A 57,671-nucleotide genomic window follows, 5' to 3' on the forward strand; every position below is an offset into this window, starting at 1 on the left:
AATCTTAATTTTTTTTTTTTTTTTTTCTTTCTCAAAATAATTGTTTTTTTATGTGTTGTGTGCGGCCCCTCAACTATTCCTTTCTAGGGTTTTTTTGGGGCCCCCCCCGCCAACAATCTGCACCCAATCTCTATAAACACACGTCTCCTTGTGTTTGCATCCAACTAATAAAAATCTAAATTTACTTTGCTGCCATCAGAGATCCATCGTCAGATAAATATTGTATTCCCGTTAGCTTGCACTCATGCAGACTTCAAAATTTGAGTTGTAGGTTTCACCTGGGTTGATCTACATCAAAGCTGATAACTCGTCGCAGTATTAAACTTCTTGCCATACAAACGATGATTGATGGAGAAGTAAGAATGAAAAACACTATAGCGTTATCGGTAGTAACAGCCGCGCTGTTAAGCATGTTTTCTGCAACTACGTGTGCACAAGAAAGTCCTTGGTTGGTACGAGTAAGGGCAGAGCATTTGTCAACCGCAAATAAGTCAGATCCTATTGGTGGAGTCGGTGCAGCAGACCGTTTACAGGTCTCCGACAAAACGATTCCTGAGTTGGATATTTCTTACTTTTTTAGTCCAAATATTGCGGCAGAATTGGTACTGACTTATCCGCAAAAACATGATGTTTATCTCGATGGCACAAATATCGGTAGCTTTAAACATTTACCTCCGACTTTGCTGATTCAATATCATTTTTTACCCGATGCGCAGTTCAGTCCTTATCTTGGTGCTGGTATAAATTACACCCGTATTTCTGACGTGAATCTACTTAACGGCGCAGGTTCTTTGGAAAACAGCAGCGTCGGTCTAGCGTTACAAGCAGGTGTGGATTACAAGATAGACAAACGATGGTCAATTAATGCTGATATCAAAAAGGTGCAGATACGTAGCGATGTATTTATTTCTGGTACCAAAATCAGTGCAGTAAAAGTCGACCCTTTGATGATAGCTGCTGGTGTAGGTTATCGCTTCTAAATAATCGCCAAAGGCACATAGAGCGCTGTTCTAAAAGAAATTCTGGGTTAACAGGCAATCGAGGCATAGTCTCGATTGCCTGTTTCCGATTAAGTACAATCGATTAATACCATGCTGTTGGAAAAATAGGGATATATATCCACCTTCTTAGGGTGATTTGAGTTCAGAGACCGCTTTCATGTTGCAATAATTTAAATAAAATTTAGCGATGCATTTGCGCTAAACTCAATTCATTGATTACAGTCTCAGGGTTGCAACTTATGAACGCACATCTTCCTCATCTGGCTACGCCAGCAACCACCTCAACGATCCCACCAATCAAATTACAAGATATTCGGGTTCACTGTGCCGCCTGTAGTCTGCATCAATTATGCCTTCCCATGGGATTAGCCGAAGCGGATATGGATAAGTTGGACAGCATCATTGGCCGTAGAAGGCGGATTAAGCGGGACGATGCCTTGTATCGCATGGGTGAACCGTTCACCAATTTATACGCGATCCGGGTTGGGCATTTTAAAACCTCTCAAACAAACTCTATCGGTCAGCAACATATAACCGGTTTTCAAATGGCTGGCGAGTTGCTAGGGATGGACGCGATTGGTAGTAACGCCCATCACTGTGAGGCAATTGCACTGGAAGACAGCGAGGTGTGTGAGATCCCTTTTAATAGCCTGGAGCATCTATTTGGTGAAGTACCAACCTTACTGAGTCATTTTCATCGCATTATGAGTCGTGAAATTAATCGAGAGCAAAACGTGATGCTGCTGTTGGGTAGCATGCGTGCCGACCAGAAATTTGCCGCTTTTTTGGTGAATCTATCCTCGCGCTATGCTGCGCGAGGATATTCGGCAACACGTTTTCAACTTCGCATGTCACGCGAAGAAATCGGTGGTTATCTGGGCTTGACGATAGAAAGTGTCAGTCGCCTGTTAAGCAAATTTAAAAAGTTAGAGTTACTGTCAGTCGATCAGCGCGATATAGAACTCCTGCAATTACTCACTTTAAAATCAATTGCGGCAGGTACTGATCATTGTGCTTAGACCTTACCTAAGTATTGTTTAAGTATTGTTTGAGTCGAGCTTGATGCCAGCATTTTTTTATCTGCTTCATTTTATTTTCCTTCAGAAAATAACAGTCTTCCTATTCAGCTCACCGCAGGCTTGTACTAAAAAGAGGGTTGGCTCTTAATGCTGCTATCGGAATTAGCCAACAGCAAATAGCAGGTAAGCGCGCTGGATAGTGCACAACATATCCAGAAGCTAAAAAATCCCAAGGTATAGATCGCGGGTCTGGACAACTCAATCGGCACGCCAGAAAACACCAGATTATGCGGATCAAAAATAGAAAAGAACAAACCTTCGGCAGCAACTGCAACCAAAAAAGATGACCATAATATTGCTATAGCGCGTCGCATGTTTGTCTCCTTTGTTATTGTAAAAACTGCTGATCAGTTTGTTGGCTTACTTGCGTATTCAATCAAAGCGGATCTAGGACGATTGCTTGCTGTAAGGGCCAGTTCCAGACTCCACTAAGGCGCCATTGCTTAGGCTGATCTTCTAGCGTGACTTGCCAGGCTGCTTTATCTAATAACGGTAGTGCTAAAGAAAAATTACCTGAATCATCTACTTGCGTTTTGATCGCCAGATCTTTAGATGGTTGGGTAGGGTGAACTAATTTCATCGTTAAGATACCGTTTGATATTTTTTGATTGCTACTGAGTTTTCCTTTAATGATCCCGCTCGCAGCATCGTATTGTATGGATGCGTTTAACTTTAATGCCGCAGCGACCTTGTCACGCCGCAGGTCCTGATTGATTGCCTGGCCTTCTTTATAATAATCATCCACCACCATCGCATCTTGTTCGCGGAAGGCGATCGAAACCATATACGAGCCGGCAACCACGGCAACAATCGGTGGGGCTAACAAGAACCAAAGCCAGATTTGTTTAAACCAAGGTGCTTGCTTAGTGTTGATTGAGATGGGTACTGAAATAGGTGAGGTCGACATCACACGCTCCTAATTGTGGGGAATAATAAATACAGCTTTTTCTTTGACCTGCAAGGCCGGATTATCGATCGCTTCAAGTTGAAACCAAATTTTGTTACTACCTTGCTTACCGTGATCGTGGTCTACATGCACCCGTACTGGTATCGCTTTTGTAGTAGCTCCCGGCAGCTCGATTTGGTCGGGGCTGTCTAAACGGATTGAGTCCAGCCCCGATACTTTGATGCGATAAATATGATTTGCTTCCGCCGTGTTCATAATTTGTAGCTTATAAACATTCTCAATCACGCCTTCATTTAATTCTCTACCCATAGAGCCACGGTCACGGATAACGTCTAGTTTTAAGGGGACACGTGTTAGCAAATTGATCGCTAATACCGATACGATGACGACCAAGATAGCGCTATAGATCAAGACTCTTGAGCGGAAGATTGACTTCAAAACCTGTTGTTCTGACAGATTATTTTTGATCGCATTTGCGGTAGAAAAACGAATCAAGCCCCTTGGTGCTCCGATCTTATCCATCACCGTATCGCAGGCATCCACGCAGGCGGCACAGCCTATACATTCGTATTGCAGGCCGTCCCGGATATCGATGCCGGTCGGGCAAACTTGAACACAAATTGAGCAATCGATACACGACCCAAGTACAGGATTTTTAGCTGTCTTTGTGCTACGAGGCTCCCCGCGCTGTTGATCGTAGGTCACGATCAACGTGTCCTGGTCAAACATCACACTCTGGAAGCGTGCATAGGGGCACATGTATTTACACACTTGCTCACGCATCCAGCCCGCATTGCCATAAGTCGCCAGCGCATAAAATAAAACCCAGAATAATTCCCATGGTCCCAGTGTGACCAATAATATTTCTTGCATTAATGTTTTGATCGGCGTGAAGTAGCCTACAAAGCTGATACCTGTCCACAAAGCGATTCCTAGCCAGATCGCATGCTTGGCACATTTTTTACTGACTTTTGCCAACGTCCAATTTTGCTTACTTAATTTGATACGGGCGCTGCGGCTACCTTCAATCTTCCGTTCTACCCACATAAAAATTTCGGTATAAACCGTTTGTGGGCAAGCGAAGCCACACCAAAGACGGCCAGCAACCGTCGTAAATAAAAATAATGAGTAAGCGCAAATAATTAACAGCGCGGTCAGATAAATAAAATCCTGTGGCCACAACACGATGCCAAACAAATAGAACTTCCTTGCGGTCAAATCAAACAACACTGCCTGACGATCATTCCATGCCAGCCAAGGCAAACCATAAAACACTAGTTGGGTAAGCCAGACGCAAGCCCAGCGCCAGTTGGCAAAAAAACCTGTTACTTCGCGCGGATAAATATCCTCTCTTGACGCGTACATTTTAATGGTCGCGTATTGAGGTTCTACAGGATCTGCGTGATCTCGTATTTCGGGCGGCTGTATATCAGACATAGCGCACAAGATCCCATTGAATGATGATTAGCAAGTTCATTTTTGTGCAGCTTTTGTCTCTGTTTCATTCGATAAACTCCAGACATATGCCGCAAGCACTTGTACTTTTGCCTCACCCAAAAAATCTTTAAATGGCGGCATCGTATTTTTACGACCTTTATTAATCGTCTCCATAATCGTGTCTAGGCTACCGCCATATAACCAGATTTTGTCGTTCAGTGCCGGGGCACCTAAGGCTTGATTACCGATGCCGCCAGCGCTATGGCAGCCAATACAGGCGGTAAATTTAGATTTGCCAAACGCGGCTTTAATCGGGTCATGAGTAGATCCAGACAAACTCAAGACATAGTGAGCCACGTTTCTAACCTCATCATCCGTACCGACAGCCGCGCCCATCGGCGGCATTTGGCCGTTGCGTCCATACATGATGGTCGTTTTGATGACATCTGGAGCGCCGCCATACAGCCAGTCTTTATCCGTCAGATTTGGAAAGCCTTTATTGCCATGCGCGTCCGACCCATGGCACTGCGCACAATAGGTCAGAAATAGCCGCTCACCAATCAGATGTGCTTGTGGATCTGCTGCTACTGCTTTCAGATCTTGATGTAAATATTTTTCAAACAGCGGGCCATATTCAGCATCGGCAATTTTCAATTCTTTTTGGTATTGCCCGCTTGATTGCCAGCCCAATTTACCGGCATAAGTTCCTAAGCCGGGATACAGATAGAGATAAATTCCGCCGAAGATAATCGTCAACACAAACAGCCACATCCACCAGCGGGGAAGAGGATTATTTAACTCGCCCAAATCCTCATCCCACAGATGACCTGTCGTTTCAACAGGGCCTGGTTCCCCATTTGCATCGGTCGATATTTTGACTTTTGCTGTTGCCTGCGTCCACAGCAATACTCCGCAACCAATAATACTTAGCACCGTCAACAGAGCAATATAAGCACCCCAAAAATCACTTGTAAAATCAGCCATGATGAGACTCCGCTGTGTGAGTACTATTGTTGCTATTAGCGGACTGTGCTTGAGGTGTGTCTGGAAGCCCATCTACAAACTCATCTGCAAAGGGCAGATTTGCTGCCTCATCAAATGCAGTTTGTTGTTTGCCGTTATATGACCAGTACACAATGCCGAGAAATACAAGCAAACAAGCAACCGTCGTAATGCTGCGCATGTCAGTTAAGAAAGTGACGAATTCCATTTTTATCTCCTGCTCTTAATTAAGATGCCCAATTCTTGAAGATAGGCAATCAGTGCGTCTTGCTCTGTTTTTCCTTCTAAGGCCTCCGGTGCGTGCAGAATCTCATCGTCGGTGTAGGGATCGCCCAAGCGTTTTAAAGCACGCATTTTGGGGGCAATATCAGCTGGGTCGAGTTTGGTCTTAGCAAGCCATGGATAGCCAGGCATATTCGATTCTGGTACCAGGTCACGCGGGTTGTTTAAATGCGTTTGATGCCATTCATCGCTATATCTTCCACCGACCCGCGCCAGATCAGGACCGGTACGTTTTGATCCCCATTGAAAAGGCCTATCATAGACAGACTCGCCAGCGACCGAATAATGTCCGTAACGCTCGGTCTCGGCACGGAAAGGGCGGATCATTTGTGAGTGACAGTTGTAGCAACCTTCACGTATATAAATATCCCTGCCGGTCAGTCGCAGTGCTGAATAAGGTTTCAGCCCCGTGACTGGTTCGGTCGTCGATTTTTGGAAAAATAGCGGTACGATTTCTACCAGTCCGCCAAAGCTGACAACCAACACAATCAGTACGATTAATAACCATGGATTTTTTTCTATCCACTCGTGTGAGAACTTCGGTGAAAACTTCGATGACAACTTAGAAGGGGACTTCATTGATTACTCCTCAATAGTGTTATTTTCTGTTGCGACTGAGCTAATTCTGCAAAGTGAGTCAAGCTATGCATGCGCACCAGCAAAGACAGGGATGCGGGTATTTACCGGCTGACTATCGCGCATCGTCATAAACACGTTAAATGCCATCATCAACATGCCGCTCAGGTACAACAAACCGCCACTAAATCTCACTACGTAATATGGATAAGTCGCTTTCACGCTCTCTACAAAGGTGTAGGTCAAGGTGCCGTCAGGATTGACTGCACGCCACATCAAGCCCTGCATCACACCGGCAATCCACATAGCAGCGATATATAAAACGATACCGACGGTGGCGACCCAGAAGTGGAGTTCTATCAAGGACTTACTCCACATTTCTACTTTTCCAGACAGGCGAGGGATCATGTAATACATCGAACCCATCGTGATAAAGCCAACCCAACCCAAAGCACCTGAATGCACATGCCCTATCGTCCAGTCGGTGTAATGCGATAAAGCATTGACCGTTTTGATCGACATCATCGGACCTTCAAAGGTAGACATACCGTAGAAGGACAGCGATACCACCAGAAATTTAAGAATAGGATCCGTGCGCAATTTGTGCCATGCGCCAGAGAGGGTCATGATGCCGTTGATCATGCCGCCCCACGAAGGCGCCAGCAGTATCAGAGAGAACACCATGCCTATCGATTGTGTCCAATCAGGCAAAGCGGTGTAATGCAAATGATGCGGGCCCGCCCACATATACGTGAAGATCAGCGCCCAGAAATGGACGATCGACAGACGATATGAATACACAGGACGCTCCGCCTGTTTAGGAATGAAGTAATACATCATTCCCAGGAAGCCCGCCGTTAAAAAGAAGCCGACCGCATTGTGGCCGTACCACCATTCAATCATCGCATCCTGTACGCCGGAATAAGCAGAATAGGATTTGGTCAGCGAGACAGGCATCGCAGCGCTATTCACAATATGTAATAACGCGACTGTCAGAATAAACGCACCGAAGAACCAGTTGGCAACGTAGATATGCGGCACTTTACGTTTAAGCAGGGTGCCAAAAAATACCACTGCATACGACACCCAGACCACCGCCAGCAACAGATCGATAGGCCACTCCAGCTCGGCGTATTCTTTACCTTGAGTCATCCCCAAAGGTAACGTAATCGCTGCCAGCACAATCACCAGCTGCCAGCCCCAGAAAGTAAAAGCGGCTAAGCCATCGGAGAATAATCTGACCTGACAAGTGCGCTGCACGACATAAAACGAGGTCGCCATTAATGCGCTGCCGCCAAAGGCAAAAATCACCGCATTAGTATGTAGTGGCCGCAAGCGGCCGTAGGTAAGCCAGGGGATATCAAAATTCAGTTCCGGCAATGCCAACTGAGCGGCAATCAGCGCACCAACCAGCATACCGACCACACCCCAAACAATAGTCGCGACAGAAAACTGCTGCACGACTTTGTAGTTATAGTTTAGTGCTTTGTCCACTCAGATTCCCCCAGGATATTTCGATCATGGAGGTAGCATAAGTGGCGGTTGATAAAGATTCCTTGATGTGTATCAAGTGAGGCTCAACTTGTCGCTATTGATGTAGAGATTAATGCGTATTTAGTCTGATGGCGCAAACAAGATCGCATTAAACCCAGATTTTCCATTAGACCGCTACCACTTCGCAAAAACGCAGACGGCGTGCGGTCTTCAGAGGGATAGCACGACCGCGATTTGAGTGGGAACGCTACAGCGACAATTGCACTTTTGGCGAACTGCCTGGCGTTGTTGCTCCTCCTAGCAAGATGCAGCTTGCGTCGTCGTCGCGTCTAGCCAGCCAGTTCGCCAAAGGCACACTTGTCGCTGTTCCAATGGAAAATCTGGGTTAAAAGCAATTTGTCTGAATTGATGTGATGGGTATTTTTGTTAGAAGCTCAATTCTTTTGCATGTCATTCCAGCATGGGTTTAGCTGGAATCCCGTGTCGTTATTTTCAGAATGGGGTCGCTAATTTCTAGCCATGTTTTTCTATCCATATAGGTCGCGCAACAAACGTCGCTGGATTCCGGCTAAACATTGCCGGAATGACGCGCTACTTCTTTTTAATCTCAATGTGATTGGCACCAACATTTAATCTGAAAGTAGCCTGTAAATCCATATACTCCCATTAAAAAATATAAAAATAGCTCAATAGTCCATTAAAGATATGGACACCTATAATATACATGGTAGTAGTATAAATTTATGTGATGGATGTTTTGAATCTTAACCCACATCAGCAAAGTCAATGTGACGAATAGTTTTGTGAGCGTATCTGTTAAAAAAATAGTTTGAAGAGGCCTTTGAATTTGGCCCCGAAGATGGCTTTGAAAAAGGCTTTGAAGGTGACCTGACAACTTTTTAAGGTGGATTTTCTATTGGCTTGATTACTGTGTCTGTCGGTACTTCTGTCAATGTCTCTGCTGGTACTTCTGGATTATCATCATCTTGCAAAATTCTCAAAGCTGGACCAACCATGTCGTCAAACTGACCACTATCCGACATCTTAAGAAATACCCAAATTGAAAAAAATACGATGAGTACGCTGACGGGAATGAGCAAATAAAGTGATTCCATTTTGGTTTTCAGATTTCAGGCGATGGTGTTGATGTCGTCAGCGTAATCAGACGATTTTTTTCTACACTCATTTTTTCTAAGTTAAGCTTTTCTGAGTTCGATGCTGGCGTTGCCTTATGCGATTTGGGTAAGCGATGCAAACGTAGTGCATTGAGTACAACCACCATTGAACTAATCGTCATGCCCACGCCAGAGATCAGCGGAGGCAAATAACCGAACGCAGCCGCAGGTATGACGATCAAATTATAGATACTCGCCCAGACCAAATTTTGCCGGATAATCGCCGTAGTTTTTTTTGCGTGATTGATGGTATCAATTAAGGCACTCAGCTTATCCGATAGTAATACAGCATCTGCGCTGACTTGCGCCAACGAGCTTCCGCCCCCCATCGCAAACGAGATATCTGCCGCACTCAGCACGGCAGCATCGTTGATGCCATCACCCACCATCGCCACCACCGCACCTGCGTGTTGTAGCGTCTGGATAAATTGCAATTTTTGTTCTGGCAGGCGATTGCCATACGCCTCAGTAATCCCCGACTGGCGGGCGATCGACTCCACTATGTTTTGATCATCGCCGCTCAGCAAGATGATTTTTTTCCCCATTGTTTGCAATTGTGTGACCGTCTCCAAAGCACCATCACGCAAGCTGTCTTGCAAATCAAAGCGAGCTAGTAATTCAAACTGATTTGCCAGATAAACTGACGTCACCTCCGGTAGCGCGGGATGCATCATTTTTTTGCCGAGCAGGTCTTCAATAAAATCTTGATTCCCAATTCTGTAGGTAATACCATCTTTGCTTGCCTGCAAGCCTTGACCTGGCTTGGAGTCGATATCGGCGACATGGATTGCGTAGTCCAGCGCCGCAGTAGTATCAGGCTTGATCAGATTTTTTATTGTAGCGGCCTTCAGCGCGCGGGTGATTGCATGGGCGATCGCGTGCGAGCTGGCTTGCTCTAAGCTGGCAGCCAGTTGCAGGCATTGATCTCCGGTCATTGCGCCAAATGTGCATAAGGATTGCACTGTAGGCTTGCCCTGAGTCAGCGTACCTGTTTTATCAAATACAACATGGCTGACATGGGTCATGGTTTCTAATGTAGCTGATCGCATAATCAGGACGCCTTGTTTTAACAGGCGATCAGTAGCCGACGCCAGGGCGGTGGGCGTCGCCAGCGACAGGGCGCAAGGGCAGGAGGCAATTAATACTGCAATCGTAACCGGCCAGGCTTGCGCCGGATCAACCAGGTACCAGATGCAAAAAACGAGCAGGGCGAAAACCAGCAGACAGGTCACAAACCTGGAGGCGACTTGATCTGCCCACAGCAGCATGTGCGGCTTAGTTGCGCTAGCATTTTCCGTCAGCCGGATGATGACGGCAAGATGGCTGTCGGCAGCACAGCGGCTGACTTTAGCGATGATGGTTTGCTCAATATTGATGGCGCCGCCGGGCAGTTCTTCATTGGTATTTTTGCTGAGCGGCTTACTTTCTCCACTTAATAGCGAGGCGTCTATTGTCGTGCTGCCTTCAATAATCATGCTATCGGTCGCGATCACATCGCCTTGCCGTATCAGAACAATATCGCCTGCATGTAGCTCGCTTGCCGCTACCAGTTCGCTACTGTGATGATGCGGATAATCTTGCAGCCGCGTCGCTGTCACAGGTAATGCATGCTGTAGTTTTTCTAATCCGTCAAAGGCTTTACGTCTGGCACGCAACTCCAGATAGCGACTGCACAACAGCAGAAAGATGAACATAGTGACCGAATCAAAATATACATCTCCCTGCTGACGATAAGTCGCCACGGCGCTGGCAAAGAACGCTGCCAGTAATCCTATACTGACCGGCACATCCATACCCATTTGACGGGTTTTAATATTGAACCAGGCACCCTTAAAAAAAGGCTGTGCCGAATAGCCGATAGCAGGCAAGGTCAATAGCAGGCTTGCCCAACGTAGCAGAGCGATGTGATCTGCCTCCATCTCACCTGGATGAGAAAAATATAAAGGGAAGGTGTACATCATCACCTGCATCATTGACAAGCCAGCGATAAACAATTGACGGAATAATTGCTTGCTGTGGCGACGAATCAACTCTCCATGTTTGAGTGCCTCAAACGGATGCGCGGTATAGCCAATTTCGCGTAAGGTCGAAATGATCTGGCTCGGTTGGCAGAGTAACGTATCCCAGCGCAGAGATAATTTTTCGCTGGAGACATTTAGGTCGGCGCTCAGGATACCCGGCAGCTTACTCAAGCGCCGTTCAACTAGCCACACGCAAGCGGCGCAACGTATGCCTTCAATCGAAAAAATAGCGCTCGTGATACTGGTATATTCTGCCGTGTTTTTTCTATTAGTTAGGGAATTATCACTGGCGATTTGAGCAGACTGAGTTTGACCAACATCGTAAGCCCGTAGTTGTGCCGGAACGATAGTATCTATCTTGTCAGCCGTCAGCGAATACGCACTCCGCGTCAGATAATAATCCTCGCAACCGCTGGCAACGATTGCTTCTGCCACCGCCTGGCAACCCGGACAGCACATTGCTTGGGTAAGACCGTTAATTGTGGCGGTCCAATAGGTTGCCGCGGGTACTGGTTCACCACAATGAAAACAATCGTGACTGACATGGTTAGTGTTCATCACAGACCTACTTTGCGTGGAGCTATTGGGATGACGGAGGTGGCGGGGATGACGGCGGCAGGAGGATTAATACAGAAGGCATCAAGCCACAAGGCCTGCTGACCAGAGTGACCATAAAATGCGCGGAACAATCCTAGTAGTCCAAATACACAGAGCAGCGATCCGGCAAACAAGCGCCATTTTTTATTTTGTAAATGTGATTTGAGTTTTGCCCCCAAGTTTGATCCAACTGCTGCCATCAATAGCAGCGTCGGTAAGGTACCCAGACCAAAAGCCAGCATCACCATTGCACCGGAGTACGCCGACCCGGACAACATAGCAGTGAATAGGATGGAATACACCATGCCACACGGCAGCCAGCCCCACAACGCACCCATTACAAAAGCTTTAGGGTTGCTATCCAAAGGTAATAAGCGTCGTGTCAAAGGGCTGATGCGCCGCCATACCGACTGGCCTAGTAACTCCAGTTTGCTAATCCCGCGCCAGATATCCATCATGTATAAACCGATTGCCAGCAGGACGAAGTTAGCCATCCAGTAAAAACCATTTTGCAGCGATGTCAGGGTGGATAATGCAAACAGACTCAGCAGTCCGCTGCCAACGCTACCCGCAATCACACCAGCCAGCGTATAGCTAGAAATTCTGCCACTGTTGTAGCTGATTGCACGGGTGGCGTAGTCAAATGCCGAGGCGTGTGCCGCTGTTGCCGTGGCAGCTTCGCTAGTCTCTAAGCTCATACGATTCAGATCGCCAGATTGGTTGGCAGAAACAAGCTGGAGAGGGAAGACCCGTTGCTTTTTTATGCCCGTCTTGGATAACTTGCTCGATGCCATAGAAAAAGCACCTACAATCCCGCCGCACATGCCAACACAGTGGACACTACCAATCAGTCCGGTCAGGAAAACAGGGAGCAGGTTGATGCTTGTCATAGTGGTGCTCTGCCTTTAATTTCACGCTTTTGTCTTACTTATGTCTTGCTGTTATCTTGCTTTTGTCTTGCTCCTGCCTTACTTATATCGTCGTAGAAAAACGTATCGTTTCTGCCGGAGGATGATTTTTTTTATCGCGTAGATAATGATCAAAGACCATACAAATATTTCTGATCAACAGTCGCCCTTTGTCGGTGACACACAAACAATCATCCTCAAATTGAATCAGGCCATCTAGCTGAAATTGGTGTAGCTCCGTCAACTCGTCCGCAAAATAGTCGCTAAAGACGATAGGGTAAGACAGTTCAATCAAGCTAAATGAGACTTCAAAATGACACATCAGACTTTGAATCACAGCCCGTCGTATTAAGTCATCCATATTCAGACGCAAGCCTTTTGCCATTGGCAATTCACCCTGATCTAATCTGGCGTAATACGCATCCAAGGTCTTTTCATTTTGGCTGTAAGTCGTGCCGATGGTACTGATGGCCGACACGCCGCAAGCGATCATATCTGCATCTGCATGGGTTGAGTAACCCTGAAAATTTCTATGCAAGCGTCCCTGTTGCTGCGCGATGGCCAGATCGTCAGTCGGCTTGGCAAAATGATCCATTCCGATATATACATAGCCCGCCGCAGTCAGACGAGTAATGCACAAATGCAGCATGTCCAGCTTGCTGTCCGCGCTAGGTAAATCCGATTCGTTGATCCGTCGTTGCGGTTTAAACAGGTGCGGCAAATGAGCGTAGTTATAAATCGCAATCCGGTCTGGTGAGGCAGCAATCACTTTTATCAAAGTGCGCTCCATGCTGGCTACATTTTGTTTAGGCAAGCCGTAAATCAGATCGATGCTGACCGAGCGGAAACCCGCACCCCGCGCCGCATCAATGATGGCGACTGTCTCTTCCTCTGGCTGAATACGGTTGACGGCTTCTTGCACCTCAGGCTCAAAATCTTGTACCCCAAGACTGATGCGATTAAACCCTTGATTACGTAAAGTTCTGACACGTTGCGGCGTCACCGTACGGGGATCAACTTCGATCGAGTATTCACCCACTTCATCTGATGCCAGCTTAAACCAGCGGCGGATGTGCGCCAGCAAATCATCCATCTGCTCATCGTTGAGGTAGGTGGGAGTACCTCCACCGAAATGTAATTGTTCCACCTGATTGATGCCGCTAAACAGCTTGCCTTGCATTTCAATTTCTTGTTTTAAGTAACCCAGATATTTGGCGGCCTTGCTTCTGTCCTTCGTCACAATTTTATTGCAGGCACAGTAGTAGCAAATCGTGTCACAGAAAGGAATATGGATATACAACGACAAAGGACGCGCACCCTGAACCCGCACACTGGCAACCGCATGCAGGTAGTCCCAAGATGTGAACTGGGTTGATAACTGATCCGCAGTTGGGTAGGACGTATAACGCGGTCCGGATTGCTTCATCTTACGGATAAGGTCAGCATCAAAGTCGATGCCATTTGCTGTGCTGGTGGTTAAGTTGGCGGCTGCCATAGTGATTTCCTGCCATGTTCCAAACGGGTGAGTACGTAGGTGCACGCGTGCGAGCATGCATAAGATGGATGGAGTTTAGTCAGCTTGCTTCCGAATCACTTTGATGTAAATCAAAACGGAGTAAGTTAATCTGACTGGCAGGGAATGCTTGGACGTGTGGTTAGATAAAATCAGGCCGGCATTTTGCTGGCGCGGAGATACTTAGTTCTACCCGTAATTAACAGGCGTATAATTTTAATACTGGTAGTGAGTATATTTTATTGTCCATATAATCATTGGACACTAAGTGATATTTATTGAAATTGATGGGGAGTATATTATTTTTGGAGGTGGCACAGACACATAAAACGTGTTCAATATTAATCGGTTAACTGTCGATTGGTCGGCATAATAAAGCCGTGATATTGTTTGGCTAACTAAGTTGATTACATTTCGCGGCTCATCTCACTTTTGCCTTAGGGGTATCCAATGAAACATGGCATTTTAATGTTGAGTTTTTGTTTTGCGACAAACCTGTTCGCACAAGGTATAGATCGGATATCGTATTTAGGAAGAATTCTTCTCAAAGGAGGAAATGAAGCAATCGCAGAATGCAAGATAATTGACTACAAACTCCTGATTTCACAAGCGCCTCCCTACTACATTGTGGAGTGCCACGACCCATCTAATATAAAAAATCGAACATTAAGAATCTGGCACACCAAACCTATTACGGAGGAGTGGCAAGGAAAGGAGGAAGACCGTCCGGCTAACATCATCGTTGGAGAAATAGTCCTTCCATGGAGAAAGACAAAAAAGGACGGTTATACGCTGATGAAATGTGAGGACAAGCAAAATGGAACCGCGATCGTTGGAGCTTTTATACGTAACGGTGCTAATGAGGTAACCCAGAAGAACGCCCTTACTATATTTCGCGTACTTGATAGTGGAGAAATTGAAAAGATCAACTTTGATCAAATCCTGCCTTGTATTGAGCCCGGTTGCTGAATTTTTAAGCCATCCACCAGACGGTCACTGCGCTACTACGCCGCGCAGCAACGGTTAAGTCAGACGTTAAGCTTGAATTAAGCCTACCTGATGCATCAAGATTGTAAATCTATCCTATAAAACTCCAACGTTCCAAGAACTTACACCTGATGCCTGATTGTGTTCAGTAGATTGAGTGATAGGTCAATGTTTTGAAGGCAAGTCTAAAGCTTCGCTGCTATGCCATTTTCCAGATGGTTTAATAACTGACTAGTGACCATCACAATCGCTTGCTCATTGCTGATATCGACTTGCTGGTCAATCGCCAGCGACGCTAAGCCATGGACCATTGCCCAGCACGATAACGCTAACATCTCTGTGGACGAGGCGACCAGATCGCCGTTGCCAACCGCTAGCACAACCAAATCCACCATGACGGCTTTGCATTGATCCCCAGCTTGCCGAAGCTGTTCATAGCGTGTTGAATCGACTCGGTCTGCGGTAAACATCAGCCGGAAAAGATGCGGCTGATGTATCGCAAACCGGACGTAGGCAATCCCCACGTTTTTTAACGCGTCGCCCATGTTTTTACTATCGGGCTTTTTTTTAGCCACTTCCATCGCCTCAGTCAGCTGCTCAAATCCAAATACCGCAAGCTCGGCAAGCAGTGCTTCTCTAGTCGGAAAATGGCGCAATGGTGCTGAATGAGACACGCCAATTTCTCGCGCCAGATTCCGCAGGCTTATTGCCTGGGATCCTCCTGCTGTCAGTGTAGTAAGCGCCTGATCAATTAAGGAGCGGCGCAGATCTTTGTGGTGATAGCTTTTAGCGTTTTCGGTAGGCATAGGATTTTTAATTTTAAGGCTGCATGTTGACACCACCTACATTTCATGTCAATAATGTTGTCGTTGCCTACATTGAGGGGGTTGTGATGAAAAATAAAATTTGGATTAGCCTGTGTTTATTGGCAGTGAGCACAATGACCTTGTGTAGCTGCGAATATCTTGCCATTCGTGCCGCTGCGGATAAACAGGCCTCTACAAAGCGCCTGCCATCTGCTGAGAACGCCGACGCGCTATTTTGGAAAATTCTGCATAACGGAGATTACGCAGAAATTGAAGGCGCCTTAAACACGCTGACCGCCGCTTACCTCGATAACCCCTCCGATGCAACCACGGCCGCCCATATTGGCTGGCTCCACATCTGGCGGCTATCGGAACGCTCACGTTTAGACAAGGTTCCCCCAACCATTATCAACGACGCCACGCTTGCCCGCCGATTTTTCCAGGAAGCGGTAGCACTCAAACCAGAAGACGCACGCTTCCTCGGATTTTTAGGTAGCGCGACGCTGGCAGAAGGATCTATCCATAAAAATGAAAAAGAGATACGCGAGGGTTATTACACCTTACGTCACAGCATTGACGCCTGGCCTGAATTCAATTTATTTACAGCCGGTTATGTCCTCAGCCGGACGCCTGCTGACTCGCCTCAATTTAAAGAGGGATTAGATTGGCAATGGAAAAATGCCGACCTCTGTGCCGGTGAAACAGTGGACAGAAATAATCCTTTATTCAAAAAATATATGGCGCTGGAAACTACGACCGGCAATAAACGCGTCTGCTGGAACTCATGGATTGCGCCCCATAACTTTGAGGGATTTTTTATGAATATGGGGGACATGCTAGTCAAAGCAGGAAACTGGCAAACCGCGAAGCAAGTCTATGCCAACGCCCGCTTATCAACGACCTATTCAAGCTGGACATATAAAGATGAATTAGAAAGCCGGATTAAGAACGCAGAAGAAAATGGCGAGAAATTTAGACGCCTTGATACGGTGGTTCAAAGCGGTCAAAAAATGATGATTAGTAGCAGCCATGCTTGTATGGCTTGCCATAAGAATTAGTGGATGTCGTAAGCATAGACTTACTGGGTTTGCTAAAGCTTAGAAAAATTGACCAAACAAAACGAATAACAACGGAAGATTAGTTTGTTTATAACGCCCATTTTCTTAGGATAGTGCAAGTATTTTTGTAAGGCAATTTTTTAAAAGACACACTGTCATCACCTATACTAAATAAACAGAAATATAGCGGAACATTCAAGTTGGTTTGAATCCCGTCCGCTTGATTCCCTGATGTGAGATACTTGGTTTTATATTAATTTTTTAGATATTTAATATGTTTAATCGTAATAAATACCCGCCTCTTAAAATGCCTGCGACACATGCGGAGATTGTTTCGCATTACATTAAGCATCGTCGGCCTGATTTTGCATGTGAGCTACGGTATTTCGCGGAACCGATAAAATTTTCGGAAGCTTTGCTGAGAGCTATAAATGCTGAACATGAAGGTACGCGTTTTTCGCATCAATGTCGGCTTGGAAAAAATGTTATTCCTGATACACGATCAAGTCTTATTTCAAAACAAGCCCAATTGAAAAAAGTTACTTCGTTCGCCGAGCTGTACGAGGTTATCAATTCTTCAATGGAGAATATTTCTGGCGCAGGATCACTCTATGCATATGACACAGCCTTGCGTCTTGGTACATTCATGAAGCTACCTCCTGAACAAGTATTTTTACAAGCTGGTACTCTTGAGGGCGCGAAGAAACTGCTCCCATCAATTCGTGCACGTTCCGTTGACCTTCTTCTTTTTCCACGAGTATTTCATTGCCTCGCACCCGCCGAGATGGAACACCTTCTTTGCTCTTATCGGGATCATTTGTAGTTTAAGTAGTTACAATGCCATTTTATTAAGTTGATCTGTGAAAAAATGAACTTTGTTTCGTTAACATAAATTACCCATCCAACTCCGTCGCTCGCACCCCACTCAATGCGACATCAACACAGGCAAAGTCATCGTTGCCAAAACTGTCTTAGTCGCTCCACCCAGTAAAATTTCGCGGAAGCGTGAATGTCCGTAGCCTCCCATTACTAGTAAATCTGATCCTGTATCTGCGGCTTGTGACAGCAGTGCATTGCCTATGTCAGTCGGGACCTCGTACTTGGATACGTTGACCTTAACGCCGTGTCTGGCGACATAGAGTGCAATGTCGGCACCTGGTTGTTCACCGTGTCTGGCGCCGTCGCGCTCAGGATTAAAGACGACGATTTCTGCGATCTTTGCCCGGCTTAATAATGGTATTGCGGCGGTGACTGCGCGTGCTGCTTGTGTGCTTGCATCCCAGGCGATGATTGCCCGCTGGCCGACTGTTTTAAAGTGACCGGTATAGGGCACGATTAACACGGGGCGGCCGCAATTTAATAAGACCGATTCAGGGAAGTCTGGCATCACGGTGGGTGAGGGCGCGGATAAATCGGTTTGTCCGATAATTACCAGGTCGCAGTAGCGGGCTTGCATATTGATGCCAGTCGCGGCTTCGTCGTCTATGACCAGTGTTTCGTAAGATGTATATCCTAAACTCTTTACGATACTTTCAAATTCATGCAGCGCTACGCGGGCGTTATCGCGTAATAAATCCAGATTAATCACCATACCCGGATCGATGAATAGTGGCGAGCTGTTGGCGTAGATCCAGCGTGAGATACCTGTCATCGCGACACCGACCAAGTGAGCATTCTCTTGTATGGCAATGTTGGTGGCGATGCGAATACGCTCTGCTGCGTTTCTGGATTGATCTACATGGACCAGAATAGTTTTATAGCTCATATTTTCCTCGCGTAATGACGATCATTTACATCAATGCCAGCATGATTGCTAGCTTCTATTCAGCGTAGAAGTGAATCACTGCATAGTCCAGTAATACTCGGTCGATAGGCGTCATAAATACAGAAATATTGATGCAGATCAAATGCTGAAATTTTGATGCGATATTCTTGATACAGATCAAATCTGATCGCAATCGCTTTTGCTACAGTGCGGGAATCTTGATTTTAGATTGGTGGGTATTCTCATGTTGCAAAGCGCATTTCCTCGCTTGCAGATTAAAGCGAAAAGCTTGCTGCCAATCGTGCAGGGTGGCATGGGGATTGGCGTCTCGGCGCACCGGCTGGCAGGGACTGTTGCCAGCCTCGGTGGCGTTGGTACGATCTCTAGTGTGGACTTGCGCAGGCATCATCCTGATCTGATGCAGCACACTGGTAAATGTCGTGATAAAGCAGCGATTGATGCTGTGAATCTGATTGCGCTGGACCGGGAAATTACACTGGCAAAACAACTCTCCAATAGCAATGGCATGGTGGCCGTGAATATTATGCGCGCAGTGTCGCAATACGCCGCTTATGTCAGGCAGGCATGCATCAGTGGTGCTGACGCGATCGTCGTTGGTGCTGGCTTACCGCTCGACTTGCCTGACCTGACTAGCGACTTTAGTAAGCTTGCGCTGATACCGATTTTGTCCGATGCGCGTGGCATTGCTGTCGTGCTTAAAAGATGGATGCGCAAAAATCGTCTGCCCGATGCCATCATTATAGAAAGCCCCCAATTTGCAGCCGGTCATTTAGGCGCAGCGCAATTACAAGATGTGAACAATTCCCATTATGGCTATGCGGTCGTATTGGAGCAGACTTTGGCCTTATTCAAAGACTTGCAATTGGAAAGTGAACATATTCCATTAATCGTTGCTGGCGGGATTAATAGTCACCAAAAAATGGTGAGCATGATGGGCTTGGGAGCCAATGCGGTACAGCTCGGCACGCCATTTGCGGTGACGAAGGAGGGCGATGCGCATCCGTTTTTTAAAAAAGTATTAGCGGACGCAAGGCCAGAAGATATCGTGACGTTTATGAGCGTAGCGGGCTTGCCAGCGAGAGCAGTCCGTACACCTTGGCTGGCAAATTATCTGGAAAAAGAAAGCAAGTTGCAAGACAAGGCGGGGCAGAAGGAATGCACGGTCGGTTTCGATTGTTTGCAACAATGTGGATTGCGCGATGGAATTGCGAAGTCAGGTCAGTTTTGCATCGATACGCAACTAGCGTTTGCATTACAGGGTGATGTCGGGCGGGGATTATTTTTCAGGGGATCCGAGGCATTACCGTTTGGTAGTGCGATTCGCTCTGTTAAAGACTTGATGAATCTGATTTTGAACGGTAATCCGTCGGCGGAATTAATGGTTTAAGAAATTCTAAAACTATGCAGGTCATTTCTGCGAGTCTTTAGCGGGAATCCAGAGGCGTTCATAAATCAATCAACGCACCTGGATTCTTGCCGATGAAAGATTACAGACTTAGTTCCAGCACCTTGCGGCTAATATCCAAAGTCACATCCCGTTTTTCACCTAGCGCTACCATCTTATGTGTTTCTAACGCAGCCAGAATCGGTGCAATGTTCTCATCTTTCAGTGCGTAATCGCCAAGACGTGTCTTGACACCCATTTGCTCAAAGAAGTCTTGCGTGCGGCTGATGGCAGCATCGATACGGCTGTCTTCGCTGCCTTCACGCAGATCCCAGACGCGCTCAGCGTATTGCAGCAGTTTTGCCCGTTTGGCTTCTTTACGAATACGCAGCATGCTAGGCAATACGATTGCTAATGTCTGTGCATGGTCGAGGCCGTGCAGCGCTGTGAGTTCGTGGCCGATCATGTGCGTTGCCCAGTCTTGCGGCACACCGGTAGCGATTACGCCATTCAAGGCCATAGTGGCACACCACATCAGATTGGCGCGGACATCGTAGTCTTCTGGGTTGACCAGTGCTTTTGGTCCTTCTTCGATCAGCGTTTTTAAAATCCCTTCGGCGAAGCGATCCTGGACTGGTGAATTGACTGGGTAAGTCATGTACTGTTCCATCACATGCACATAGGCATCGACTGCGCCATTACCAACCTGGCGGATCGGCAAGGTAAAGGTTTTAGTCGGATCGAGGACAGAAAATTTTGGGAAGCAATGACGGCTGGAGAAGGCCATTTTGGCTTTGATTGATTTGCGGGTGACGACTGAGCCGCTGTTCATTTCTGACCCGGTAGCGGGTAATGTCAGTACACTACCGAAAGGCAGGGCTTGCGTTATATTGCTGCCGCGCTTTTCTAAAATTGCCCAAGGATCATCGCCTTCAAATAAAGCGGCCGCTGCGACAAATTTAGTGCCGTCAATCACAGAGCCACCGCCAACAGCGAGTAGAAAATCAATACCGTTTTTCTTGACCGACTCGACTGCTTGCATCAAGGTTTCATAGCTAGGATTTGGCTCGATGCCGCTGAATTCTGTCACGCTGCGGTTGCCTAGCGCTGTCATGACTTCATCAAAAACGCCATTTTGTTTGATGCTGCCACCACCGTATAAGACTAAGACTTTGGCATTGGAGGGAATGACTTTATCTAAGTCGGCAATACGGCCTTTGCCGAACAGAATTTGAGTAGGGTTATAAAAATCAAAATTTAACATGTGCTGCTCCTGGTGAGGGTTGCTCAAACGCTCGATCCCGATCTGGCGAGCGCGGTTTGAAAAGCGAGTGGGCACTATCCTAGCGCATATTCTGATTTTGTGATCGACCGTACTTTTTTATTGCCCGAGGAACAGGAATACGCTGGGCTTTTTATGGAAGTCGGGCGCTTTGTTTGCTTGTATTTTTGCTTTCCATTCTGCTGCGCTGGTGGTGATGATGCTTTCGCTAGTCAGGCTGAGATCGGTTGCGACGCAAATTAAGCTGTTTGGGTTGCAGGTCGTCGCCAGCGCTTCTAGCATCGCGGCGTTGCGATAAGGCGTTTCAATCAGTAATTGTGTTTGTTTTTCTTTGCGTGAGCGATCTTCCAGCTCTTTAATCCGCTTGGCACGTTGCGCCGCGTCGGTCGGTAAATAACCGTGGAAAGCAAAGCTTTGTCCATTTAAGCCGCTAGCCATCAAAGCCATCAGCAAAGACGATGGACCAACGAGTGGACGCACAGTGATGCCGCGCTGGTGCGCCAGTCGTACCAGATTAGCACCGGGATCAGCCACCGCCGGGACGCCTGCTTCTGAAATTAAGCCGACGTCGTGGCCTTGCAATAGCGGCGTTAATAAGCCTTCTAATGCTTGCGCTGGCGTATTGACGTTGAGTTCGCTCATCTGGATTTCTTGCACTGGTTTGCTCAGCGCATGATGCTGGCTGAGTAATTTGAGATAGGTGCGCGTAGTTTTGGCGTTCTCCACCACAAAATGCGATAAGCCAGCGGTCATTTGCTGAACGGTGTCGGGGATGATGCTTTGCAGCAGGCTTGCTTGCTGATCTTCTGCACAGCCTAACGTATTGGGAATCAAGTAAAGTGTGCCGGTCATATTGTAATTTTAATGATGATACTGGGTTGGGTATGAGTGTTTTATGGTTGGTTGTCCAGGGAAAGTCTGGACATTAGGCATATTGATGGGGATACTCCCCTTTTTTTGATTTTTCTTGCGTACGTTAATCTTGCGTTTGCTCGTGTCTGCTAACTTCTCTGCTAACTTCTCTGCTAACTTGTTAGCTAACTTAGTTGAAAAATCTCACGCCTGCGTTACGTAGCATACTGGTGAGTGCAATGAGTGGTAATCCGGTTAACGCCGTCGGGTCGCTATTGTCAATGCGTTCAATAATCGCAATCCCTAGCCCTTCATTTTTGGCGCTGCCTGCGCAATCATAGGGTTGCTCTATGCGCAGATAAGCGTCTAGTTCGGCGTCATCCAACTGGCGGAACTGCACTTTGGTTTGCACATTCTCAATTTGCAGCGCGAATTTCTCGCCAGTCATTTTACGATTATCCAGCAAGCACAAGGCTGTATGGAATATCACATTACGTCCGCGCATTTTTTGTAATTGTTTTAACGCGTTTTCATGATTGCCGGGTTTGCCAATTTGCTCGCCATCTAGCGTCGCGACCTGATCTGAGCCTATAATCAGCGCCCCTGTTGCTCCAGCATTCCCAGTATTATTGGCATCGCCAACAAACAACCTGCTAATTGACTCTGCTTTTTGTTGCGCTAGGCGCATTGCCGTTTGTTCTGGTGATTCTCCTGCAACCGCTTGCTCGTTAATCTCTGGTGCGACGGCTTCAAAAGGTAATTGCAATCGACTTAATAACTCACGCCGATAAGCGGAACTGGATGCAAGAATCAAGCGAGGGGAGGGATAAAAAGTCGGTTTGCTGGCGGACATGTTTGATGAAATTGACAAGAAAATCAGAACTCAGTCAAAGATTGGCACTTCAATTGGAACTTAATCCGTACCTAAAGCACAATAATTGCGCCTAAGCTTTGACTTGGTAGAGGGAATCCTGTTATTATCGCAGGTTTTCTGGGTTCAAATAATCCTATGCAAGCATTTGTGATTGACGCTTTCTCGTTTTGCCAGCTTAACGAGCACCGTGAAGGCAGTGTATTAATTGCAGATTTACCTCGGCTTTCCGAGGAAATCGCCAACAACCAAGGTTCGTTGCAATGGTCTTTGGATGGCGGCAAGGATAAAATCGGCCACCCGCAGCTGACTCTGTCAGTTCGTGGAGAAATGCAAGTCATGTGTCAGCGTTGTTTGACACCATTTGCGTTTAAGCTAGATTCAGAATCAGTATTAATTCTCGCCAAAGATGAAGATAAAGCCGATGAAATAGAAGCTTTATTAAACAATGACGAGGTTGATGTAGTAGTAGGCAGCAAAACATTAGATGTCATGGATTTGATTGAAGATGAGGCGCTGTTAGAAATACCCCAATCGCCCAAACATGCAGTATGCCCGGATGTATCCTTGGATTCTCCAGTGGCAGCGAGTGTTGCAGAAGTTGCGGCAGACGCGAGTAAAAAAGCATCGCCATTCGCTGTGCTGAAGAAGATAAATGGGCGTACCTAGTGGCATTATTCTGAAAAAACACTCAGGTCGAAGTATTGTTAGGGATTCTTGTTTGTTATTAAATCGTACAAGCAAGTGTGTTAAATTTTAGAAACATTTTTTGAAGTATTAGGAGTTATCATGGCCGTTCAGCAAAACAAAAAATCACCATCCAAGCGCGGTATGCACCGTTCACACGATTTCCTGGTTGCTCCGCAATTGGGTATCGAGCCAACAACTGGCGAAACGCATCTGCGTCACCACATCAGCCCAAATGGCTTTTACCGTGGTCGTAAAGTATTGAAAACTAAGAACGACGAGTAATCGTTTTCTTGGGTAAAAAAAGCGGCGTTACAAGTCCTGCACTTGGCGCCGCTTTTTTTACATTCTTATTCAGGACTTACGCAAAATTGTCTCGGCAAGACGTGGTGACGAGGGCAGTGCTTTTATGATGGCTGGGAATTGCAATGCGCTCAGGGCGGTTTTTGCGTAAGTCCTGTTTTTAAAAGCATGTCCGATTCGCCATGTGAGAATAAATTAAATCAGTTGAATTGATGTAATTTTATAAATTTTTTGTTGAGATAGTGCGTGAAATAGTGCGACTTGACCACCTCAATCTTGATAAGATAGCGACCTCGGAATGAAGTTTAGTATCACTACATGACAATAAAAATTTCCATTGACTGCATGGGCGGAGATCACGGCCCGGTAGTTACAGTCGCAGCAGCAGTATCTTTCGCTAATCGTGAACCAGATGCTGAATTTATTCTAGTCGGGCTTGAATCACATATTCAGGCGGAACTGAAAAAAAATCGCGCGCTCAATCATCCTCGTATCTCCATCGTTAACGCTACTGAAGTAGTGACGATGGATGATCCTATTGAAATTGCCTTGCGTCGTAAAAAAGACTCTTCCATGCGGGTCGCATTGAATCAGGTTAAGGACGGGCATGCGCAGGCCTGTGTTTCCGCAGGGAATACTGGCGCACTGATGGCAGTTTCGCGCTACGTGCTGAAAACCATGCAGGGTGTGGATCGACCGGCAATTTGCAGTATGCTGCCGAATCAAAAAAACAAACCAACTTACATGCTAGATCTTGGTGCTAACGTCGATTGTGAACCTCTACATTTGCATCAATTTGCGATCATGGGCTCTGCTTTGGTATCAGCCCTAGAAGGTAAAAGTAAGCCTACTATCGGTTTGCTGAATGTCGGTGAAGAGGACATCAAAGGTAATGATGTCGTTAAAAAAACCGCACAATTGCTACGCGCTGATCACGAAAGAGGTTTGCTGAATTTTTATGGCAATGTAGAGGGTAATGACATTTTTAAGGGTACAACTGACATTGTTGTATGTGACGGATTTGTCGGTAACGTCACCCTTAAGGCAGCGGAAGGTATGGGGCGTTTTGTTAAGACCACTTTGACCGACGCCTTTAAAAGCAGCCCGCTCAACATGTTGGGTGCCTTGATTGCCCGCAGTGCGCTGAAGTCGATTTCTCGCACGATGAACCCGTCAAATTATAATGGCGGTAGCCTATTAGGGCTTCGCGGTCTGGTGTTCAAGAGTCATGGTAGTGCAGATAAATATAGCTACGAATGGGCAATTCAGCGTGCGTTCGATGCTGCTAAAAATGATGTATTGTCGCGTATCTCGACATCAATGGCAGAGCTGATGCCTGCTGTAGAATCGATATCTCCCGAAATCAATGAACCTTTGGTACAGAAAACGGCATGACTTTTTTCAGTAAAATTATCGGCACCGGCAGCTATCTGCCACCCAACAAAGTAAGTAATCAGCAGCTGACCGAGCAGTTAGCTTTAACCGGGATAGAGACCTCAGACGAGTGGATATTTTCGCGTAGCGGAATCTCGGCGCGCCACTACGCAACGGCTGATGTCAACTCCAGTGACTTGGCGGTTGAAGCATCTAAGCGAGCTTTGGATGCAGCCAAGATGCAAGCTAATGATATTGATTTGATTATTCTGGCTACATCAACACCTGATTTTCTAGGTGGCTTTCCAAGTACCGCTTGTGTTTTGCAACATAAATTGGGTATCACTAACGGTGCCGCCGCTGTCGACGTGCAAGCCGTATGTAGTGGCTTTATGTATGCGTTGGCCATGGCCGACAGCATGATTAAATCCGGTGCGCACAAAAACGTCTTGGTAGTCGGTGCCGAAGTATTTTCGCGTATTTTAAATTTTCAAGATCGTACTACTTGCGTGCTATTTGGTGATGGTGCTGGTGCAGTTGTTTTATCTCGTTCATCTGAGCCTGGTGTATTGGCTACCAAGTTACATGCAGATGGTAGCTATGCCAATATTTTGTGCGTGCCAGGTAGCGTTAATTCAGGTGCAATTACAGGTAATGCTTTCTTGTATATGGATGGTCAGGCTGTCTTCAAATTAGCGGTCTCTTTGTTAGAGAAAGTTGCTCACGAAGCGCTGGAGATCGCTGGTTTAGACGTAGCTCAAATTGACTGGCTGGTTCCACATCAGGCAAATATTCGCATCATGCAAAGTACGGCAAAAAAAATGCGTATGTCGATGGATAAAGTTGTAGTGACTGTTGCTCAGCACGGCAATACATCTGCGGCTTCAATTCCATTGGCGCTTGATGTGGCAGTCCGGGATGGTCGCATTAAGCCGGGTCAAACAGTAATGCTGGAAGGCGTGGGCGGTGGCTTTACTTGGGGTGCTGCTATTATAAAAATGTAGCTCATGACTTGGTCAAGAATCTAAGCTTAAAACGTAATTCAAGAATATATTCAAGAAGTAAATATTTAAAATAAATACAGAGACTTTTTAAAATCTATGACTCAATTTGCATTTGTTTTTCCAGGGCAGGGTTCGCAAGCCATTGGTATGTTAAACGGCTTTGCCGATAATCATATTGTGCAGCAAACAATTACTGAAGCGTCGGATGCATTGCAGTTCGATCTGGGTAAATTGATTGCCGATGGGCCAAAAGAATTACTTGATTTAACGACCAATACTCAGCCTGTGATGCTGACAGCAGCGGTAGCTTGTTATCGCGCCTGGATTGCGGCTGGTGGTGCCATGCCTGAGTTGGTCGCGGGACATAGCTTGGGTGAGTATTCCGCTTTAGTCGCTTCCGGCGTGATCGCGTTTAAAGACGCTGTGCCATTGGTGAGATTCCGTGCGCAGGCAATGCAAGACGCTGTGCCTGTTGGTCATGGCGGTATGGCCGCTATTTTGGGGTTATCAGACGAAGATGTAATCGCGGCTTGCGCCGAAGCGATCATAGGTCACGCAGATGAAGTGGTCGAGGCGGTGAATTTTAATGCTCCGGCACAAGTTGTTATCGCAGGTAGTAAGGCTGCGGTTGACCGTGCTTGTGAGATTGCAAAGGCAAAAGGTGCAAAGCGCGCCTTGCCTTTAGCTGTTTCAGCACCATTTCATTCTTCATTGTTGAGACCTGCATCTGATAAGTTGCGGGATTACATAGCAGGTTTGAATTTTTCTGCGCCGGTAATTCCTCTGATAAATAATGTCGATGTGGCGATTATTAATGACGTTGCTGCAATCAAAGATGCGCTGGTGCGTCAGGCGGCAAATCCTGTGCGCTGGGTCGAAACAGTGCAAAAAATTGGCTCTAGTGGAGTAACGCATGTAATTGAATGCGGTCCAGGTAAAGTATTGACTGGTTTGACCAAGCGCATTAATAGTGAGCTGATTGGTGATGCAATCTTTGATCAGGCGTCGCTGGAAAAAGTGATGGAAATTCTAAAATGACACAACAATTAGTAAATCAGGTTGCACTTGTTACTGGTGCATCTCGGGGTATTGGTAAAGCCATAGCCATTGCTTTAGCTACAGCTGGTGCACGCGTGATTGGCACTGCCACATCTGAATCTGGCGCTGCCGCGATTTCAGAATATCTTGCTGAAGTCGGGCCGGACGCAGGCAAGGGCGTCGCTCTCAACGTCAATGATGTCGCGCGTTGTACTTCACTCGTAGATGAAATTCAAAAAGAATTTGGCGGCTTGTCTATCTTGGTTAACAACGCTGGCATTACGCAAGATCAATTAGCGATGCGTATGAAAGAGGAGGAGTGGGATAGTGTTATCTCGACTAATCTAAGTTCCGTCGGGCGTCTTTCACGCGCCGTATTGCGCGGTATGATGAAGGCAAAACACGGGCGTATCATCAATATCACCTCAGTCGTCGGTTCTGCTGGCAATCCTGGGCAAATGAACTACGCAGCCGCAAAAGCTGGTGTTGCCGGCATGAGTCGTGCGCTGGCGCGTGAAATTGGTAGCCGTAACATTACAGTTAATTGTATAGCGCCTGGTTTTATTGACACAGACATGACCAAATCGTTGACAGACGATCAAAAAGCGGCAATTCTGCAGCAAATTCCATTGGCTAGATTAGGTCAGCCGGAAGATATTGCAGCCGCAACTCTTTTTCTCGCATCACCTGCAGCGGGTTATATTACTGGAACAACGCTGCATGTTAATGGTGGGATGTATTTAAGTTAATTTCGATTAATTTAGTTTTATTGGTATTTATCGGGTTAATCGCTGCAAATAAGCGGAGATATGCCTGTAAAATGCTTACTTGCTTTTTTTGCGCGCAAACCTGCTAAAATGCGCGCACTTTCTGAAACCACTAATGGAGAATCACATGTCAGATATCGAACAACGCGTTAAGAAAATCGTCGCTGAACAATTGGGCGTCGCTGAAGCAGACATCAAAATCGAATCTTCCTTTGTGGATGATCTGGGTGCTGATTCCCTTGATACAGTTGAATTAGTCATGGCTCTTGAAGATGAGTTCGAAATGGAAATTCCTGACGAACAAGCTGAAAAAATCACTACTGTGCAACAAGCAATCGACTACGCTACTGCGCACGTTAAAGCTTAATATTGGCTTTAAGCCTGTTGAGTTTTAATGTAATCGTCTGCGGTCATCGCTGTATTGCCGCAACGAAATCCAAGCATAACCAGTTTTCAAGTCCAGGAGAAGCGCTTGAGCCGTACGCTTAAACGTCGTGTCGTGGTCACCGGTCTCGGTTGCGTTTCCCCAGTTGGCAATACTATTGCCGATGCATGGGGTGGCGTAACTGCAGGCAAATCCGGTATTGCCACTATTACCAAATTTGATGCAACACCTTTCTCTACGCATTTTGCGGGAGAGGTTAAAGGCTTCAATATCGAGGAATATATCCCCGCTAAAGAAGCTCGCAATATGGATACGTTTATCCATTACGGTGTGGCTGCTGGAATGCAGGCTTTCCGTGATAGTGGTCTTAACGTCACTGAAGAAAATGCTGAGCGTATCGGCGTAATCGTTGGTTCTGGGATTGGTGGTTTGCCACTGATTGAAGAAACTAAAGATATTTTGACTGAGCGTGGCCCACGTCGTATCAGTCCGTTCTTCGTTCCTGCCTCAATCATTAATATGATTTCTGGTCACTTATCGATTAAGTTTGGCTTAAAAGGGCCAAATCTGGCGATTGTTACTGCTTGTACCACCGGCTTACATTGTATTGGTTCTGCCGCTCGTATGATCGAGTACGGTGATGCTGACGTCATGATTGCTGGGGGTGCGGAATCTACTATTTCTCCACTGGGTTTAGGCGGCTTTGCTTCTGCTCGCGCACTCTCTTCACGTAATGATGACCCAGCTACTGCATCCCGTCCATGGGATAAGGATAGAGATGGTTTTGTCTTAGGTGAAGGTGCCGGTGTCATGGTGCTGGAAGAATACGAACACGCCAAAGCACGCGGAGCCAAAATTTATGCAGAAGTGCTAGGTTTTGGTATGAGTGGAGATGCGTATCACATCACATCGCCATCAATGGATGGGCCTCGTCGCAGTATGGTCAATGCAATGAAAAATGCAGAAATCAATCCTGATCAAATTAATTACCTAAATGCACACGGTACGTCCACGTCTTTAGGTGATAAGAATGAAACAGATGCGATCAAAGCAACCTTCGGTGATTATGCTTTTAAAATAACTGTCAATTCGACCAAATCGATGACCGGACATTTATTAGGCGGCGCTGGTGGTTTGGAATCTGTATTTACCGTTTTGGCGCTGCATCATCAAATTTCACCACCAACAATTAATATTTTTAATCAAGATCCAGAATGCGATCTCGATTACTGCGCTAATACGGCTAGAGAAATGAACATCAATTTTGCGATGAAAAACTCTTTTGGCTTTGGTGGTACAAACGGCACATTAATTTTTGGTAAAGTTTAAATTACTATTTTTGTAATTGATTTGCAAATCTAATTTGCCAGTTTAAATGAAATAATTCGGCACTTCAGTTCTTAGGAACGAAGTGCCGCTTTCTTTTGGTGACTCATGTCGATAAGCCTGTCTGCCACTATTGCACCATCACGCTGCCTATTATTAGCGACCGCCTGTATGTGTGTTCTGGTAACTGGTATCGTTGTGTGCAGTGTATGGTCGTTTGGGTGGCAACTAAGTTGGCATTTATTTTTTCGGTTGTTATTAATATTCGTAAGTCTAGTATTAATAGCTTATCGATTTATGGCATTTTTAAATAATCGTTTGTCAGTAAAAATAGATATTACCGCTTCTGGCAGAATTATCTTGCGACGCTTTATAAAACAATCCGACGCATGGCAGTCATATGTAGTTACCATGACTGACGCTACTACTTTATGGTCGCATTTGTTACTGCTACATTTGCAGTCGCAAGATGATCAGGGACGGCGCATACATATTGTTCCCATTTTGCCTGACTGCGTTGATGCGCGCACCTGGCGTAAATTATCCGTAGCGTTGCGCTGGATTGCTATTCATCAGCAGGCGCAGAAAAATACAGCAGCACAACCTGGGAACTTTTAACCGGTGTATGTGATCTACACAGCATATCGCGTTTAAATTCTCCCGAAAATAGGAAACAGTGAGTGACGACAGAGCGCGAGATTGATCAACTACTTGTTGAGCGCGTCCAGCGTGGTGACAAAAAAGCATTTGAGCTATTGGTTTCTAAATATCAAAGGAAACTCATGCGGCTTGTGTCTCGTCTCGTCCATGATCAGGCAGAAGCTGAAGACGTGGTGCAAGAATCTTTTATTAAAGCTTACCGCGCGATGGGGAATTTTCGTGGAGATGCCGCTTTCTATACTTGGTTGTACAGAATCGGTGTGAATACTGCTAAAAATTATCTGGTGACGCAAGGACGGCGTGCACCCACTTCGACAGATGCTGATATCGAAGAGGCAGAAACTTTTGTCGACGCGGACGGACTAAGGGATATCAATACACCAGAGTCTTTGTTGGCCAGTAAGCAGATCGCAGATACTGTGAATAATGCAATGCTTGCCCTGCCAGAAGAATTGCGTAGTGCGATTACTTTGCGTGAAATTGAAGGTTTGAGTTATGACGAAATTGCAGAAGTCATGTTGTGCCCGATTGGCACCGTGAGGAGCCGCATTTTTCGGGCAAGGGAGGCGATCGCTGAGAAGTTGCGTCCCATGCTGGGGACAACTCTGGATCAGCGATGGTGAAGCCAGACTGAGGCAGCGTCGAACACTTACAAGATAGACTGACAAAGCAGATTTGAATATATTAAGTAGTAAAAATTGCGGATAAGATCATGAAGACAGATACCACTAAACAAGAACGCATTTCAGCTTTGCTCGATAATCAGCTAACTGATGCACAACTCGATATGGCGCTTGCCAGCCTGAGTGCTGCAGATCACGCGGAATCGAAAGAAGCATGGGAAATTTATCATCAAATTGGTGATGTATTGCGCTCCGATGATTTGTCGTTTAACTTAAGTGCTGATTTTTCTTCAAAAATGAAAGCGCTGCTAGACGCTGAACCTGTCGTCCTCGCGCCACAACGCTTGCTAAGTCAAGCAAGTTCGACTCCAGCAGAGCCAACGCTGAGCTTCACCAATCGCTCGCGTTTTTCTCGCTACATGACAATGTCGGGTGTTGCTGCAGCTGTGTTGCTTGCGTTTGTATTAGTGCCGCAAATACCATCCAATTCAGGTGGCGATAACTTGCAAGCTAATCTCAACACTCAAGCCAATGTCGCCCAGATAAATACGCCATCTAATACGCCAAGCTCAGCGTCACAAAATTCATCTCTGACAAATGGAGATTTAGTACAGCTGGTTTCTAATACCACCGCACCGGAAGTAAAAGCTAAATTATCCGATCAGATAGAAATGTTGCGTGATCCTCGGCTGGATAGTTATTTACAGGCGCATCAGAAATTTTCTCCGTCTATAGAAAATGGTACGCAGTACGCAACCCGTGCTAACGTCCCTTATTCCAGTTCTGCAGCTCCCGCTTCTTTAGTATCGGAAAAATAGACACTATGCTGTTGCCGCGTTCAAGTTTTCCTTTATTTTTGCTGATTGCAGGTATTGCTGCGAGTCCTTTGCTGTATGCGCAAAGTCAGGAAGCGCAGGACATACCAAGCCTGCTGCGTAAGATGCAAAGTTCAGCGCAAAAGCTCAATTACTCCGGTACCTTCGTATATCAGCAAGCGAATCAAATGCGCACCTCGCGCATTACGCATTTGTTGGAAGCCAATAACGAGCTAGAAAAACTAGAAATTCTGGATGGCAAGCCAAGAGAATACGTTAGACATAATGACGAGGTAACTTGTTATCTGCCTGAAAGTAAAACCATACAGGTTGAAAAACAAGTTACCCAAGAAGTATTCCCTTCTTTGCTCACCAGCAATGCACAATCCTTGCCAGAATCGTACTCGATTAAAAAAGCCGAACTTAGTCGCGTCGCAGGCTCCCAATGTCAGGTATTGAGCTTCGAGCCTAAAGATATTTATCGCTATGGCTATCGCTTGTGCATGGATCAGACCTCAGGTTTGTTATTACGTGCACAAACCGTTAATGCAAAAAATGAAGTGATAGAGCAAATTGCCTTCACCCAGCTTTACTTGGGTGATATCGATAAGAGCCGCGTTAAGCCAAGTTTTCAAAATACGGCACAATGGCATGTTGAAAACCTCACAGTACAGCCTAATATCAATTCTGGTTGGGTAGTGATGGCTTTACCCGCAGGATTTAAGAAAAACCGTGAGATGAAGCGCTTGATTCCTGTGTCAATTGCATCAAATGGTTCAACTACGGCAGCGGCATCCGCAGCTAGTCAGCCTAAACCTCATGAAGTCATACAAATGATTTTTTCTGATGGCATTGCTGCGATTTCGGTCTTTATCGAGCCAGATACTCAAGGCCGGACTGAGGGTAGTTTGCAGCAAGGCGCGGTTACAATTATGGGTAAGCGTCATGGAGATTATTGGTTGACCGCTGTAGGCGAGGTACCATTTGCTGCAATTAAACAAGTCATAAACTCCATTGAATTTAAACCTAAGTGATGATGCCATGAAAATAACACCACGCTTTCCTGTCAAAAATTTTGTTTCCACCGTCATTTCCACTTTAACGATCAGTGCCTGTTTTGGCTTTATCGCCCCAACCGTGATGGGTGCGACATTGGCCGAGGCCGCACCAGCATCTGCAACAGCTCCCCTAGTTACTGGCTTACCTGATTTTACGGACTTGGTGGATAAAACCAGTCCTGCCGTAGTGAATATCCGCACCACAGAAAAAGTCCAGCAAGGGCAAATGGAAATGGGCGGAGATGACGAGCAGATGCAAGAGTTTTTCCGTCGCTTCTTCGGTATGCCAATTCCCAAGCAGCAACCTGCACCAACACCAAAGGGTCGTAAAAAAGCACCTCAGCGGCAAGAAGAAGAAATTCCGCGCGGCGTAGGCTCCGGTTTTATCATCTCGCAAGACGGTTATGTTCTGACCAACACCCACGTAGTTGAAGGCGCTTCAGAAGTCTACGTTAAACTCACCGACAAGCGCGAATTCAAAGCCAAAGTTATAGGCTCAGATCAACGTACTGACGTCGCCGTATTAAAAATCGAAGGCAGCAAGTTGCCACGTTTGTCGATTGGTGATTCAGACAAAATTAGAGCAGGCGAATGGGTACTGGCGATCGGTTCTCCGTTTGATCTGGACAACACAGTTACCGCCGGGATTATCTCTGCTAAAGCCCGTGATACAGGAGATTATCTGCCTTTGATCCAAACAGACGTTGCCGTCAATCCTGGCAATTCAGGCGGTCCGCTGATCAATATGCGTGGCGAAGTGATCGGTATCAACTCCCAGATTTATAGTCGCTCTGGCGGTTATATGGGTATTTCCTTCGCGATTCCGATCGATGAGGCGATGCGGGTCGCCGACCAGTTAAAATCAGGTGGCAAAGTCACACGCGGTCGTATCGGTGTATTGCTCGGCGAAATGTCTAAAGAGGTCGCAGAATCCATCGGTTTGTCCAAAGCCCAAGGTGCCTTAGTCAGCCAGGTCGAGCCAGGTGCGCCGGCAGACAAAGCAGGCGTCCAAGATGGCGACGTTATCCTTAAATTTAATGGCATCGCTATAGAAAAATCTAGCGATCTGCCACGTATTGTTGGCATGGTGAAGCCGGGTTCAAAAGCCACTATCTCCATTTGGCGTAAAGGTGCCGCACGTGAGTTATCCGTTGTGGTGGCGGAAGCAGAAGCTGATAATAAAGTCGCTGCGAAAACGGATAAAAAACCTAAGCGTGAACAAGCAACAAACGTCTTAGGTATTTTTGTCACCGACATGACCGACGCGCAAAAGAAAGAATTGCCAGGCGCCAGCGGTGTGGTTATCGATTCTGTTGAAGGCCCCGCAGCGCAAGCAGGTCTGCAGCAAGGTGACATCATCCTGACCTTGAATAATGTCGATGTCAAAGATGCTAAGCAGTTTGCTGCTATGGTCGCAAAACTTGATGCGAAAAAAGCTGCCGTCTTGTTAGTCCGCCGGGACAATATTTCTAAATTCATCCCGATTCGTCCTGCTGCTCAGTAATTTGATTTTACGTGCGTCACCACATTAACAAAAACTGCCCGCACTCGTGTGGGCAGTTTTTTTGTAAGTGCTTGAAAGACTTCTGTAGTAGTCGCTTAGACCGAATCTATCCACTTATAATGACGTCAGAATTGTTTGGCAGTTTTTCGCCAGTTACATAATGATTGGCTTGAATGCTGAAAATATACTCTAGGTAAGTATATTTTAATTGTCCAATAGATCATTGGACAATCTGGCATATTAATGAAAATAATCGGGGAGTATAGGTAATATTCCTCTCAGATCAAAGTAAAATGACCGAATTCACCCTTTATTCCCGCAGTTATTGCCATCTTTGCGACGACATGCTGGCGCAGTTGCAAGCGTTTTCCAACGACTTTAACTTCACCGTACATGTGCTGGATGTTGATGCCGACGATGCTTTGCTCGCTTTATATGATGAGTTAGTGCCAGTGCTTGTGGGTAAAAAAGTCAATGCGCCGGAGCAGCAGATTTGCCATTATTTTTTAGACCAAGCCAAATTGAAAGCATTTTTAGATGAGTAAAATCGACTCCACCTTCTCGCTGTTTGATTATGAAGGCGAATTAATTTGTGGTGTAGACGAAGCGGGGCGCGGTCCGTTAGCTGGTCCTGTGATGGCTGCGGCAGTGATCCTTAATCCTGCGCATCCGATTGCCGGTTTGCGCGATTCTAAGAAACTGAGTGAGGCCAGGCGCGACCAGTTAGCGATTGAGATTAAGCAATATGCGCTGGCCTGGTCTATTGCCGAATGTTCTGAGCAAGAAATTGATGAGCTTAATATTTTGCAGGCCACCATGCTGGCAATGCGCCGCGCAGTAGAGGGTTTAGCCATCCAGCCGACACTGGCACTGATTGACGGCAATCGTTGTCCTGTCATGTCGGTACGATCAGAGGCGATCGTCAAAGGCGATGACAAAGTACAAGCTATTTCAGCCGCCTCGATTTTGGCAAAAACGGCTCGTGACCACCGTCTGGCACAATTGCATTTGCAGTATCCGCAATACGCTTTGGATCAGCACAAAGGTTATCCTACCGCCTTACATTTGGCGTTATTGCGTGAACATGGCGTCTCGCCAATTCATAGAAAATCTTATGCGCCGGTAAGAGCGTTGTTAAGCTCTAGCTTCCAAAAGACTGACCCCAATTTCTGACTCAATGAAATCAATTACTTCCCGCGATAATCCGCTCTTTAAAGAACTGAAGCTGCTTGCCACCAGCTCGCAAGCGCGTCGTAAGTCTGGCCGTACTTTGCTGGATGGCGTGCATTTATGTCAGGCATATTGGCAGCATCTGGGCGCACCGCAAATCTGTATTATTTCTGAGGGCAGCGTCCATCACCCTGAGGTGGAATCAATACTCTCGCTGTGTAGCGAAAAGGCGCAATGTATTTGTTTGCCTGATGCTTTGTACAATGCGTTGAGTCAGGTCGAACACGGCATTGGTGTCATGTTTATCATCGCCACGCCTGATCCGGTATTCCCGGCACTGCTGCAAGAATCCTCAGTCTTGCTCGATAATTTACAAGATCCTGGCAACTTAGGATCGATCTTGCGCAGCGCCGCTGGCGCAGGCATTCGCAACGTATTTTGTAGTCCCGGTACCGCTTTTGCGTGGTCGCCTAAAGTGATGCGGGCTGGGATGGGCGCACATTTTTTGCTAAATATTTTTGAAAATGTTGATCTGCACAGTTTACTCAACAATACCCGCATACCGATTCTGGCAACCAGCTCGCATACGACACAGACGATTTATCAGGTAAATTTAAATCAGCCTGTCGCATGGCTATTCGGTCATGAAGGGCAGGGCGTAGCAGAGGATTTGATGGCGCTGGCAAGCCACACCGTTACTATCCCGCAGCGGGCAGAAATCGAGTCGCTGAATGTTGCTGCCAGTGCTGCAATTTGTTTTTTTGAGCAAGTCAGACAATCGCTGTAAATTGTAAGGTTACATAAAAAATAGAGCGCCAATTTCTCGCTCTATTTTTTTGATTTTTTGATCAAGACTACCTAACAGGCATCAAGGATGCAGCCGATACCAATAATGATAACAACGGCTAAACCCCAGTTTTTCATACACCCGGATGGCTGTTGCATTCGCCGCTACGACTTGCAGATAAGCATCGCTGGCACCGCCTGATTTACCCCATACCATGAGTTTGCTGCAAAGTTGTTGTGCCAACCCTCGCCCGCGAAAATCGGGATGCGTGACGACATCAAATAATCCCAACTGTGTGCCAGTGATCACACCAAGCCCGCAGCAGACTATCTGGCCGCCTTCTCGCAATACCGCAAAAGCGCATTGACCTTGGATCGCCTGCAGCATTCGCAGATGGATTTTTTATCCTATTGCCTCATAACCAGATAGTTCTTGGAAAGCGCTCAGCCACGGTTTTACCTCAATGAGGAAGCCCTGTTCATGAGCATCATCGCCCATATCGTTATTACGACTTTCAGCCAAATTGACTGTCATTACCAGCGACAAATCGGCAAACTGATAGCCTTGTTTTTCTAAGCTCTGGTCAACCTCGGGCGACGTACAAAATGACGCCAGGCGGAAAATAGGCGTTAGCTTGCGTGCGTGGAAAATCTCTTCGATGTGCTTGATCTGTGTTTCTGGCAAGCTTGTGATCCTGACTAAGGCATTCGCAGAATTGGCGCGCTTGGTATACCCCTCAGAAAAACGCAGCCGCCAGCCGTCAACATCTTGTTGCTCCAGCGCAGGCCATGCGGCAAACGCCGCTTGTTCTATCGTATGCATAAAAATATCTGTTTTTGGTTTTCTCAGCAGAAAATCAGCTACAGGTTTTCCTTTAATGATTTTTATACTGCCGGTGGGTATATATTAAGCGTCCATATAATCATTGGATACTGTGGCATATTTATTAAAAATAACGGGGAGTATATTGATTTGTACCGGAATTTTTTGGTATTAAACATACGAGTTAGCTTGAAAATGAGTGCGTAACACAGAGGTACAAAGAACGCAAAGGTGATTTACTCTCTGCGTTTTTTGCTTCTACTCAGCGCCATGCCTACTTGACTTCAAGCTACTTAGTAAATCCTCACATCCGATTTAATCTCTTGCAAAATTGTGGTGGAGATTTCTTCGATTGACTTGGTGGTGGATGATAACCAGCGTATGCCTTCACGCTTCATCATCGCTTCTGCTTCGTTGACTTCATAGCGACAATTTTCTAAAGACGCATATTTGCTACCAGGGCGGCGCTCGTTGCGGATCTCGGATAAGCGCTCCGGCGCGATGCTCAAGCCAAAAATTTTTGCCTTATACGGCGGCAGGTTAGACGGTAATTTGCCACGCTCAAAATCATCCGGTATTAAAGGATAATTCGCTGCTTTAATCCCGTATTGCATTGCCAGGTATAAGCTGGTCGGAGTTTTGCCCGAGCGCGATACGCCGACCAGAATGACATCGGCTGCCGACAGATTTTTATGCGATTGACCGTCGTCATGCGCTAATGAAAAGTTGATTGCCTCGATACGGTTTTTATATTCTTCCGAATCGGTCATGTTGTGGCTGCGACCGATGGTGTGGCTGGATTTCACGCCCAGCTCGTGCTCCAGTGGCGCGACAAAGGTTTGGATCAAATCCATATGCATGCCTTTGGATTTAAATACCACTTCGGCCAGATCAGTTTTAACCAAGGTAGAAAAAATAATAGGGCGATTGCCGTCAACAGCCAAAGCCTCATTAATTTTGCGCGCCGCGTCATGCGCTTTGTCTAAGGTGTCGATGAAAGGTAATCGAACTTGCTTAAACTTTAAGTCAAATTGGGTTAAAACTGAATGACCAAAAGTTTCGGCAGTAATACCCGTACCATCCGATACAAAAAATACGGTCCGGTTAGCGGGTGGGATGGGCGGTTGTAGTGGATCAGGCATGGAGTCTTTGCTCGGCTGGGTGGATGACTTGTTTGCACAGCGATTTATTTCGCCGCACAAAAATTCTTTCTATACTTATAACAAAAAAGACGCTAAATTCTAACTTTACGTGGGCAAATTAGCTGGCACTCCATGTAAAATGGCAGCCAGCAAGTTGCACGCAATAGTTACTTTTCTTTCAGCTCCTCTTTGTCTTCGCGCATTGATACTAAGAATAACAAAAAAAACAGCGATGGACGAAGTAGTTTGCACTAAGTAAGAGCATTCAGAGCAGTAAAGATCCGTATCGATTAGCATGTGCCATGACTAGTACAGATTTCTTACCATCAAAAAGAGGTTGTTATGTCCAACGCAGCAATTACCGAGGCAACTTATGTCGCCTCGTTTGAGCATTTACGAATGACGGATGTTGAATCCGTCGGCGGGAAAAATGCATCTTTAGGCGAAATGATTAGCCAGCTGGCAACGGCAGGTGTCCGTGTTCCGGGTGGTTTTGCCACAACAGCACAGGCTTTCCGTGATTTTTTATCGTATAGCGAAAACGGCGGCGCACCATTGGCGCAGCGTATCGCTGATCGCCTCGTCAGTTTAGATATTGAAGACGTCAAAGAACTGGCAAGAGCGGGTGCCGAAATCCGTCAATGGATTATTGATACGCCGTTTCAGCCACGTTTGCAAAAAGAGATTGAAGAGTTTTATAACCGCTTGGTTGCAGACTCGACGGCGGAAATGTCATTTGCTGTGCGCTCCTCAGCCACGGCAGAAGATTTACCAGATGCCTCATTTGCAGGTCAGCAAGAGACTTTCCTCAACGTGGTCGGCATCGACAACGTGTTAGAAGCGATGAAGCATGTTTTTGCATCGCTGTATAACGACCGTGCCATTTCCTACCGTGTACACAAAGGCTTTACGCATGCTGAGGTCGCCTTGTCGGCGGGGGTGCAGCGCATGGTACGTTCTGATCTGGGCGCGGCTGGTGTGATGTTCACGATTGATACCGAGTCCGGTTTTAAGGATGTGGTTTTCATCACATCCAGCTACGGTCTGGGCGAAACAGTAGTGCAGGGCGCGGTCAATCCTGATGAATTTTATGTTCATAAGCCGATGCTGGAACTAGGTAAATTGCCAGTGATCCGCCGCAATATCGGTTCCAAGCTGATCAAAATGGAATTTACTGGCGAAGCCAAAGCAGGTCGCTCTGTTAAAACAGTCGATGTCCCTATCGAACTGCGCAATCGCTATTCGCTCAACGATACTGAAGTGGTTGAGCTGGCCAAGTACGCTGTCATCATCGAAAAACACTACGGTCGTCCTATGGATATCGAGTGGGGCAAAGATGGTCGTGACGGCAAACTCTACATTTTGCAGGCACGTCCAGAAACCGTTAAATCACAACAAAAATCAACCGATGCGCAGCAACGCTTTAAGCTCAAAGGTACCGGCACAGTTATTACGTCTGGCCGTGCCATTGGACAGAAAATCGGCGCAGGTCGCGTCCGTGTGATCCATGATCCATCCGAAATGGAGCGCGTGCAACCAGGTGACGTATTAGTTGCCGACATGACCGATCCTAACTGGGAACCCGTCATGAAGCGTGCTGCAGCGATCGTGACTAATCGCGGTGGCCGTACTTGCCACGCAGCGATTATTGCGCGTGAGTTGGGTGTGCCTGCGGTAGTTGGTTGCGGCGATGCGACTGAATTGCTTAAAGACGGCACGCTGGTCACCGTATCTTGTGCCGAGGGTGACGAAGGCAAAATCTACGACGGTTTGCTAGAGACAGAAATCACAGAAGAAATGCGTGGCGAATTGCCTAAGCTGCCACTCAAAATTATGCTCAATGTGGGCAATCCGCAATTGGCATTTGATTTCCAATCCGTACCAAACGAAGGTGTGGGTCTGGCGCGTTTAGAGTTCATCATCAACAACAATATCGGTGTTCATCCAAAAGCGATTCTGGAATATCCGAATATTGATGCAGATCTGAAAAAAGCAGTTGAATCGGTCGCGCGTGGACATGCTTCTCCAAGAGCGTTCTATGTTGACAAATTAGCCGAAGGTATCGCTACGATCGCAGCCGCATTCTGGCCGAAAAAAGTCATCGTGCGTTTGTCTGATTTTAAATCGAACGAATATAAAAAGTTGATCGGCGGATCACGTTACGAGCCGGATGAAGAAAATCCGATGTTAGGCTTCCGCGGTGCAGCGCGTTATTTGGCAGGTGACTTTGCTGAGTCGTTTGAGATGGAATGCCTGGCAATGAAACGTGTCCGTAACGATATGGGTCTCACCAATGTCGAGATCATGGTGCCTTTCGTCCGTACTTTGGGGCAGGCAGAAAAAGTAGTGAATCTGCTCGCCAAAAACGGCCTCAAGCGTGGTGAAAACGGCTTGCGCATTATCATGATGTGCGAGGTCCCATCTAATGCGATTTTGGCAGAAGAATTCTTGCAATTCTTTGATGGCTTCTCGATCGGTTCCAACGATCTGACTCAGCTTACACTGGGCTTGGATCGAGATTCCGGCATGGAGTTGCTGGCGGCTGATTTTGATGAGCGTGATCCTGCTGTGCGTGCTTTGCTGTCACGCGCCATTGCTGCCTGCATCAAATTGAATAAGTACGTTGGTATTTGCGGTCAGGGCCCATCCGATCATCCTGACTTTGCAGAATGGTTGATGAAGGAAGGTATAGAGTCTATTTCACTCAATCCTGATTCTGTCATTGATACCTGGCAAAAACTGGCGGCTGTGAGCAAATAAAAAACTCACCAATTTCAGTCGTCAGTAGCAAAATAAAGCGTGAGCCTGTATCAAAAACAGGCTCACGCTTTTTTGTTGGTGCGCCGCAACAAGACTGATTTTAGTGGTTGTAGTTTACGGAATTTAGACTAGACTACTGATGCCTTAACAGTAATAAAAATAAAATCAATACTCCAACAAAATTCATAAAAATAGCCCTCGCTGCCAAAAGGTAGCGGGGGCTTTTTTTTACAGAATTTGGTGAGTAAATTCTCAACGCGATTACCGATGACCGTTTGAAACAAATCGCGCAGAATACGACGATTCACCGATGTTGGCGATATTGAACTTGAATAGTGATGAAAAAAGATAAGGAGAAAAAACGACTATGAACGCATGGATGATGTGGCTGGTGTTGGCGGGTTTGGTGGTGATACTAGAATTGTTTACTGGCACTTTTTATTTGTTAATGATTTCTATCGGCATTGTGGCTGGTGCCTTGGTTGCTTTCTTCAATTTTGGTGTCTCCACACAATTGATTATTGCCGCTTTGGTGGGTGCGGTTGCTACGGTCACGCTGCATAAAAGCAAGTACGGTTTTACAAAAAACGTGGATGCTGCGCGTGATCCGAATGTGAATATGGACATCGGTCAGACCCTGCAAATCGATGAATGGAAAGATGCCGGTAACGGTAAATTTAATGCGCGTTCCATGTATCGCGGTGCAATGTGGGATGTAGAGTTGCAGCACTCAGCTGGGTATCCTGGCGTATATGTGATTGATGAAATACAAGGAAGTCGTTTAATTGTAAAACCGTCGTAAAACACGGCAATGCCGTTGCAACTGTTTAGTCGTAATGACTTAGTAGTCGTGCTTGGTAGTGGTACTTAGTCACTATATTGAGTCATCTTAATTTGTCTGAAACCGATTTGAATTTTATGGAGTGTATATGGGTAGTTTTAGTGGTGTAGCTTTAATTCTGTTTGTTCTGGCAATGGTCTTTGTCATCAAAACCATTAATGTCGTGCCGCAACAGCATGCTTGGGTAGTCGAGCGTTTGGGTAAATATCATGCAACTCTGGGGCCAGGTTTAAACATTGTTGTTCCTTTTGTTGATCGCATAGCCTACAAACATATTTTGAAAGAAATCCCGTTGGATGTGCCACCGCAAGTATGTATTACGCGCGACAACACACAGTTGCAAGTGGACGGTATTTTGTATTTTCAAATTACGGATGCGATGCGCGCATCGTATGGGTCTTCCAATTACATCGCTGCGATTACGCAACTGGCACAAACCACCTTGCGTTCTGTCATCGGTAAGATGGAACTGGACAAAACATTTGAAGAGCGCGACCACATCAATACAACGATCGTGAATGCGATTGATGAATCCGCCGCTAATTGGGGTGTCAAAGTCTTGCGTTACGAAATCAAAGACCTCACACCACCCAAAGAGATTCTGCATGCGATGCAGGCGCAGATTACTGCCGAGCGTGAAAAACGTGCCCTGATCGCCGCGTCGGAAGGTCGTAAGCAAGAACAAATCAATATTGCAACCGGTGAGAGAGAAGCTTCCATCGCCAAATCAGAAGGTGAAATGCAAGCATCGATTAATCGTGCGCAAGGTCAGGCAGCCGCTATCCTCTCTATTGCAGAAGCGAGTGCAGAAGCGATTCGTAAAACTGCCGCTGCGATGCAATTACCAGGTGGCTCTGATGCCGCTAATCTTAAAGTTGCTGAGCAATATGTAGCGGCTTTTGCCAATTTGGCTAAGACCAATAATTCCATCATTATCCCAGCCAATTTGGGTGATATGAGTGGCCTGATCGCTACCGCAATGCAAGTCGTTAAGTCCCAAAAAGTCATCGCAACAGAAGTGCCGCGACGACCTTCTTAATTTTCTTATGGAGCGTGACAGGCTCCCTATTTTTCCACAAAAAAAGCAAACAGTAGTTCAGCTAGCGCTTATCCAGTGCTAGTCAGGCCGCTGCATTTCCAGAAATTCGGGATTCATAAAAAAAGGATTCATCATGCTTGAAATTATTTTGGCAGTCTCCGTACTTGCCCTCGTTATTTTGGTGTACGCCAGCAATATGCTGGTGTATATCTCCAACGAAAAAATCGGTATCGTAGAAAAGAAATGGTCACTGTCAGGTTCCTTAGAACATGGATTTATCGCCTTAAGCGGTGAGGCTGGTTTTCAGCCCGAAGTCTTACGTGGTGGCTTCCATTTATTCTTCCCATTTCAATATGCGATTCATCGGCATGATCTAGTAACGATACAGCAGGGCACGCTTGCCTATGTATTTGCCCGCGACGGACAAGCGATGGCGCCGACACAAAATCTAGCCTGCAATAAAACGGCAAATGACTTTACGGATGTGCGTGGATTTTTGACCAGCGCAGGTCAAAAGGGCTTGCAAAGAAAAATTCTGCGCGAAGGTACTTATGCGATCAACCTTGCTCAATTCGTCGTCTTGAGTTCTGAAAAAGTCTACGCCTTGCCTTTGCCAGGCGACACCAATATCAATAGCGAAGGTCAGGTCGTTGGTCAATTGGCAGAAATGTTAAATGAACTCAGAAAGCGTAACGGCTTTCAGCCTCTTGTGATCCGTGACGATAAACTAGCTGTCATTACTACGCATGAAGGCCAATCTCTGCCAGAGGGCACCATCGTTGCACCCGTGGTTGGTGCCGATCCCCATCACGCTGCTAGCTATCACCATGATTATCAAAATCCTGAAGTCTTTATCGATGCCGGTGGTTATAAAGGTCGCCAATTACAAGTCTTGGTGGAAGGTACTTATTATCTGAATGCACGTTTCGCTAGTTATGAAATCGTGGAGAAACGCGTGGTCGCGGTGGGCTATGTCGGTGTGGTTGTCTCTTACACTGGCAAAGCCGGTAATGATGTGACAGGTGAGGCATATCGTCATGGTGAACTGGTGGGCAGTGATGAAAAAGGTGTACAAGCCGCGCCGCTATTACCTGGAAAATACGCACTTAATCCTTATGCTAAACGGGTCATCGATGTCCCAACAACGAATTTCATTTTGAAATGGCAATCAGGGGCTGTTGGTTCGCATGAGTTAGATAAGCATTTGAGCGAAGTGTCCTTAATTACCAAAGATGCGTTTGAGCCTGATTTGCCATTATCTGTAGTCGTTAATATCGACTACAAAATGGCACCGCTTGTGATTCAGCGCTTCGGCGATATCCAAAAATTGGTTGAGCAAACGCTGGACCCGATGGTTGCTGCTTATTTTAAAAATATAGGACAAGGCAAAACGCTGATCGAATTATTGCAAGAGCGTTCCGATATCCAAGAGCGTGCCAAAGCAGAAATGCGCAAAAACTTTGAAGGCTATAACCTGACTTTAAATGAAGTCCTGATCGGCACTCCGCGCGCCAAAACAGGGGATACGCAAATTGAAGTCATCCTAAAACAACTGCGTGAACGCCAAGTGTCGAGAGAACAATTAGAGACCTACAAAACCAAAGAAACTGCAGCAGTACAAGAACGTATTTTGCGTGAGGCAGAGGCCAAAGCGAAACAACAAACGGCCATTACCGAATCAGAATTAGCCGTCAAAATCGCCGAAAACCAAGGTAGTGCAGCAGTTCAGAAAGCGATCAAAGCAGCGGAAGAAGCACGCCAAACGGCGTCTGGTGCCGCCGATGCCAAACGTACTCTGGCCAACGCCGAAGCGTATCAACTTCAACAAGTCGGTGAGGCGCAAGCAAAAGCAACTCGCTTGAATGTAGAAGCCTATGGCGGTCCAGAACTGCAATTCCAGCAAACAGTCTTACTGCGCTTTGCTGAAGCGATTGAAAAAGGTCACATCGCCATGGTACCAAGCATACAAACCGGTGGCGCAAGTGCGTCAGCAGTTGATGCATTTCTTGCATTGGCAGCGAAGGATTTATTAAATAAATCAGAGAAAAAAGAAGCGATCGTTATTTGATCACCTAAGCTCGATCTGATTGGAGTAGACCACAAAAGCACCGCATGACTTTGAAAAGAGTCATGCGGTTTTTGTTGTAATTCAGGAGTGATGCAAATCACGGATTGGTTCTCATACTTTGTGACGGAAACATCTTTCACTCAATACCACGAATAAAAAGAGTATTTAATATACTCCCTATCATTTTTATGAAATATGCCTCATTGCCCAATGATTATATGGACAATAAATTATACTAGCTGGGAGTATTTAATACTAGTCTATGGCAATGATATCTAAAACCTAGCTGAACTGATGCCTGAGACAACAAATCAATTGGCATGTTTCTGATCTATTCACGATGTCTTGCCCACATTGATTGAAGCAAATTTTTGTCAAAAATATCATGATCTGACTTAAGATACGGCTTGATTGCAACTACACCATTCTTGTTTCGCTTTTCGGTCTTACAGCCTTAGCAACTCAATCCAACTTTGCCGACACACGTAATTACTTCATGAGCCAATCTCGCAAAATTATTCTCGCCATTGCCGCCCTAGTTGTTACGGCTTTGGTCGCATCAGGCGCTTATATTTTTTCTACCAGCAAGACAACAAAGCCAGAGCAGGGAAAGGCCGATCTCGTTGATATCGCTCCATCGCAAAACAAGTTGCCGAAAGAGTTAGGCGATATTCTGGCAGCGTACAGAAAAGTGATCGTACTGTTAGGCGACGAAAAGTCACTCAATGCCAAAGAGAAAACCGCTGCTAACCGGATTGGTCAAGCCTTGTTTCATGAAAATCTGGGGCGACTGCTTGCTGTTGATGATTATCTGGAGTCATTAAAAAAGCTCAAAGCGCCAGAGCGCGAAGCTGCTTATGACGCCATGCTCAATTTTATTGAATCCGGTGAGGGCTTGTTCGACGCTGATCGGCTGGCTTTCCGTGAAGTCTTACTCAAACTGCAAAAAGCGATTGCGACAGAACAAACTTTGCCAGCGATTAAATTACATAAACGCGTTGGTGATGATCTTACTGCTTTGGATGAGATCGAAAGAGAATACGATAAAGAATTAAAAGACATTTTCTCCCGGTTTGAGACCCGCTCGATAGAGCTAAAACGGGAGCGTTGGGATGATTACCTCAACAAGCTGCGCAAACTCTATCCGCGTGAACAGATCCTTAAAGACTATGGCGTGATCTTGCCTTACCCTGAGATTCCGGAACCGGTTGATCCTGCTGCTGCAGCCAAAGACAAGGATATTTTTGGCACTGGCTTGCCCGCCAAAACAATCGTCTTAACGTTTGATGATGGTCCACATGCGACTTATACCGACGAGATCGCAGCGATACTCAAACAATACAATGTGCCTGCGGTATTTTTTCAAGTCGGGCGCAACGTTGGTACCGTTGATGCGCAAGGTAAAGAAAAGTTGAATAAAAACGCGGATATCAGCAAAAAATTATTGGCATCCGGGTATGCGATTGGAAATCATAGCTTTAGCCATGCCTTGCTCTCGAAAGAAAATGGCGATAGTTTGCATGCCGAGATCGCACAAACCGACCAGTTATTAAAAGCGATTGATCCCGCGCGCTCGTCCTTGTTCCGCTTTCCGTATGGTGCCAAAAATAAGGAAGGCATGCAGATTTTGTCCAGCCTTGGTTTGCGTTCAGTGTTGTGGAATATTGATTCCTTGGACTGGGCCGATCCCGTCCCCAATTCCATCGCGAACCGTGTATTGGCGACAGTCGATAAAGAGCAGCGCGGCATTATTTTATTCCACGATATTCACGAGCGTACCGTCAAGGCGTTGCCGCTGGTGCTGGATAAACTGATCGCCGATGGGTATCACTTTGCTGGATGGAATGGCAGCGAATTTAAGGTAGGGAAAGAAACTACCGCGCCAGTAGAAAAAATTAGCATTACGACCGATTACCAAAATAGCTGGGCAGTCGTCATCGGAATTAATGATTATGCTAAATGGCCCAAGTTGCAGTACGCGGTACAAGATGCGAATTCGATTCGTGACATGCTGATTGGCCGTCTGGGTTTTTCCAGCGACAAAGTCATTACTCTGACCAATGCCGACGCCACCAGGAACAATATCCTGAGCGTATTTCATGACAAACTAGGTCATGGACAACTGAAAAAAGATGACCGTGTTTTTGTATTTTTTGCCGGCCACGGTGCTACCCGCAAACTGAGTTCTGGTCGCAATTTGGGCTACATCATTCCTGTTGATTCCGATCCTGAACAAATCTCCGTCGATGCGATCCCGATGACGGATTTGCAGAACATCGCCGAGAGTCTGAATGCCAAGCACATCCTGTTTGTGATGGACGCCTGCTACAGTGGCCTTGGCTTAACCCGCGGTGGCGGCACCAGCAGTTTCCTGCGTGAGAATGCCAAGCGGCTGGGTCGTCAGATGCTGACTGCCGGTGGCGCGGATCAGTTAGTCGCTGATGGAGGGCCAAACGGCCATTCGGTCTTCACCTGGACGCTACTACAAGCCCTGTCCGGCAAAGCGGATCTCAATGGTGACGGCATGATCACCGCTACCGAGCTGGCAGCTTACATCGCACCTGCAGTGTCCAGTGTATCGCAACAGACACCCGCATTTGGCAGCCTGCCAGGATCAGAAGGCGGTGAATTTGTGTTTGAAGTACGGAGCGAATCCGAGTTCTTAAATGCCAAGACAGATCAGTTGTCCGCAGATGCGATTGCGCTCAACAGCAAGATTGACGACGCCCGTAACAAGGTCGGTACAGACGCACCGATCGTGATTAAAAATCTGAACGGCGGCGAGCAAAAAATCGCTGCGCCTAAACCGGTCGACGCTTCATCCCGGCAGCTAGCGCAACGTGCCAATGATCAGGGCTTGCAACTTTATCGGGAAAAACAATACCCGCAGGCAGAGGCGGCCTTCACAGAGGCGCTTAAGTACCGACCTGACTTTGGTTTGGCCGCGAATAATCTGGGTTTCGTTTACTTTAAACAAGAGAAGTTTGCCGAGGCGGCACGCTGGTTTGAAAACACCTTGCAAATCGATCCCTCCAGAGCCATCGCCTACCTCAATCTGGGCGATGCAAGAGCAAGGCTGAATGACAACGAAAAGGCAAAAGCCGCCTACAACACCTTCTTGCAGCTATCGCCGAATAGTCCCAATGCGGCGTATGTGAAAGAAGCGTTGAAGAAGTTGAATTAATCTTGATGGAAGCGGGGGGCTGATTTAATAAAGTTGAATCAGCGAGCTTAAATCAGCGTACTTAAATCCGCAAAATTGAACTTATAAAATTCAATCCGCGTTGAATCCGCGCATAGCTAAGCAAACTAAACACATCACTCCTTCTCCCGCAAGCGGGAGAAGGCTGGGGTGAGGGCAGATGCAAGCGGCAAGGCAATTTATCTCAAATCACTAGCACCGAATTTACCACCAGCATTTGGAAACTCTATACACGTAGGGTGCGCCATGCGCACCATTTGCAACTCGATCCCGCAGCTCAAGTTTATCGGTGCGCACGGCGCACCCTAGCTATTTTCTTGCCGCTGCAATGTAAATCCTGTTTCTTCAACCAAAAATCACATCAGGTGTGTATCAAACGACCACCGCCAAATGACCAGTTTTCCCAGGTCGTTTCTTTAAAACAGACCATCACGTTTTCCGGATTGTGGCCCAGCGCTGTTAGTCGTTGTATCAAATCGCCGAGTAACTTTTTCTTGATCTTCACACTGCGCCCGACTGACCACAGAATTTCAATGAAGACAAAATCATTAGTACGCGGAGATGTCAGATCTGGGTAAGTGCTATCAAATCGAAAATCATCCGCCTCTAATTCCAATACACGATGGAATTTGTCAGTCACGGGCACGCCAGACTCAACCAGTGCAGCATGCACGGAATCTAAAACGCCGGATTTGAATTCACTCGATTTTGGCTTACGGACAGTAATAGTGACTAAAGGCATGATCTTTCCTCTCATGAAAAAAAGATCACTATACCTGTTAGTTCACATTTAGTTTTGTGCTGCAAATGTAGATGCCACAACCGTCTAAGCAACACATGAGAGGTCAACGCACAGCTATCTTTGGTTCTGGCGGCGTCATTTTTGCGTAAGTCCTAAAGTAGCCAGCAGATCATTCTGCGCGTCGTTCAAAGTGCAATAAGTCCTGCCATTCCCCGTGCAATTTTACGCTGCGAATTGACCGGCCAAATTGGCTAAACCCATTTTTCTCTAAGACCTTCGCCGAACCGATATTCGCTGGGCGAACTACCGCTTCAATACGCCATAGTTTGAGTGAACCGAAAGCTTCTTCCAGTAATAATTTAATGGCGCAACTGACGATGCCTTTGCCGGTTGCCTGTTGTGCCATGCGGTAGCCCAGCGTCGCTTTGTTGTAATGCGGTCTGACGATATTGGTGAGATTAATTCTGCCAGCTAACTGAGGCTGATCAGCCTCAGAATCATCTACCCAGATCAGATATTGAAACGACTTATCCTGCTCGCGCTCAACCTCTGCAGCATGCAACGTAGCCCGGACATGTGCCAGATCATAATAGGCGTCGGTGCGGCTGTGCACCCATTGCTCAAAGTAGTCGCGGTTCTGCAATTCAAATGCAAGCACTGCGTCAGCATCTGCAATGCGAGCGGGTTGGATGATGATTGTCATGGACTTGGATTAAAAGTGGGGTAGGTTGTGCTGTACAAAAATGCGATGTCAAATGATCGCATCAAATATGACAATTTTAATATACTCCCCATGATTTTAATTAAATATCTCTCATCGTCCAATGATTGTATGGACGATTAAATTTACTGGGTTAGAGTATGTTAATTACTTGTTTTTTTGAGCCTTTTGTCACGTTCTGATAGCTTGCTATTTCGCGCAGAAAATATCCCAAGTAGGTACGATTAGCGCAGCGTAATCGTACGAATGTTGAATACTCCAATCACATCAACGAATACCTGATTCATGTCTAATCGCTTTCGTATATTTTTACTGATGGAGGTGTCAGGTGAGCAATGATGTGTGTGCGATTACGCCGCGCTAATCGCACCTACTTGGTTGACTTAATGAAGCTAATTTCTTTACGACACGGCCTCCAAAAACTCCTGCTGCTCCAGCCAATCTGCCTCAGTTTGTTCAAGCTCTTTCACCAGATACGCCTGATCCAGTAAGAGGCCTTTTAGCTTCTCTTTGTTCGCATCGCTGTAGATATTGCTATCTTCAAGCTGGGCTGAGATGTCTTGTTTCTTGGCGTTGAGCCTGGCCATTTGCTCTTCCAGACGTTTGATCTTTGATTCGATCGGTTTGCGTTGTGTGGCGAGCTTTTGTCTTTGCTCTGCGTCCCTGCGTTTTTTTTCTTTATCTTCGACCTGATCTTCTACCGGGATCGGTTTTGCCAGCGGTAAGCTGTCTTGCTTTTCTTTGGTTTTGACTGGCAAACTTGGGGCGGCTTCTTTGGCTAATTTATTTTTGAATAGCCAGTCTTTGTAGTCGTCCAGATCGCCGTCAAACGGGAGTAGTTTTCCATCGGCGACGATGATGAATTGGTCGGTGGTGGCGCGTAATAAGTGGCGGTCATGTGAGACGACGATCAGAGTACCTTCAAACTGGGCTAGCGCTTCGGTTAGTGCTTCGCGGGTTTCCAAGTCCAGATGGTTGGTTGGTTCATCGAGCAGCAGCAGGTTAGGGCGCTGCCATACGATCATGGCTAGTGCGAGGCGGGCTTTTTCGCCACCGGAGAAAGGTGCGATGGGACTGGTCACCATGTTGCCGGGGAAATTGAAGCCACCGAGGAAATTGCGTAATTCTTGCTCACGTACATTGGGTGCGATGTGGGCGAGATGCCAGAGTGGTGATTCGTCGTGGCGTAACATTTCTACCTGATGCTGGGCGAAGTAGCCGATCTCTAAGCCTTTGCCTGTTTGCATATCGCCGCACAAAGGCGCGATGTCGCCGACGATGGTTTTGATCAGGGTGGACTTACCTGCACCGTTGACGCCCAATAAACCGATTCGCTGGCCGATTTGTAGTGAAAATTTGACGTCGGAGACGATGGTTTTTTCAGTGAAACTGTGATCAGTTTTTGATTCAACCCGGTAGCCGCAGTTGACGTCTTCCATGACCAACATAGGATTTGGCGCGCTGAGTGGTTCGCGGAATTGGAATTTGAATTCAGCCGCAGCCCTCAGCGGCGCGAGTTCTTCCATCTTAGCCAATGCTTTGATGCGGCTTTGAGCTTGTTTGGCTTTGCTTGCCTTGGCGGCGAAACGATCAATAAAAGATTGCAGGTGATCGCGTTTGCGGGTTTGTTTTTCTAAGGTACCTTGTGCCAGGATTAACTGGGCGGCGCGCTGCCGTTCAAACGCGGAATAGTTGCCTGAATAGCGCTTGAGTTTACGCTCATCAATGTGTACGACGACGTTGACGACGACGTCCAGAAAATCGCGATCATGCGAGATGATGAGCAGTGTACCTGCGTAGCGTTTTAGCCATTCTTCCAGCCAAATAATCGCGTCCAGATCCAGATGGTTGGTGGGTTCATCGAGCAACAATAAATCGGATTTGCACATCAGGGCTTGCGCCAGATTTAAACGCATGCGCCAGCCACCGGAGAAGCTGGCAACGGATTGTTCCATTTGTGCCAGCGTAAAACCGAGACCCAGCAATAATTGTTCGCCGCGTGAGCGCACGGTGTAGGCGTCGGCATCGGCCAGTGCGCCGTACATTTCGCCAATGGCGAGGCCGTTTTCTGCGCTCTCGGGTTGTGCTTCCAGCGCGGCTAATTGTGCTTCTAGTTTGCGTAAGGTGGTGTCACCATCAATCGCATAATCAATGGCGCTGCGTTCCAGTGCGGGTGTTTCTTGTGCGACGTGGGCGAGTTGCCATTTGGCGGGAAATTCGATGCTACCTTGATCTGGATGCAGCTCTCCACGCAACATGGCGAACAGGCTGGATTTACCCGCGCCGTTAGAACCGATCAAGCCTATCTTGTCGCCGGGATTGAGCGTGACATCGACGCTATCGAATAGAGGTTTGGTGCCGCGCGCCAGGATGACTTGTTGAAGACGTATCATTATTTACTTATTTCTAAAATTTCAAAAAACGGGGAGTATGTGATTCTAAGTGCGGATCGTCCAGGTTTTTTCTAGACGATCTTCAATGTAATGTTGATACTTATAGTGAGTATCTTATTTTTGGCAGTGCGATATTAGCTGCTTGTTCAGGGTCTATTCAGTGCTTATTTGTTGCTTAGCTGACTGGCATTGATTAAAAATACCATGTCGTCACCCGCGCTGGTAGATAGCCAGGTCAAATCGAGGTCAGCAAATGCTTGCTCTGCAAAGGCTCGTTCATTGCCGATTTCTACCATCAGGATGCCATTTTTGGTCAGACGTTTGCCTGCGCCTGCGACGATTTTACGCACCAGATCCATGCCATCCTCGCCACCAGCCAGGGCGATTTGCGGCTCATGCAAATATTCTTGCGGCAGTTTGCCCATAGAGCTGGAATTAACATACGGCGGATTGGTAATAATCAGGTCGTATTTTTTGTCCGGCACATTGGCGTATAGGTCCGACTCAATCAGCGTAATGCGATCTTGCAGTTCGTAGGTGTCTACATTGCGTTGGGCGACTGCCAACGCGTCTTTAGAGATATCGACGGCATCGACTTGCGCACCCGTGAACGCGTCAGCCAGCATGATCGGCAAACAGCCAGAGCCGGTACAAAGTTCCAGAATTTGCGTGATTGCGTCCGGCTCTTGCACCCATGGTGAAAAATGCTCAGGGATCAGTTCTGCGATGAATGAACGCGGTACGATGACGCGCTCATCGACATAAAAATTATACGTGCCTAGCCAGGCTTCGTTCGTGATGTAAGACGCCGGCACGCGATCGGTCGAGCGACGATGAATTACAGTCAGACAGGCTTCGACTTCTTCTGGTAGCAAGCGTGCATCCAGAAACGGATCAATTTTATCAATCGGTAATTTGAGCGTATGCAGCAGCAGATAGGCAGCTTCATCCAGCGCGTTAGCACTGCCGTGACCGAAAAATAATTTTTCCGTATTGAAGCGCGTCACCGCATAGCGCAACAAATCACGCAACGTTAAAAATAGGGTGGAGGGCAATTTGCTCATGTCAGCAGGTTTTCTAAAGTACGGCGGTAAATGTTTTTGAGTGGATCGATAAAGCGGACTTCGATATGTTCATCAATCTTGTGGATACTGGCATTGGGCGGGCCAAACTCAACCACTTGCGGACAAATTTTGGCGATAAAGCGTCCGTCGGAGGTGCCGCCAGTGGTGGATAATTCTGTCGTCAGGCCGGTTTCAGATTGAATCGCGGCACCGAGTGCATCGCTTAACTCACCTTTTGGCGTGAGGAAGGGATGACCGCCGATGGTCCATTTTAAATCGTAGTCCATACCGTTTTTGTCGAGGATGGCATGCACGCGTTGCTGCAAACCTTCTGCTGTACTGGCGGTAGAAAAACGGAAATTGAAGTCAACCACGGCGGTGCCAGGAATGACATTAGAGGCACCAGTACCGGAGTGAATGTTCGACATTTGCCATGAAGTTGGCAGGTAATACTCGTTACCTTCATCCCATACCTCTGCCACCATCTCTGCCAGCGCAGGGGCAACCAGGTGGATGGGATTTTTTGCCAGTTGCGGATAGGCGATATGACCTTGCACCCCTTTAATGGTGAGCTTGCCGGACATCGTGCCGCGTCTGCCATTTTTAATGGTGTCACCCAACAGATCAACTGAGGTTGGTTCGCCAACGATACAGTAATCCAATTGCTCACCACGGGCTTTGAGTTGTTCGCAAACGACGACGGTGCCGTCGGTTGCTGGACCTTCTTCATCGCTGGTGATCAGGAAAGCGATAGAGCCTTTGTGATATGGATGGGCTGCAATAAATTCTTCGCAAGCGACTACAAATGCGGCAATCGAGGTTTTCATATCCGCTGCGCCGCGGCCATATAACTTGCCATCTCTGTGGGTAGGCGTAAATGGTAACGACTGCCATTGATCAACTGGCCCGGTTGGTACTACGTCGGTATGACCGGCAAATACTAATAAGGGTTGTGTAGTGCCTTTACGCGCCCACAGGTTGGTGACGTCACCGGACTGTATCGTCTCGCACTGAAAACCAAGAGGTGTCAGCAAAGAGATCAGTTCATCCTGGCAGCCTTTGTCTTCTGGTGTGACAGAAGATAGCGCGATCAGTTTTTCTGTCAGCGCAAGTGTTTTGCTCATAGCGATTATTTGAAAAGAGGTTGGTATTGTTGGGCTGAAAATCCGACTTCGATATGTGTGACTTTGGCACCGGAGGATAGCATTTGCAACACAGGGCGTTTAATAATGGAGGGCGATGCAATCATCAAGGCGATTGCTGCATCGATATCGCTGACCGAGGTTTTTTGCTCATCTGTAAGCGCGCGCCAGGTAGTACCTTTGCGATTGATTAGCACGTCAAGACTGGTGTGCTGAAGCCAGCCTTCAACTGTTGCGCGCTCTAGTCCCTGTTTTTTAAAATCATGAAAATCGAAAGTAAAATTGTAAGTAAGAGCGTGCTCCTGTAACCAGGTGCGTGCCTTTTTGACGGTATCGCAATTCGGGATGCCATATAAAACGAGTGATTGCATGTTCTAATTTTTCTATTATTTCTTTGTATAAACTTAGCTATAAATTTGTTTATACGTTGTTTATACATTCAGTGTAAATTCGGTGAAAGACGCTTCTTCTTTTTGCTCTGGTTCAGGCTCTGCTGCGGTTGGACTTGGTCCAGCTTCGTTATTGAGCAACCACAGTAAGTTATTAGCAGAATCGGCATTAGCCAAACCTTCTTCCTGACTGATCAGACCTTCTTTAATCAGATGCATCAACGCACGTTCAAACGTCTGCGAGCCCGGTGACAAACTCTTTTCAATCGCTTCTTTAATCTGGAAAATATCGCCTTGCTCAATTAACTCTGCGACATAGCGCGTATTGAGCATAATTTCTACTGCCGGGCAACGACCTCCATCGACAGCACGTATTAGTCGTTGCGACACGATCGCGCGGATCGAAGATGACAAATCTAATAACAGTGCGTTGCGATTTTCCATCGGGAAGAAACTGATAATACGATTCAGTGCCTGATAACTATTATTGGCATGCAATGTTGCTAATACCAGATGACCTGATTGGGCATAAGCAATCGCCGCCAGCATGGTTTCCAGATCACGAATCTCACCGATCAAAATACAATCCGGTGCCTGACGCAGAGAATTTTTTAAGGCAGTTTTTAAACTGTCCGAGTCTGTGCCAATTTCGCGCTGATTGACGATGGATTTTTTACTTTTAAACAGATATTCAATCGGATCTTCTAAGGTCAGAATATGACCAGTTCTGATTTCATTACGATGATCCAACATAGAGGCAATGGTGGTGGATTTTCCGGAGCCGGTGGCACCCACGACCAGGATCAAACCACGCTTTTCCATAATCAGTTCGGACAAGACCAGCGGTAAGTGCAGCGTATTTAATGCAGGGATATTTCCCGGTACAAAACGCAGTACCGCTGATACTGTGCCGCGCTGACGGAAAGCAGACAGGCGGAAACGACCGATACCCGGCGCGCCAATACCGATATTAAGTTCATTCTCTCGTTCCAGTTGTGCCATGTGTTCTGGCGATACCACTTCATTAAGCAGCGACAGAATATTCGCCTGATCCATCTTTTGCTGGTTAATCGGCAGAAGATTGCCATTAATCTTGAGATGGATAGGCGAGTTCATGGCGAGAAACATGTCTGACGCATGTTTTTCTTTCATCAACTGGAATAAGCGATCCATTGCCATGGTGTGTCCCTATACAAAAAGGAAAAGAGTAAAAACTTAAAAAGTCGATGTATTTCTTTTTACAGAGACACACCGAAACAAGGATCTAAACGAAAAATTAAACGCCGCGCAGCAACTCGTTAATACTAGTTTTAGAGCGCGTTTGCGCATCAACACGTTTGACGATCACTGCACAATACAAACTGTATTTGCCATCTGAAGAGGGTAGGTTTCCAGAGACTACAACAGAACCGGAAGGAATGCGACCATAGCTGACTTCACCTGTAGCGCGATCGTAGATTTTAGTTGATTGACCAATATAAACACCCATGGAAATCACGGAGTTTTCTTCAACGATGACGCCTTCTACGACTTCAGAACGGGCACCGATAAAGCAATTGTCTTCAATGATGGTTGGATTAGCTTGCATTGGCTCTAAAACGCCACCAATTCCTACGCCGCCTGATAAATGTACGTTTTTACCGATTTGCGCGCAGGAGCCGACGGTGGCCCAGGTGTCAACCATCGCGCCTTCATCGACATACGCACCAATATTGACGTAGGACGGCATCAATACAACATTTTTACCAATAAAACTACCGCTACGTGCAACGGCTGGTGGTACCACGCGGAAACCACCTTTAACAAAATCTTCTGCGGTGTAGTCAGCAAACTTAGTCGGTACTTTGTCGTAGAACTGCATGTGATCGCCGGATGGCATGACGATGTTGTCTTCCAGGCGGAAGGACAGCAAGACCGCTTTTTTAATCCATTGATTGACTTGCCAGTTACCGACGCTGATTTTGTCAGCGACCCGCAGTGTTCCGGCATCAAGCTGGGATAACACATGGGCAACGGCTTCGCGTAATTCTGCAGGTGCCGATTTAGGTGAAAAACTGGCGCGATCTTCCCAAGCCTGGTCAATGATTTGCTGTAATTGTTGAGTCATATTATTTTTTCAGTTTTTAGAAAAGAGAGTGAATAGGTAGGTCGTTGATTCAATTAAAAGATCAAAATAAGAACCAATATTTTAGTTAGGACTTATGCAAAATCACCCCAGCTGCGTTGCAGCTCCTAGCGGTACTTAAAGTACTGTCGTCGTCGCTACGCCTTGCTGGGACAATTTTTCGTAAGTACTTTCAGTAGTTAATTCGATTAATCAATTCAGTAAATCAAAGACCGGCAAGTTTTTTGGTGAAAGCGACAATACGTTGTGCTGCTTCCATACATTCTTCAACCTCGGCTACCAGCGCCATGCGAATACGGTTTTGTCCCGGATTGCTACCATGTGCATCCCTTGCTAAATAGCTGCCAGGTAGCACAGTCACATTATATTCTTGGTATAAGCGCTTAGCGAAGTCTGTATCTGAAATGGATAACAGCTTATCGACCCTAGCCCACAGATAGAAGGCAGCATCAGGCAAATTCACGTCCAGAACTTCTTGTAAAAGTGGTGTGACTTGTGCAAATTTTTGACGGTATTTCTCTCGATTTTCATGTACGTGTAATTCATCATTCCAGGCCAGAATCGATGCCGACTGTATGCTAGGGCTCATCGCACTGCCGTGATAAGTGCGATATAGCAGAAAGTTTTTGATAATACTTGCATCACCAGCGACAAATCCAGAGCGCATACCAGGCACATTAGAACGTTTAGATAAACTGGATA

The 57,671-nt window shown here is 46.6% G+C and carries 55 protein-coding genes (1 of these 55 running past the window's edge); 27 read left to right on the forward strand and 28 right to left on the reverse strand.

Annotated features, from left to right (window positions below):
- Window positions 1–362: 362 nt before the first annotated feature.
- Both AAKU64_RS02685 and fnr read left to right on the forward strand, forming a co-directional pair.
- Entirely contained in the window at window positions 363–980 is a 618-nt protein-coding gene (locus AAKU64_RS02685; RefSeq protein ID WP_354331302.1) for an OmpW/AlkL family protein, read from the forward strand.
- 260 nt (window positions 981–1,240) lie between these two features.
- Window positions 1,241–2,020, forward strand: a complete 780-nt coding sequence (gene fnr / locus AAKU64_RS02690; RefSeq protein ID WP_354361333.1) for a fumarate/nitrate reduction transcriptional regulator Fnr — start codon at window positions 1,241–1,243, stop codon at window positions 2,018–2,020.
- Window positions 2,021–2,145: 125 nt separating this feature from the next.
- Here fnr and AAKU64_RS02695 read toward each other — a convergent pair whose 3' ends face one another.
- The 11 genes from AAKU64_RS02695 to hemN all read right to left on the reverse strand — a co-directional run bounded on the left by AAKU64_RS02695 (window position 2,146) and on the right by hemN (window position 13,974).
- Window positions 2,146–2,394 (reverse strand): hypothetical protein, encoded by a 249-nt coding sequence (locus tag AAKU64_RS02695; RefSeq protein ID WP_354331306.1) that lies wholly within the window; start codon window positions 2,392–2,394, stop codon window positions 2,146–2,148.
- A gap of 62 nt (window positions 2,395–2,456) precedes the next feature.
- A complete protein-coding gene (locus tag AAKU64_RS02700) occupies window positions 2,457–2,987 on the reverse strand; it encodes a FixH family protein (protein WP_354331308.1) in 531 nt (176 codons plus the stop codon).
- Between the two features lie 9 nt (window positions 2,988–2,996).
- A complete protein-coding gene (gene ccoG, locus AAKU64_RS02705; protein WP_354331309.1) occupies window positions 2,997–4,424 on the reverse strand; it encodes a cytochrome c oxidase accessory protein CcoG in 1,428 nt (475 codons plus the stop codon).
- Between the two features lie 36 nt (window positions 4,425–4,460).
- On the reverse strand, window positions 4,461–5,408 hold the full coding sequence (gene ccoP, locus AAKU64_RS02710; RefSeq protein WP_354331311.1) for a cytochrome-c oxidase, cbb3-type subunit III: 948 nt from the start codon (window positions 5,406–5,408) through the stop codon (window positions 4,461–4,463).
- Entirely contained in the window at window positions 5,401–5,634 is a 234-nt protein-coding gene (locus AAKU64_RS02715; protein WP_354331313.1) for a cbb3-type cytochrome oxidase subunit 3, read from the reverse strand. The genes ccoP and AAKU64_RS02715 overlap by 8 nt, the downstream gene beginning before the upstream one ends.
- 2 nt (window positions 5,635–5,636) lie before the next feature.
- Complete coding sequence (gene ccoO, locus AAKU64_RS02720; protein ID WP_322119327.1) at window positions 5,637–6,287, reverse strand: cytochrome-c oxidase, cbb3-type subunit II; 651 nt, start codon at window positions 6,285–6,287, stop codon at window positions 5,637–5,639.
- 63 nt (window positions 6,288–6,350) lie between these two features.
- Window positions 6,351–7,778: a cytochrome-c oxidase, cbb3-type subunit I gene (ccoN, locus tag AAKU64_RS02725; RefSeq protein ID WP_354361335.1), complete on the reverse strand. Its 1,428-nt coding sequence runs from the start codon at window positions 7,776–7,778 to the stop codon at window positions 6,351–6,353.
- Window positions 7,779–8,677: 899 nt separating this feature from the next.
- Complete coding sequence (gene ccoS / locus AAKU64_RS02730) at window positions 8,678–8,893, reverse strand: cbb3-type cytochrome oxidase assembly protein CcoS (protein WP_354331316.1); 216 nt, start codon at window positions 8,891–8,893, stop codon at window positions 8,678–8,680.
- 8 nt (window positions 8,894–8,901) lie between these two features.
- A complete protein-coding gene (locus tag AAKU64_RS02735) occupies window positions 8,902–11,532 on the reverse strand; it encodes a heavy metal translocating P-type ATPase (protein ID WP_354361337.1) in 2,631 nt (876 codons plus the stop codon).
- On the reverse strand, window positions 11,532–12,461 hold the full coding sequence (locus AAKU64_RS02740) for a sulfite exporter TauE/SafE family protein (protein WP_354331320.1): 930 nt from the start codon (window positions 12,459–12,461) through the stop codon (window positions 11,532–11,534). The genes AAKU64_RS02735 and AAKU64_RS02740 overlap by 1 nt, the downstream gene beginning before the upstream one ends.
- An 82-nt stretch (window positions 12,462–12,543) precedes the next feature.
- Entirely contained in the window at window positions 12,544–13,974 is a 1,431-nt protein-coding gene (gene hemN / locus AAKU64_RS02745; RefSeq protein WP_354331322.1) for an oxygen-independent coproporphyrinogen III oxidase, read from the reverse strand.
- Window positions 13,975–14,442: 468 nt separating this feature from the next.
- Here hemN and AAKU64_RS02750 point away from each other — a divergent pair, with 468 nt between their 5' ends.
- Entirely contained in the window at window positions 14,443–14,961 is a 519-nt protein-coding gene (locus tag AAKU64_RS02750; RefSeq protein ID WP_354331324.1) for a hypothetical protein, read from the forward strand.
- Between the two features lie 203 nt (window positions 14,962–15,164).
- Here the strand turns inward: AAKU64_RS02750 and AAKU64_RS02755 are convergent, their stop codons facing one another.
- The gene (locus tag AAKU64_RS02755; protein ID WP_354331326.1) at window positions 15,165–15,785 is read right to left on the reverse strand and encodes a TetR/AcrR family transcriptional regulator; all 621 of its coding nucleotides are present in this window, start codon (window positions 15,783–15,785) and stop codon (window positions 15,165–15,167) included.
- Between the two features lie 86 nt (window positions 15,786–15,871).
- Here AAKU64_RS02755 and AAKU64_RS02760 point away from each other — a divergent pair, with 86 nt between their 5' ends.
- Both AAKU64_RS02760 and AAKU64_RS02765 read left to right on the forward strand, forming a co-directional pair.
- Window positions 15,872–16,843, forward strand: a complete 972-nt coding sequence (locus AAKU64_RS02760; RefSeq protein ID WP_354331328.1) for a tetratricopeptide repeat protein — start codon at window positions 15,872–15,874, stop codon at window positions 16,841–16,843.
- Between the two features lie 274 nt (window positions 16,844–17,117).
- On the forward strand, window positions 17,118–17,666 hold the full coding sequence (locus tag AAKU64_RS02765) for a hypothetical protein (protein WP_354361339.1): 549 nt from the start codon (window positions 17,118–17,120) through the stop codon (window positions 17,664–17,666).
- 102 nt (window positions 17,667–17,768) lie between these two features.
- Here the strand turns inward: AAKU64_RS02765 and AAKU64_RS02770 are convergent, their stop codons facing one another.
- Window positions 17,769–18,608, reverse strand: a complete 840-nt coding sequence (locus AAKU64_RS02770) for a universal stress protein (protein ID WP_354331332.1) — start codon at window positions 18,606–18,608, stop codon at window positions 17,769–17,771.
- 244 nt (window positions 18,609–18,852) lie between these two features.
- Here AAKU64_RS02770 and AAKU64_RS02775 point away from each other — a divergent pair, with 244 nt between their 5' ends.
- Complete coding sequence (locus tag AAKU64_RS02775; protein WP_354331334.1) at window positions 18,853–20,016, forward strand: NAD(P)H-dependent flavin oxidoreductase; 1,164 nt, start codon at window positions 18,853–18,855, stop codon at window positions 20,014–20,016.
- Between the two features lie 100 nt (window positions 20,017–20,116).
- On the opposite strand, the gene AAKU64_RS02780 is transcribed toward AAKU64_RS02775, so the two are convergent.
- The 3 genes from AAKU64_RS02780 to AAKU64_RS02790 all read right to left on the reverse strand — a co-directional run bounded on the left by AAKU64_RS02780 (window position 20,117) and on the right by AAKU64_RS02790 (window position 23,000).
- Window positions 20,117–21,277, reverse strand: coding sequence for an iron-containing alcohol dehydrogenase (locus tag AAKU64_RS02780; RefSeq protein WP_354331336.1), 1,161 nt, complete (start codon window positions 21,275–21,277; stop codon window positions 20,117–20,119).
- A gap of 117 nt (window positions 21,278–21,394) precedes the next feature.
- Window positions 21,395–22,147: an SAM-dependent methyltransferase gene (locus tag AAKU64_RS02785; RefSeq protein WP_354361341.1), complete on the reverse strand. Its 753-nt coding sequence runs from the start codon at window positions 22,145–22,147 to the stop codon at window positions 21,395–21,397.
- Window positions 22,148–22,337: 190 nt separating this feature from the next.
- Window positions 22,338–23,000 (reverse strand): Maf-like protein, encoded by a 663-nt coding sequence (locus AAKU64_RS02790; RefSeq protein ID WP_354361343.1) that lies wholly within the window; start codon window positions 22,998–23,000, stop codon window positions 22,338–22,340.
- A gap of 156 nt (window positions 23,001–23,156) precedes the next feature.
- Here AAKU64_RS02790 and AAKU64_RS02795 point away from each other — a divergent pair, with 156 nt between their 5' ends.
- From AAKU64_RS02795 to AAKU64_RS02870, 16 genes are all read left to right on the forward strand, one after another.
- Entirely contained in the window at window positions 23,157–23,687 is a 531-nt protein-coding gene (locus AAKU64_RS02795; RefSeq protein WP_322119314.1) for a YceD family protein, read from the forward strand.
- A gap of 120 nt (window positions 23,688–23,807) precedes the next feature.
- Window positions 23,808–23,990, forward strand: a complete 183-nt coding sequence (gene rpmF, locus AAKU64_RS02800; RefSeq protein ID WP_008449924.1) for a 50S ribosomal protein L32 — start codon at window positions 23,808–23,810, stop codon at window positions 23,988–23,990.
- 336 nt (window positions 23,991–24,326) lie between these two features.
- The gene (gene plsX, locus AAKU64_RS02805; RefSeq protein ID WP_354331343.1) at window positions 24,327–25,403 is read left to right on the forward strand and encodes a phosphate acyltransferase PlsX; all 1,077 of its coding nucleotides are present in this window, start codon (window positions 24,327–24,329) and stop codon (window positions 25,401–25,403) included.
- Window positions 25,400–26,386 carry a beta-ketoacyl-ACP synthase III gene (locus AAKU64_RS02810; protein WP_323492932.1) on the forward strand — a complete coding sequence of 329 codons (987 nt, stop codon included), beginning with the start codon at window positions 25,400–25,402 and terminating at the stop codon, window positions 26,384–26,386. Before plsX ends, AAKU64_RS02810 begins: the two co-directional genes overlap by 4 nt.
- Window positions 26,387–26,482: 96 nt before the next feature.
- Window positions 26,483–27,424, forward strand: a complete 942-nt coding sequence (gene fabD, locus AAKU64_RS02815) for an ACP S-malonyltransferase (protein ID WP_354361345.1) — start codon at window positions 26,483–26,485, stop codon at window positions 27,422–27,424.
- Window positions 27,421–28,173, forward strand: a complete 753-nt coding sequence (fabG, locus tag AAKU64_RS02820) for a 3-oxoacyl-ACP reductase FabG (protein ID WP_354361347.1) — start codon at window positions 27,421–27,423, stop codon at window positions 28,171–28,173. Before fabD ends, fabG begins: the two co-directional genes overlap by 4 nt.
- A 145-nt stretch (window positions 28,174–28,318) precedes the next feature.
- Window positions 28,319–28,558, forward strand: a complete 240-nt coding sequence (gene acpP, locus AAKU64_RS02825; protein WP_008449912.1) for an acyl carrier protein — start codon at window positions 28,319–28,321, stop codon at window positions 28,556–28,558.
- Window positions 28,559–28,663: 105 nt separating this feature from the next.
- Window positions 28,664–29,905, forward strand: a complete 1,242-nt coding sequence (gene fabF, locus AAKU64_RS02830; RefSeq protein ID WP_354361349.1) for a beta-ketoacyl-ACP synthase II — start codon at window positions 28,664–28,666, stop codon at window positions 29,903–29,905.
- Between the two features lie 105 nt (window positions 29,906–30,010).
- Window positions 30,011–30,520 (forward strand): protein YgfX, encoded by a 510-nt coding sequence (locus AAKU64_RS02835; protein WP_354361351.1) that lies wholly within the window; start codon window positions 30,011–30,013, stop codon window positions 30,518–30,520.
- A 62-nt stretch (window positions 30,521–30,582) separates the two neighbouring features.
- The gene (gene rpoE, locus AAKU64_RS02840; protein ID WP_354331354.1) at window positions 30,583–31,185 is read left to right on the forward strand and encodes an RNA polymerase sigma factor RpoE; all 603 of its coding nucleotides are present in this window, start codon (window positions 30,583–30,585) and stop codon (window positions 31,183–31,185) included.
- Between the two features lie 89 nt (window positions 31,186–31,274).
- On the forward strand, window positions 31,275–32,003 hold the full coding sequence (locus AAKU64_RS02845) for a sigma-E factor negative regulatory protein (RefSeq protein WP_354361353.1): 729 nt from the start codon (window positions 31,275–31,277) through the stop codon (window positions 32,001–32,003).
- A 5-nt stretch (window positions 32,004–32,008) separates the two neighbouring features.
- Entirely contained in the window at window positions 32,009–33,034 is a 1,026-nt protein-coding gene (locus AAKU64_RS02850; protein ID WP_354331358.1) for a MucB/RseB C-terminal domain-containing protein, read from the forward strand.
- Window positions 33,035–33,041: 7 nt separating this feature from the next.
- A complete protein-coding gene (locus AAKU64_RS02855) occupies window positions 33,042–34,562 on the forward strand; it encodes a DegQ family serine endoprotease (protein ID WP_503012687.1) in 1,521 nt (506 codons plus the stop codon).
- A 293-nt stretch (window positions 34,563–34,855) separates the two neighbouring features.
- Window positions 34,856–35,107: a glutaredoxin family protein gene (locus tag AAKU64_RS02860; protein ID WP_354331360.1), complete on the forward strand. Its 252-nt coding sequence runs from the start codon at window positions 34,856–34,858 to the stop codon at window positions 35,105–35,107.
- The gene (gene rnhB, locus AAKU64_RS02865; RefSeq protein WP_354331362.1) at window positions 35,100–35,735 is read left to right on the forward strand and encodes a ribonuclease HII; all 636 of its coding nucleotides are present in this window, start codon (window positions 35,100–35,102) and stop codon (window positions 35,733–35,735) included. Before AAKU64_RS02860 ends, rnhB begins: the two co-directional genes overlap by 8 nt.
- 4 nt (window positions 35,736–35,739) lie before the next feature.
- On the forward strand, window positions 35,740–36,519 hold the full coding sequence (locus tag AAKU64_RS02870) for a TrmH family RNA methyltransferase (protein ID WP_354331364.1): 780 nt from the start codon (window positions 35,740–35,742) through the stop codon (window positions 36,517–36,519).
- Between the two features lie 81 nt (window positions 36,520–36,600).
- On the opposite strand, the gene AAKU64_RS02875 is transcribed toward AAKU64_RS02870, so the two are convergent.
- The 3 genes from AAKU64_RS02875 to ppsR form a co-directional block, all read right to left on the reverse strand.
- Window positions 36,601–36,906, reverse strand: coding sequence for a GNAT family N-acetyltransferase (locus tag AAKU64_RS02875; protein WP_354331366.1), 306 nt, complete (start codon window positions 36,904–36,906; stop codon window positions 36,601–36,603).
- 15 nt (window positions 36,907–36,921) lie between these two features.
- A complete protein-coding gene (locus AAKU64_RS02880; RefSeq protein WP_354331368.1) occupies window positions 36,922–37,341 on the reverse strand; it encodes a GNAT family N-acetyltransferase, cg3035/Rv0428c family in 420 nt (139 codons plus the stop codon).
- Window positions 37,342–37,634: 293 nt separating this feature from the next.
- Window positions 37,635–38,483, reverse strand: a complete 849-nt coding sequence (gene ppsR, locus AAKU64_RS02885; protein WP_322119301.1) for a posphoenolpyruvate synthetase regulatory kinase/phosphorylase PpsR — start codon at window positions 38,481–38,483, stop codon at window positions 37,635–37,637.
- A gap of 342 nt (window positions 38,484–38,825) precedes the next feature.
- Between ppsR and ppsA the strand changes: the two genes are divergently transcribed.
- From ppsA to AAKU64_RS02910, 5 genes are all read left to right on the forward strand, one after another.
- On the forward strand, window positions 38,826–41,243 hold the full coding sequence (ppsA, locus tag AAKU64_RS02890) for a phosphoenolpyruvate synthase (RefSeq protein WP_354331370.1): 2,418 nt from the start codon (window positions 38,826–38,828) through the stop codon (window positions 41,241–41,243).
- A gap of 367 nt (window positions 41,244–41,610) precedes the next feature.
- Window positions 41,611–42,045 carry an NfeD family protein gene (locus AAKU64_RS02895; RefSeq protein WP_354331372.1) on the forward strand — a complete coding sequence of 145 codons (435 nt, stop codon included), beginning with the start codon at window positions 41,611–41,613 and terminating at the stop codon, window positions 42,043–42,045.
- Between the two features lie 127 nt (window positions 42,046–42,172).
- On the forward strand, window positions 42,173–43,123 hold the full coding sequence (locus tag AAKU64_RS02900) for an SPFH domain-containing protein (RefSeq protein ID WP_322119298.1): 951 nt from the start codon (window positions 42,173–42,175) through the stop codon (window positions 43,121–43,123).
- Window positions 43,124–43,256: 133 nt separating this feature from the next.
- On the forward strand, window positions 43,257–45,191 hold the full coding sequence (locus AAKU64_RS02905) for an SPFH domain-containing protein (protein WP_354331374.1): 1,935 nt from the start codon (window positions 43,257–43,259) through the stop codon (window positions 45,189–45,191).
- A gap of 496 nt (window positions 45,192–45,687) precedes the next feature.
- The gene (locus AAKU64_RS02910; RefSeq protein ID WP_354331376.1) at window positions 45,688–48,375 is read left to right on the forward strand and encodes a polysaccharide deacetylase family protein; all 2,688 of its coding nucleotides are present in this window, start codon (window positions 45,688–45,690) and stop codon (window positions 48,373–48,375) included.
- Window positions 48,376–48,754: 379 nt separating this feature from the next.
- On the opposite strand, the gene AAKU64_RS02915 is transcribed toward AAKU64_RS02910, so the two are convergent.
- From AAKU64_RS02915 to dapC, 9 genes are all read right to left on the reverse strand, one after another.
- Window positions 48,755–49,135, reverse strand: a complete 381-nt coding sequence (locus AAKU64_RS02915) for a tautomerase family protein (protein WP_354331378.1) — start codon at window positions 49,133–49,135, stop codon at window positions 48,755–48,757.
- A 169-nt stretch (window positions 49,136–49,304) separates the two neighbouring features.
- Window positions 49,305–49,838: a GNAT family N-acetyltransferase gene (locus tag AAKU64_RS02920; RefSeq protein WP_354331380.1), complete on the reverse strand. Its 534-nt coding sequence runs from the start codon at window positions 49,836–49,838 to the stop codon at window positions 49,305–49,307.
- 419 nt (window positions 49,839–50,257) lie between these two features.
- On the reverse strand, window positions 50,258–52,249 hold the full coding sequence (locus tag AAKU64_RS02925) for an ATP-binding cassette domain-containing protein (RefSeq protein ID WP_354361356.1): 1,992 nt from the start codon (window positions 52,247–52,249) through the stop codon (window positions 50,258–50,260).
- Window positions 52,250–52,413: 164 nt separating this feature from the next.
- Window positions 52,414–53,313, reverse strand: a complete 900-nt coding sequence (prmB, locus tag AAKU64_RS02930) for a 50S ribosomal protein L3 N(5)-glutamine methyltransferase (RefSeq protein WP_354331384.1) — start codon at window positions 53,311–53,313, stop codon at window positions 52,414–52,416.
- Window positions 53,310–54,437 carry a succinyl-diaminopimelate desuccinylase gene (dapE, locus tag AAKU64_RS02935; protein WP_354361360.1) on the reverse strand — a complete coding sequence of 376 codons (1,128 nt, stop codon included), beginning with the start codon at window positions 54,435–54,437 and terminating at the stop codon, window positions 53,310–53,312. The genes prmB and dapE overlap by 4 nt, the downstream gene beginning before the upstream one ends.
- A 5-nt stretch (window positions 54,438–54,442) precedes the next feature.
- Window positions 54,443–54,826, reverse strand: a complete 384-nt coding sequence (locus tag AAKU64_RS02940; protein WP_354331388.1) for an arsenate reductase — start codon at window positions 54,824–54,826, stop codon at window positions 54,443–54,445.
- A 60-nt stretch (window positions 54,827–54,886) separates the two neighbouring features.
- Window positions 54,887–56,023, reverse strand: a complete 1,137-nt coding sequence (locus tag AAKU64_RS02945) for a PilT/PilU family type 4a pilus ATPase (RefSeq protein WP_354361362.1) — start codon at window positions 56,021–56,023, stop codon at window positions 54,887–54,889.
- Between the two features lie 97 nt (window positions 56,024–56,120).
- Window positions 56,121–56,951 carry a 2,3,4,5-tetrahydropyridine-2,6-dicarboxylate N-succinyltransferase gene (gene dapD / locus AAKU64_RS02950; protein ID WP_354361364.1) on the reverse strand — a complete coding sequence of 277 codons (831 nt, stop codon included), beginning with the start codon at window positions 56,949–56,951 and terminating at the stop codon, window positions 56,121–56,123.
- A 223-nt stretch (window positions 56,952–57,174) separates the two neighbouring features.
- Window positions 57,175–57,671: the end of a succinyldiaminopimelate transaminase gene (gene dapC, locus AAKU64_RS02955; protein WP_354331461.1), read on the reverse strand. The gene runs 724 nt beyond the window's last position; only the last 497 of its 1,221 coding nucleotides appear in the window; its start codon lies beyond the right edge, outside the window; the stop codon is at window positions 57,175–57,177.

The organism is Undibacterium sp. GrIS 1.8 (assembly GCF_040544445.1).
Classification (GTDB): Bacteria; Pseudomonadota; Gammaproteobacteria; order Burkholderiales; family Burkholderiaceae_D; genus Undibacterium.

Coding starts and splice junctions, on each gene's coding strand:
- AAKU64_RS02685 (WP_354331302.1), top strand. CDS start 363: ATGAAAAACACTATAGCGTTATCGGTAGTAACAGCCGCGCTGTTAAGC.
- fnr (WP_354361333.1), top strand. CDS start 1,241: ATGAACGCACATCTTCCTCATCTGGCTACGCCAGCAACCACCTCAACG.
- AAKU64_RS02695 (WP_354331306.1), bottom strand. CDS start 2,394: ATGCGACGCGCTATAGCAATATTATGGTCATCTTTTTTGGTTGCAGTT.
- AAKU64_RS02700 (WP_354331308.1), bottom strand. CDS start 2,987: ATGTCGACCTCACCTATTTCAGTACCCATCTCAATCAACACTAAGCAA.
- ccoG (WP_354331309.1), bottom strand. CDS start 4,424: ATGTCTGATATACAGCCGCCCGAAATACGAGATCACGCAGATCCTGTA.
- ccoP (WP_354331311.1), bottom strand. CDS start 5,408: ATGGCTGATTTTACAAGTGATTTTTGGGGTGCTTATATTGCTCTGTTG.
- AAKU64_RS02715 (WP_354331313.1), bottom strand. CDS start 5,634: ATGGAATTCGTCACTTTCTTAACTGACATGCGCAGCATTACGACGGTT.
- ccoO (WP_322119327.1), bottom strand. CDS start 6,287: ATGAAGTCCCCTTCTAAGTTGTCATCGAAGTTTTCACCGAAGTTCTCA.
- ccoS (WP_354331316.1), bottom strand. CDS start 8,893: ATGGAATCACTTTATTTGCTCATTCCCGTCAGCGTACTCATCGTATTT.
- AAKU64_RS02735 (WP_354361337.1), bottom strand. CDS start 11,532: ATGAACACTAACCATGTCAGTCACGATTGTTTTCATTGTGGTGAACCA.
- AAKU64_RS02740 (WP_354331320.1), bottom strand. CDS start 12,461: ATGACAAGCATCAACCTGCTCCCTGTTTTCCTGACCGGACTGATTGGT.
- hemN (WP_354331322.1), bottom strand. CDS start 13,974: ATGGCAGCCGCCAACTTAACCACCAGCACAGCAAATGGCATCGACTTT.
- AAKU64_RS02750 (WP_354331324.1), top strand. CDS start 14,443: ATGAAACATGGCATTTTAATGTTGAGTTTTTGTTTTGCGACAAACCTG.
- AAKU64_RS02755 (WP_354331326.1), bottom strand. CDS start 15,785: ATGCCTACCGAAAACGCTAAAAGCTATCACCACAAAGATCTGCGCCGC.
- AAKU64_RS02760 (WP_354331328.1), top strand. CDS start 15,872: ATGAAAAATAAAATTTGGATTAGCCTGTGTTTATTGGCAGTGAGCACA.
- AAKU64_RS02765 (WP_354361339.1), top strand. CDS start 17,118: ATGTTTAATCGTAATAAATACCCGCCTCTTAAAATGCCTGCGACACAT.
- AAKU64_RS02770 (WP_354331332.1), bottom strand. CDS start 18,608: ATGAGCTATAAAACTATTCTGGTCCATGTAGATCAATCCAGAAACGCA.
- AAKU64_RS02775 (WP_354331334.1), top strand. CDS start 18,853: ATGTTGCAAAGCGCATTTCCTCGCTTGCAGATTAAAGCGAAAAGCTTG.
- AAKU64_RS02780 (WP_354331336.1), bottom strand. CDS start 21,277: ATGTTAAATTTTGATTTTTATAACCCTACTCAAATTCTGTTCGGCAAA.
- AAKU64_RS02785 (WP_354361341.1), bottom strand. CDS start 22,147: ATGACCGGCACACTTTACTTGATTCCCAATACGTTAGGCTGTGCAGAA.
- AAKU64_RS02790 (WP_354361343.1), bottom strand. CDS start 23,000: ATGTCCGCCAGCAAACCGACTTTTTATCCCTCCCCTCGCTTGATTCTT.
- AAKU64_RS02795 (WP_322119314.1), top strand. CDS start 23,157: ATGCAAGCATTTGTGATTGACGCTTTCTCGTTTTGCCAGCTTAACGAG.
- rpmF (WP_008449924.1), top strand. CDS start 23,808: ATGGCCGTTCAGCAAAACAAAAAATCACCATCCAAGCGCGGTATGCAC.
- plsX (WP_354331343.1), top strand. CDS start 24,327: ATGACAATAAAAATTTCCATTGACTGCATGGGCGGAGATCACGGCCCG.
- AAKU64_RS02810 (WP_323492932.1), top strand. CDS start 25,400: ATGACTTTTTTCAGTAAAATTATCGGCACCGGCAGCTATCTGCCACCC.
- fabD (WP_354361345.1), top strand. CDS start 26,483: ATGACTCAATTTGCATTTGTTTTTCCAGGGCAGGGTTCGCAAGCCATT.
- fabG (WP_354361347.1), top strand. CDS start 27,421: ATGACACAACAATTAGTAAATCAGGTTGCACTTGTTACTGGTGCATCT.
- acpP (WP_008449912.1), top strand. CDS start 28,319: ATGTCAGATATCGAACAACGCGTTAAGAAAATCGTCGCTGAACAATTG.
- AAKU64_RS02835 (WP_354361351.1), top strand. CDS start 30,011: ATGTCGATAAGCCTGTCTGCCACTATTGCACCATCACGCTGCCTATTA.
- AAKU64_RS02845 (WP_354361353.1), top strand. CDS start 31,275: ATGAAGACAGATACCACTAAACAAGAACGCATTTCAGCTTTGCTCGAT.
- AAKU64_RS02850 (WP_354331358.1), top strand. CDS start 32,009: ATGCTGTTGCCGCGTTCAAGTTTTCCTTTATTTTTGCTGATTGCAGGT.
- AAKU64_RS02855 (WP_503012687.1), top strand. CDS start 33,042: ATGAAAATAACACCACGCTTTCCTGTCAAAAATTTTGTTTCCACCGTC.
- AAKU64_RS02860 (WP_354331360.1), top strand. CDS start 34,856: ATGACCGAATTCACCCTTTATTCCCGCAGTTATTGCCATCTTTGCGAC.
- rnhB (WP_354331362.1), top strand. CDS start 35,100: ATGAGTAAAATCGACTCCACCTTCTCGCTGTTTGATTATGAAGGCGAA.
- AAKU64_RS02870 (WP_354331364.1), top strand. CDS start 35,740: ATGAAATCAATTACTTCCCGCGATAATCCGCTCTTTAAAGAACTGAAG.
- AAKU64_RS02875 (WP_354331366.1), bottom strand. CDS start 36,906: ATGCTGCAGGCGATCCAAGGTCAATGCGCTTTTGCGGTATTGCGAGAA.
- AAKU64_RS02880 (WP_354331368.1), bottom strand. CDS start 37,341: ATGCATACGATAGAACAAGCGGCGTTTGCCGCATGGCCTGCGCTGGAG.
- ppsR (WP_322119301.1), bottom strand. CDS start 38,483: ATGCCTGATCCACTACAACCGCCCATCCCACCCGCTAACCGGACCGTA.
- ppsA (WP_354331370.1), top strand. CDS start 38,826: ATGTCCAACGCAGCAATTACCGAGGCAACTTATGTCGCCTCGTTTGAG.
- AAKU64_RS02895 (WP_354331372.1), top strand. CDS start 41,611: ATGAACGCATGGATGATGTGGCTGGTGTTGGCGGGTTTGGTGGTGATA.
- AAKU64_RS02900 (WP_322119298.1), top strand. CDS start 42,173: ATGGGTAGTTTTAGTGGTGTAGCTTTAATTCTGTTTGTTCTGGCAATG.
- AAKU64_RS02905 (WP_354331374.1), top strand. CDS start 43,257: ATGCTTGAAATTATTTTGGCAGTCTCCGTACTTGCCCTCGTTATTTTG.
- AAKU64_RS02910 (WP_354331376.1), top strand. CDS start 45,688: ATGAGCCAATCTCGCAAAATTATTCTCGCCATTGCCGCCCTAGTTGTT.
- AAKU64_RS02915 (WP_354331378.1), bottom strand. CDS start 49,135: ATGCCTTTAGTCACTATTACTGTCCGTAAGCCAAAATCGAGTGAATTC.
- AAKU64_RS02920 (WP_354331380.1), bottom strand. CDS start 49,838: ATGACAATCATCATCCAACCCGCTCGCATTGCAGATGCTGACGCAGTG.
- AAKU64_RS02925 (WP_354361356.1), bottom strand. CDS start 52,249: ATGATACGTCTTCAACAAGTCATCCTGGCGCGCGGCACCAAACCTCTA.
- prmB (WP_354331384.1), bottom strand. CDS start 53,313: ATGAGCAAATTGCCCTCCACCCTATTTTTAACGTTGCGTGATTTGTTG.
- dapE (WP_354361360.1), bottom strand. CDS start 54,437: ATGAGCAAAACACTTGCGCTGACAGAAAAACTGATCGCGCTATCTTCT.
- AAKU64_RS02940 (WP_354331388.1), bottom strand. CDS start 54,826: ATGCAATCACTCGTTTTATATGGCATCCCGAATTGCGATACCGTCAAA.
- AAKU64_RS02945 (WP_354361362.1), bottom strand. CDS start 56,023: ATGGCAATGGATCGCTTATTCCAGTTGATGAAAGAAAAACATGCGTCA.
- dapD (WP_354361364.1), bottom strand. CDS start 56,951: ATGACTCAACAATTACAGCAAATCATTGACCAGGCTTGGGAAGATCGC.